We start from the raw sequence: 57671 nt of genomic DNA, 5'->3' as shown, positions 1-57671 counted from the left end.
TGCTCCACTTGTAAATTTAACAAGTCGTAATTCAGAGACTCGTCAACAGCGTGCGCAGCAGGTGATTCGATATAGTTTTAAAGGCTTCACTGAAATGATGGTCAAATTAGGAATTATGACCTATTCAATTGAGGGTTTAGAAAAGCTAGAAAATAGTCGTCAAGAATTAGTTATTGCAAATCATCCGACATTAATTGATGTGGTTGTAATGATCGGATTGATGCAGCAGGCCAATTGTGTTGTTAAACAGTCTTTGTGGTCTAATCCGTTTACTAGAGGTGCTGTACGTAGTGCTGGTTACATTCTAAATGCAGGGTCACAGCAGTTCATTGATGATTGTGTCGAGCGTTTAAAAGAAGAAAATGCGGCGTCATTATTGATCTTTCCTGAAGGAACTAGGACTGAAAAAGGTGAGTGTTTGAATGAGTTTCAACGCGGCGCAGCAAATATTGCAATTCGAGCCAATGTGCCGATTCGCCCTGTTTTGATAAGTTGTACACCGTCTACCTTAACTAAAAATGAAAAATGGTATCATGTGCCGTCACAGCCTTTTCATATTGAAATTAAGGTGCTGGATGCAATTGAAGTTAAAGATATTTTAGTTGATTCAGAAATTTCACCTAAGCAGGTGCGCCAGTTGAATCAGAGTTTTTATCAAATTTTTAAAGATGAGTTGTCGAAAAATGAGCAATCTTGCTGATGAATTAAAACAAATGATTATTGATGTTCTCGTACTTGAGGATATCAGCATCAGTGATATTGAAACCGATGCACCACTTTTCGGAGAAGGCTTAGGTTTAGACTCTATTGATGCCTTGGAGTTAGGTCTTGCATTGAAAAAGCGTTATAACATTCATTTGAATGCAGAATCAGACGAAACTAAACAACATTTTAAATCAATTCAAAGCTTGGTTGCTTTGGTTGAAGCACAGCAAGCAGTTTAAGGAGTAGATCAATGTTAACCCAAGAACATGTGCTGGCTAAATTAAGAGAATGGATGCAGGATCTATTTGAAATTGAACCTGATGATATTCAGCTTGATTCAAATTTATATGAAGATTTAGATGTTGATAGTATTGATGCAGTTGATTTAGTGGTAAAAATTAAAGAGTTGACTGGCAAACAAGTTAAACCAGAAGACTTTAAAGCGGTTAGAACAGTGCAAGATGTTGTCGTTGTTATCCAGAATATGACTGCTGAATGAAACATCTTTTTAGAGGGATACTGATCACATTTTTTGTGCTCTATCCCTTTATTGTTGGTTGGAGCTTGTCTCACGGACAATTTGTTTGGGTGAGTGGGTTATTGGTCATCTTAGGTATCGTCCGACTTATTAGCGCAAAAAAAGATTTAATGTTACCGCTCACAGGCTTAGCGATTATCTGCGGTGGGCTAAGTCTAATTTTACAAAATCATGCTTGGTTAAAGCTTTACCCTGTTGGGATGAGTTTAGGCGCACTATTTATCTTTGCTTTAACATTATATAAGCCACCTTCGATGATCGAACGCTTTGCGCGGTTAGTTGAGCCAGATTTACCCGAATCAGGGGTAGAGTGGACGCGTAAAGTGACAATCGTTTGGTGCATATTTTTTATTTTTAATGCGTCAATTGCTTTGGCGACGGTATTTGCCCCAACACAAATTTGGGTCATTTATAATGGCTTTGTTTCTTATGTTTTGATGGGGCTTTTGTTTCTCGCTGAGTTTATTTTACGGAAACGCCATCAACGTTTAAATCAGACAAATTCTTAAATGGTTCTGGGTAATGATTGCACCTATTTATTTTTATAATGATTTTAATTTAGCTAAAACTTTTTGTATTACATCTGAGTTGCAAGATATTTCCTATGCAGTTTTTTGGCAAGATGTTATTAAACAATCAACTGAAATTAAACGTTTAGAGCAACAGACGTGGGCACTATGGGAACAAGATAGTTACGAGTTTATTGTGCTTTTATTTGCGGGCTTACTCGCAAATAAAACAATACTCTTACCTCCAAATCGTGTGAGAGATTTGGAACAAAAGTTTGAGCAAGACAATATTTATTTTTTATCAAGACAAACTTTATCCACATCTGAACATTTGATAGATCATTCAAGCTTACTTGAGCTATGTAATGAAGAGTTTTTAAGTCGCACAAAAATGATTTTTTACACGTCAGGTTCTACTGGCGAGCCGAAAAAGATCGAACGAACTTTAATACAGCTGTTAAATGAAGTTAGGGGCTTAGCTGAAAGTTTTGAGCTTGATGAACAATGCGTGGCGATTGCGACCGTGAGTCATCAACATATTTATGGGTTACTGTTTAAATTATTACTGCCATTGGCGACACAGCGTTGTTTCTACAATCCACAATTGGCTTTCCCTGAAGATGTGATTCACGCCCAAGATTGTTTAGCTCAGCGAGCGTTGGCGAATTATGTAATTTCTAGCCCAGCTTTGCTCAAACGTTGGACCAAAGATCTGCTATTAAAACAATCTGAAGTGATCTTTAGTTCTGGTGGAAAGCTTGATGTAGGTGTCCGAAATCATCTTAATGTGGCAATTGTTGAAGTTTTAGGGAGTTCTGAGACAGGCGGAATCGCTCATCGTTGCGAAGATCATGCTGCTTGGACTGCTTTTAATAATGTCGAGATTCAGATCTCAGCACAAAGTCAATTAATGGTGATGAGTAATCATGCGAGTGAACAAGGATGGATTGTTACAGGGGATGCTGCTGAATGGAGTGACGTGTCTCAGAAGCAGTTTAATTTATTAGGGCGTTTGGATCGCATTATAAAGCTTGAAGAAAAACGTTTGAGTTTGGACGCGATTGAACAAAGTATTAATCTGTTGAGTGAGGTTGAGCAAAATCATACGTTATTACTCGATCATCATAATCGTCAGATGCTAGGTTGTATTGTGGTTTTGAGCGTAGAAGCACAACAACAGTTGCGCGATATGGGTAAAGCTGCTTTTATAAAACAGCTCAAACAACAACTTCAGTTTCAACTTGAATCAATTGCAATTCCTCGACAGTGGCGTTTTTTAAGTCAAATTCCACAAAATGCTCAATCAAAAATCAATAAAAATTATCTGAAGGCATTATTCTCAGTGATGTTAGAACCCGTTATTTTGTCTCAGTGGCAAGAGCAAGACAGTGAATATTTGAGTCTAGAGTTTCCTCCTGAGCTTGAATGCTTTAAAGGGCACTTCCCACATCAACCCATTTACCCTGGGGTAGGGCAAATCAGTTTTATTCAAAAGTTTGCAAAAGATATTTGGCCAGACTTAATTTGGTGTCAGGGTTTTGAGCAATTAAAGTTTCAGAATTTGATTCGACCCTATACGGTCGTAAAGCTCAAATTAAGCCGCAAAGAGCGTAAAGTAAGTTTTGAGATGACAACAGAACAAGCGACACTTGCATCTGGACGTCTGCTGTTTGCTGTTGATGGGTTATAGGATTTCAGGCATGTTGAAATATAGTATTGTTATTCCAGTATATAATCATCCGCATTATTTAGCTGATTTGGTGCATCATCTCGAACAGTTTCAGTATCCGATTATTCTTGTAAATGATGGTAGTAATGCTGAATGTACGTTAATTTTACGTCAATTAGAACAACAAAATGAGTTGGTTTACTTAGTTGAACATGAGGTGAATCAGGGCAAAGGTCAAGCGGTGATCACGGGTCTACGTTATGCTGCCCAGATTGGAATGACACATGCTTTACAACTTGATGCAGATGGACAACATCATTGGGATGATGTGGCAAAGTTTTTCCAAATATCGCAACAACAGCCTCAAGCAATGGTCATTGGTCAGCCGATTTTCGATGCTTCTGTTCCTAAAAAACGCTTATACGGACGATATGCAACTCATATTTGGGTCTGGCTAAATAGTCTATCTTTTGAAATTAAAGACAGCATGTGTGGTTTTAGAATTTATCCGCTAAACAAAACTATTCCGATTTTGGATAAAGCAAGATTCCAACCGAGAATGGGCTTTGATAGTGAGATTCTAGTGCGCTTAAAATGGGACAATACACCGTTCATTAATGTTCCTACACCTGTGATTTATCCAGAACATGGCGTCTCACATTTTGATGTATGGCGCGATAATATTGGGTTAAGTAAAGCACATGCGACGCTCTTTGCGGGGATGCTCATTCGATTTCCTAAACTCATTTGGCAAAAAGTTAAGGCTGACCAATGACGGATTCTCCGCAAAGCGCTAGTGACACTTGGCACGACATCAAAGAACGTGGTGGACTGTTGCCACTGATGTTAATGCTAGGGTTTTATCGTTGTGGTGGGCGCTGGTTATGTCGGATTGTGCTGTACTTTATTATCATGTGGTATTGGTTATTCGCTGTAACTGCTCGTCAGGCATCATTACAATATTTACAGCGTTTACATCGCTTTGCAGGCACTCAGTCGCCATTTCAGACACAGCCTACATGGACTAATAGTTATACGCATTTCATGCAATTTGGCGAGTGTATTCTCGATAAAATTGAGGGCTGGCTAGGGCATATTCCTGAACAAAGATTACAATTGTTTGGTCATGAACATTTTCAACAGCACTATCAAAAAGGGACGATTATTATCGTTTCACACTTTGGTAATATTGAGTTGTTGCGTGCCATGAAGTCCGAGCATCCGCAGAAGATTAATGTTTTGGTTTATCAAAAACATGCTTCGCAATTTAATCAGTTTTTAAAAAAAATTAATGATAAAGCGGATGTAAATTTAATCTCTGTGGATGAGTTAGGGATCGAAACAGCAATCCTGTTACAAGAAAAAATGCAGCAGGGCGAATGGGTGATCGTGGCGGCAGATCGAGTTCCTGTACAGTCTGATCGTGTACAGAACGTTGAATTCTTGGGTGAGACAGCGACTTTGCCACAAGGGGCATGGATCTTGGCCAATCTATTAAAAGTGCCAGTCTTGGCTGTATTTTGCTATCGTGTGCAGCAAAATTTCCAAGTGCATATTCATCATATTTCTGATCAGGTTGATTTACCAAGAAAAAATCGTTTGAGTGGTATGCAGCAAGTAACACAACTATATATTGCCTGTTTAGAGCAACATTGCCTACGTGCGCCGTATCAATGGTTTAATTTTTATCAGTTTTGGACAAAATAACGTGAATGCAAGTCAAATTGAAGCAATGGTCAAACCGACGCTCGTTGTCGGTGAACAGGCACTGAGTATTGAAGATGTTGTTGCTGTGGCTCGACAAGAATATCAAGTGGTATTGCCTGAAAGTACAGCATGGCGTGATTTGATTCAGCGTGGTGCGGACTTCCTAGATCAGTTGTTACTAGATGAAGGTGTGATTTATGGCGTGACCACGGGCTATGGAGATTCCTGTCTGGTAGAAATCCCAATGCATCAAGTCAATGAGCTACCATTACATTTATCGCGTTTCCACGGCTGTGGTTTGGGTGAGAACCTTGACTTGATTACTGCTCGTGCGGTTGTAGTAACACGATTGTGTTCGTTGGCGCGTGGTTACTCTGGTGTTTCATTGACATTGTTAGAACGTTTGGTCTGGATGCTGAATGAAAATATCATTCCTGTGATTCCATCTGAGGGTTCTGTTGGTGCAAGTGGTGATTTGACCCCTCTATCCTATATTGCTGGTGCATTGGTTGGCGAGCGTGATGTCTACGCTCAGGGGCAGATTGTACCGATTGCGCAGGTTTATGCAGAAAAAGCATTACAGCCAATCACGTTACGCCCTAAAGAGGGTTTGGCATTGATGAATGGTACAGCAGTCATGACAGCTATTGCTTGTTTAAACTATAAAAAAGCGGAACAAATTGCACTGGCCAGTACCTTGGTGACAGCTTTAAATGTGTTGGCATTAGAGGGTAATCCGAGTCATTTTGATGAAGTTTTATTTGCTCAGAAACCACATCAAGGGCAACAGCAAATTGCACAGCACTTGCGTGAATGGTTGAATAGTGAAGTTCAAACTGCACACCAAAGTCCGCGTTTACAAGATCGTTATTCTTTACGTTGTGCTCCTCATATTGTTGGGGTATTTGAAGATTCTAAAACATGGCTACGTCAATTTATTGAGAATGAATTGAATTCGAGTAATGACAATCCGTTGATTGACCCTGTGAATCTACGTGTATTACATGGGGGGCATTTTTATGGTGGGCATATTGCTCAAGCTATGGATAGCTTAAAGATTATGATCGCCAATATTGCTGATCTAATGGATCGCCAAATTGCTCAGTTAGTTGACCATAAAATGAATCATGGATTAGCACGTAATTTAACTGGTGCGACTACAGAGCGTTTGCCTCTGAATCATGGTTTTAAAGCGGTTCAGATTGGTGTTTCGGCTTGGACTGCTGAAGCTTTGAAACAAACCTTGGCAGCCTCTATTTTCTCTCGCTCAACAGAATGTCATAACCAAGATAAAGTCAGTATGGGAACGATTGCAGCGCGTGATGCGACACGTGTGATTACCTTGACGCAACAAGTGCTTGCTGCTTTGTGTTGTGCCAGTGTTCAAGCCATTCATTTAAAAGGGATGGTCACTGAGCTTAGCCCGACGTTAACAGCTTTTGTGGAGTGGACGTTACAAAGTTTTGCCTTGCTCGAAGAAGATCGACCGTTGCAAACTGAATTGCAACAAATCATTGATCGTTTCGACAACTTTGAACTGTTAAATCAGTTCCAAGTAAATGCTTAGGAGACGGGCATGCAAGCAGATGTAATCATTGAAATTCCATTCCATGATGTCGATACCATGAATGTGGTTTGGCATGGGCACTATTTGAAGTATTTCGAAATTGCACGTTGTAAGTTATTGGAGCAATTTGGATATAACTACAATCAAATGCGTGCATCGGGATATGCATGGCCTGTGATCGAAAGTCATGTCCGTTATGTACAAGGAATTGAATTTGAACAAAAGATCTGTGTACGTGCCATTCTAAAAGAATGGGAAAATCGCTTAAAGATTGAATATTTGATCTTTGATGCGACGACTGGACGACGTTTAACCAAAGGTTATACCACTCAAGTTGCTGTGAATATGGAAACACGAGAGATGTGTTTTCAGTCGCCACAGGTTTTATTTGATTGTTTAAATGCGTGGGATCAGTTTCAGGAGCGTGGCAATGCTTAAGATTTCGATTTTAAATGTCTTGACCTCGCTACGAAATAAAACCCAGCGAGTCATCCTACAAACACTATTATTCATATCTATACTGGGTCTCAGTGTTGTTGCTTCAGCCAATAATGAGCAAGTTTCGACGATTTTTAAGGAGTTATCCAAAAGCAATATTGTTCGTGCTGATTTTGAGCAACAAAAGAAGCTTGCCAGTTTAAATAAAACCTTTGTGTCTAATGGTTCACTAAGTTTTGTAAAAGCAAATGGTGTGCTATGGCAAATCAAGCGACCTGTTCAGGCCGATTTGATCGTGACTCAAAAAAAACTGGTTCAAAAAACCCAACGAACTTATAGTCAGATTCAAATTGATCAATCACCTTATAGTTCAGTAGCAACTTTGTTTTTACAGCTCATGTCGGGCGATGAAAAAGCTTTATCAAAGAATTTTAATGTCGTGTCAGCCAATTATAGTCCGTCAGGTTGGAACATTGCGCTCACACCAAAGTCATCATTATTTAAAAAGTTATTTGTACGTATTGATGCTCAAGGACAACAATATGTCGATAAGATTGTGATTCAAGAACAAGCCAAAAACAGCACAACAATTTTATTCCGAAATCAAACGACTCAACCCCATCAACTGACGGCTGCTGAAGATGCGCTTTTCCAATTGGCAAAATAAGTGTACTGCCATTTGGTTAGTGTTATTAACCGTTGTCGCACTGACACTAGCGATTGCATGGCTGAAAAAAGATATTCATATCCAAACCAATATCTTTGCGCTTTTACCAGAAACGCAGCAGAATCCAGAACTCGCGAAAACTCAGCAATATATGAGCGATCAGCTCAATCAAAAAGTATTTGTTGTCTTAGAAAGTAAGAATCAGCAGAGTTTAGAGCAAGCAACGCAGTTATTTGAAAAACAATTACAACAGAATGCATTGTGGAAACCTTTAAAGCTACAATTGGATCTAGAACAGTTTTCTAAACAGTTATATCTTCATCGTACTGGTTTACTCAGTCAGCAAGATCGTGAGTATTTACAGCAACAAGATTATCAGGCATTGACTGAACAAAGCTTGATGCAGTTGATGAGTGTAGGTATGCCGATCACCGCAGAATCCTTACAACAAGATCCTTTGATGTTGTTTCCTCGCTATATGTTGAATGTGGCAACGCAACAAGCGTCAGGCAATATTGAACTTGAACATGGTTTTGCCACGATTCATGATGATCAGCAGATTTCGCGTTTATTGGTACTAGAGCTAAAACAGAGCCCTTATAATATTGATTATCAAGAGCAAGTGACCGCATGGACTGAGCAAATACAGCAACAGCTTGCTACCTTGCAAGTAAAATCACATTGGACGGGGACGATTCTCTTTTCTAACTTTGGAACACAGTCCGCGAAACAAGAAATCTCAACGATTGGTTTTGGTTCAACAATAGGTCTGATTTTATTGGTTTGGTTTGGCTTTCGTTCATTCAGACCCTTGCTCACAGAGTTTATTGCAGTATCAACTGGAAGTTTACTGGCATTTGCCGTGACGCATTTGGTTTTTGGTGAAATCCATTTAATGACTTTAGTCTTTGGGGCGAGTCTGATAGGGGTTTGTGTCGACTTCTCTTTTTATTTTATGGCGATGCAATCACAGCATCGTCAGATGAATGGATTCCGAATCCTTAGACCATTGTTACCAAGTTTATTTATGGGTTTAATGACAACTGTCGTGGCCTATATTTTTCTAAGCTTTACTCCATTTCCTGCTTTTAGACAGATTGCAGTTTTCTCGATCGTTGGATTAGTTGCGGCATGGGTGACAAGCGTGTTGTTGTTGCCAAGGTTGCCTGCACTTAATGCACAACCTGCGATTCGTCATTTAGCTTGGATTGGGCAAGCGAGAGAATGGTTTCAGCAACATCATAAAGTACGATATGGCTTAATTTTTAGTGTAATTGTACTGGGTGGCTTGAGCTTATTGTTTTTACAGTCTAATGATGACATTCGTAACTTACAAAGTATGGATGCCAAACTCAAACAGCAAGACCAATACATTCGCTCACGCTTTGCCCAGCAGCAAAGTAGTGATTATTTTGTGGTTCATGGCAAAAGCAGTGCTGAGCTTGAACAACATGAAGCGAAGCTGATTCAGCAGTTACAAGCTTTAAAAAATCAGTCAAAACTGGAAAGTTTTCAGGCTTTAGGTCAATGGATTCCACCTTTAGCGCAGCAACAACACAATGTGCAGTTACTCCAACAGATACCTGAAGTGGCGCTGAGATCATATGCGACGAATTTAGGTTTAAACTTCTCTGATATATTACTTTGGCAGCAGCGACTAAAGCAGCAACCATTATTGAATGAACAAATTTTTCAGCAGCATCCATTAGCATTTCTGCAAGTCAGTCCGACAGAGCGGTTGGTGATGTTGAATGGGGTACAAGACAATACCGATTTACTTGCGCTGCAAAATGATGATGTCACCCTTCAGCAACCCGTCAGTGAATTATCTGCATTATTCAAACAGCATCGCATACAGGCGGAATCACTATTGATCTATGCCTTGTTGGGCCTAGCAATTATATTGGGATTGGTATACGGCAAGCGTTCAGTCATGCCGTTAGTTTTACCTGTGAGTTTGGCTTTGTTGAGCACCTTTGCTGTTCAGGCATGGATGGGAGTAGAAATTAATTTATTTAGCATCATGGGGACATTTTTAATCATTGGGATTGGCGTGGATTATGCGATTTTCTATCGACATGGGCATGATCATCCTCAAGTAGTTGGCATGGCATTATTTTTGTGTATGATGTCGACCCTATTGGGTTTTGGCTTGTTATCGTTGAGTCAAACTTATGCGATTCATTGCTTTGGGATTACGGTTTTACTGGGTGTAATTTTTTCATTTATTTACGCAACTTTATTAACACCATCTGATCAAGAACATATTGTGAATTTACAAGAGCATTAAAAGATTTTAATTTTTTAGGGGTAATGATGAATAAAATAGAACAAGTTGATGTGGTCATTATTGGTGCTGGTCCATCAGGAAGTTCGGCTGCAGCTTTGCTTAGAAAAAAAGGCTATGCGGTGACCATTATTGAAAAGCAATATTTTCCACGCTTTTCAATCGGTGAGTCTTTATTACCTCAGTGCATGGTATTTTTGGAAGAAGCGGGCTTGTTGGATACAGTTCGTGAACATGTGCAAACACATGCTTTCCAATTTAAAAATGGTGCAGCTTTCCTCTGTGGACATAAGCGGAGTCATTATAATTTTACTGAAAAGTTTAGTGATGGTCCTGGTACTACATGGCAAGTTCGTCGTGCTGACTTTGATAACTTGTTAGCTCAGCAAGCACAAGTAAATGGTGCTGATATTCGCTTTGGGCATGAAGTGATTGCTGTCGATGTGGATGTACAGCAGCCATTGTTAACTGTGTTAAATGAGCATCAACAACAATATCAGATTCAAGCTAAATTTTTATTAGATGCGAGTGGCTTTGGTCGAATTTTACCAAAGCTTTTAGATTTAGAAAGTCCTTCAGATTTTCCAGTTCGTCGAGCGCTCTTTACACATATTGAAGATGGAATTAATGATCAGGGCGATTTTGACCGTGAAAAGATTTTAATTACGGTACATGAAAAAGACCGCCGTGCATGGTATTGGTTAATTCCGTTTGCAGATGGACGTGCATCTTTTGGTGTTGTCGCTGAACAAGATTTCTTTGATCATTATCATGTCCAAGATGCAACACAAAATGAGCCTGAAGCCTTACTCAAACGAATCTTGGCTGATGATCCAAGTCTATCTAAGCTATTAGCCCAAGCCAGATTTGATACGCCTGTTAGAACATTGGTTGGTTACTCAGCAAATGTAAAGCATTTGGCGGGTTCTAATTATGCATTATTGGGTAATGCAGGGGAGTTTCTTGATCCTGTATTTTCTTCTGGTGTGACGATTGCATTAAAGTCTTCTAGTCTGGCAGTTCCTCTACTTGATCGTGTGTTGCAAGGCGGACACGTGGATTGGATGCAGGCGTATGAAATGCCATTACGCAAAGGGATTAACGTGTTCCGTGCTTATGTGGAGTCTTGGTATGAAGGGGAGTTTCAAGATGTAGTATTTTCAAGTAATCAAAATGAAAGTATACGTCGAATGATCTCTTCTTTATTGGCTGGTTATGCATGGGATGATCAGAATCCAATCTATAAAAATGCGAAACGACGGTTAGGGACTTTAGCTGAATATTGCCGTGAAGGCTTAGCACAAGAGCAAGCTTTAGAGATTTAATATGCAACGAATATGGATCGCTTTATTGTGTTGTAGCGTTTTAGGGGTAAGTGGTTGCCAGCTGACACCTCATGCACAGGGCTTGCAAAGCAGTCAGTGGGGCGCTCAACACTATCAAAGACAAGACCAAGTTGAAGTGCAATGGAAAGATAAGAGTTTTAGCTTTTTATTGTATCAACAACAGCAAGGACAGCAGCTTAGTTTTGTTGCGTTAGCTTTGACGGGCCAGCCTTTATTTCAACTCCAATTTGATGGTCAAATGGTTACGGTACAACAGCGAATTCCACAAATGCGTTTATTGCCGTTTGAGTTTGTCGTGCGCGACCTGCTATTTGCAACTTATCCAAGGTTTGATCAGCTGGGTCAACAGAACGTGAAAGTACAGTCCATAGAAAATCAACAGCAAGTTTTCATCGATGGAAAATCGATATTAAAGATTCAGAAGCAAGCAAATACGATTGAGTTAGATAATCTTCAAGTCCCTTATCGTATGACGTTAAGCCCAATTGAAAATACATTAAATACCGAGCAATCAGAATCAGCGGTGCAGCCATGAGTCAGACTATATCGAAAAAATCTCAATTCCAAGCGATTGGTATTCCTGTGAGTGTCGGTCTTTCTGCATTAGGTTCTACACCTATACACGTTCGTGGCCGACTGATTCAATCTGAAAATACCTTAAACTTAGAAACAGGTTTTTTAGCTGATCGTCCAGTTTGGGTGGGGCGCTATACTGAATCTTTGATCGAAAATATTCCTGATAATTTAAAAGCTTTTGATTCTCGAAATTTACGCTTTGCCTTGACTGCTTTGCAGAAGATTGAAACAGCGCTAAAGCTTGCTGTAGCAGAAATCAGTCCAAAACGATTGAGTATTGTGGTTGGAACATCAACGTCAGGAATTTCTGATAGTGAAACCTTACTTAAGCGATATTTCGAAGGAAATACAGCACTAGATATTTCGCATATACCACAAGAAATGGGATGTTTGAGCAAAGCATTGCAATCTTATTTGGGCTGGCAAGGCGCTGCTTATACAATTTCAACAGCGTGTTCTTCAAGTGCAAAGGCTTTTGCAGCAGGACAACGCCTGATTCAAGCGGATTTAGCCGATGCCGTGCTTGTGGGGGGCGTTGATACCTTATGTCAACTCACATTAAATGGCTTTAATAGTTTGGAAAGTCTCTCCGCTGACATATGCCAACCGTGTGGGGTAGATCGAGATGGAATTAATATCGGTGAAGCTGCAGCCTTATTTTTATTAACTAAAGATCAAGCACCGATCATGCTTTATGGTGTTGGTGAGTCGATGGATGCATGGCATATCTCAGCACCGCATCCAGAAGGTTTAGGCGCTGAAAAAGCAATGCAAATCGCGTTGGATACAGCAGATGTTTCATCCCAGCAAATTGGATATGTCAATTTGCATGGCACAGCAACACCTCAAAATGATGCAATGGAAATTAAAGCTGTTCGAAGGGTTTTCAAAGATGTGAATGTTCCTTTAAGTAGTACTAAGCATAAAACAGGTCATTGTCTAGGGGCGGCTGGTGCGATCGAAGCATTCATTTGTATGCAAGTGCTCAAAGATCAGGACTGGTTGCCATCCCATCAGCATACCAAGATTGATCCAGCGTTAGCAGATCAAAATTATGTACAGCAACAACAGCCTTCGACTGCGATTCAATATGTCATGAGTAATTCATTTGCCTTTGGTGGTAGCAATATCAGTCTATTATTTGGTGTAGGAAAATAAATGAAACTTGATGCAATTCAATATATTCCACATGAGCAGCCGATGGTATTCATTGACCATATTGTGGAAGCAAATGAGGGCTATGCGGTTGCTGAGTTGACCATTACACCAGAGTTAATGTTTTGTGAAAGTGATGGATTGCCAACTTGGGTAACTATTGAAATTATGGCGCAAACCATTAGTGCTTACTCTGGATGGAGAGGACAGCAATTACAGCAGGAACCTAAAGTTGGTTTCCTACTAGGGACACGTAAATTACAGTTACCTTTTGCATATTTTAAAATCGGTCAACTTTTGAAGATTCGGGTTGAACAACAGTATTTACATGAAGGCTTAGGGCAATTTTCTTGTGAGATTCACTGTGATGAGCATGTGATAAGTGCCATGTTAAGTGTGTATGAACCAACAGATCAATCGACATTAGCGTTATAAGTTTGGGAATAACAATGAGTAGAAGAATATTGGTGACGGGTTCAAGCCGTGGCATAGGTAAAGCAATTGCATTGCAATTAGCTCAGGCTGGGTTTGATGTCACGATTCATGCGCGTTCGCGTGAGGCAGAAGCGGCACAGGTGGTTGAACAAATTCAGCAACTAGGACGAAGCAGCCATTATTTACTTTTTGATGTGAATGCACGTGAATCGGTCAAAGCGATATTAGAACAAGATGTGGAACAACATAGTGCCTTTTATGGCGTTGTCTTGAATGCGGGTTTAACGCATGACGGGGCATTTCCAGCATTAACCGATAACGATTGGGATGAGGTGATTTCGACGTCATTGGATGGTTTCTATAACGTACTCAAACCTTTGATTATGCCAATGATTCATTTGCGCAAAGGTGGACGCATTGTGACGTTATCCTCTGTTTCGGGAGTCATGGGGAATCGTGGTCAAGTGAATTACAGCGCTGCAAAAGCAGGTTTGATTGGTGCAACCAAAGCTTTGGCTTTAGAACTTGCCAAGCGCAAAATCACCGTAAACTGTGTTGCTCCAGGTTTAATTGAAACAGAGATGGTGACAGAAGAAGTAAAACAACATGCCTTAAAAATGATTCCGATGCAACGCATGGGGCATGTGGATGAAGTGGCAAATGTCGTGAAATTCCTATGTTCTGATGATGCTTCTTATATCACTCGCCAAGTGATTTCGGTAAATGGGGGCTTAATTTAATGAAGCGTGTTGTTGTTACAGGAATGGCTGGGATTACCTCATTAGGTGAAACAGCGGATGAAATTTTTCTTAAGTTTCATGAAGGTAAAAGTGGTATTTGCTATATGCCTGATTGGGAACAGTATCCAGATCTCAGAACTAAACTTGCTGGTCCAGTGACTAATTTTCAGATCGCTAAACATTTTAATCGTAAAGTTACCCGTGGTATGGGGCGTGTTGCATTGATGTCGGTGATTAGTGCTGAAAATGCTTTGCAGGATGCTGGATTACTTGGCAATGATGTCTTACAAAATGGGGAGACTGGCGTTGCGTATGGCTCGTCTGCTGGGAGTGTTGATGCCGTTCGTGAGTTTGGCAATATGTTGATTGATCAGGATATGAGTAAGATCAATGCAACAACGTATATCCGCATGATGTCACATACTAGTGCTGTGAATATGACGGTTTACTTTGGTTTAAAAGGTTTAACCTTACCAACCTCAAGTGCATGTACATCAGGATCAATGGCAATTGGGCAGGCTTATGAAGCCATTAAATATGGCAAACAAACGGTAATGATTGCTGGTGGAGCAGAGGAGTTGAGTGCTGCTGGTGCTGCAGTTTTTGATGTTCTATTAGCAACCAGTGGGATGAATGATCAACCTGAAAAATCACCGCGTCCATTTGACAGTCAGCGAGATGGATTAGTGATTGGAGAAGGTGCTGGCTGTTTGATTCTTGAAGAATATGAGCATGCCAAACAGCGCGGCGCCAAAATTTATGCTGAGATTTTAGGCTATGCCAGTAATACTGATGGACAACATGTAACCAAGCCCGATACAGAGAGAATGGGGCAATGTATGCAAATGGCGCTTAAAGATGCTGCTTTAGATGCGAGTCAGATCGACTATGTGAATGCACATGGAACTTCAACTGATCAAGGTGACATTGCCGAAAGCCAAGCGACGGCTCGTATATTAGGCCGTAAACCTATCAGCTCACTCAAAAGCTACTTTGGTCATACTTTAGGTGCCTGTGGTGCAATTGAAGCATGGTTAGGAATCGAAATGATGCACCGTGGAGAATTAATTCCAACTTTGAATTTGGATGAAGTTGACCCACAATGTGGTGATTTAGATTATATTACTCAGCAAGTTAGAGTGAGCGATATCAATATTATGATGAGCAATAACTTTGCTTTTGGGGGAATCAATACCTCACTTATTTTTAAACGTGGAACATAAGAAGGGGCATAAGAATGTCAATTAAACAAATATTTTTAGCAGCAGTTTTAACAACAGGTTTTACAGCATCAGTTCATGCTGCGGATGCTGTACATCATTTTGATTTTAAATCAGCAGTTGATCGAGCTGTGGCTGATGGTACGTTAGATGGTTCCGTGAAGTTCTATTTGAAAGGGAATAAATCTGGCGGACGAGTTCTCGAAAAAGAAATTGTGACTAATCAAAAGACCAACGGTTTCGGAAAATCAGCTGAAAAAGCTTGTGACTGGGTGCTTCGTTCGGCACTTATTCAGTTGGATAAGGCTGCAAAAGCACGTGGTGCAAATGCTGTAACAAATATCGTAAGTTATTATAAAAAGAATGAAAATCAAAGCTCTACTACCTATGAATGTCATAAGGGCATGGCTGTGGCTGGCGTTGCTTTAAAAGGTGATATTGTTAAGTTCTAATTTTTGATTGAGTTGAGCCAATGATGACACGTGAGATTCAGTTGCATATACATGCTTTGGCTCAACTTTTAACTCAAACTAAATCAGACTTTCCTAGCTTTCGTGATTTTAATGTTTATAAAAAAGAACAGATTCAGGCGTATCGTAATCAGCTTTTAGCAAAGCAATTGAATTGTGATAAGAATACACTCATATTTTCTAAGCATGAGCATGGTAAACCTTTTTTATCATCTCACCATCTTCACTTTAATCACTCTCACAGTCATGAATATTATGCTTTGGTCATGAGTCAACAGGTGAAAGATATTGGTGTAGATGTTGAAGAATTAGGGCGGAAAATAAGATTTGATGCCTTTGCACAACATGCCTTTCATGTAGATGAATACAAAACTTGGCAACAGCAAGGACAAGACAGGGAATATTGGTTTAAGGTCTGGACAACCAAGGAAGCGATATTAAAAGCGTCTGGTTTGGGTATTCGTTTGGATTTAAATAGTTTGAATACAAACGTTCATCCTGAACAAAATGGAGGAATGTGTACTCATCCGATGATTGGAACATTTGCATATCAAAATTTTATTTTAAATCAGAATATTGTGGTAACAGTGGCTTGGCGTGCAGAGCCATCATGTCGAGGATTTCAGTTTCCACAAATTAAAATCAAACAAGATTAGAAATAAAAACCAGCATAAAAACGCCAGCATTAAGCTGGCATTTTTTGAATCATCATAAAGTTTAGATTTAAGGAATCTCTTCTTCATCAAATTCAGGTTTAACTTGTACAATGAAGTCTTGACGGTTCAAGCCACGCCATAAAGCAAATGCAGTACCGATATAAATCGAAGAATAAGTACCGACAAATACCCCTATAATCATAGCTAAAGAGAACCAGTGTAGACCATCACCACCAATGAAGAACATTGCAAGTACGACGAGTAATAATGTCATAGAGGTGTGAATCGTACGGCGTAAAGTCTCAGTTAACGCAATATCCACAATTTCAGTTGGTGTAGCGCCACGGATCTTACGGAAGTTCTCACGAATACGATCCGATACAACGATGTTATCGTTAAGTGAGAAGCCTATAATTGCTAAAACTGCAGCAAGTACGGTTAAGTCAAATGACCATTGGAATAAAGCAAATGCACCAAGGATAAGGATGATATCGTGGAATAACGACATCACAGCACCCATCGCGAGTTTAAACTCAAAGCGAATAGTGACGTAAACCAGCATTAAAAGTAATGCTAGTGCAACTGCACCCGCTGAACGAACATAAAGCTCGTTACCGACTGCACCACCCACCGCATCGACTTTATGTACTTCAACGGTATTGTTTGGTAGTTGGACAGCTGTAGTGATTGCATTACTCAAGTCTTCAACTTGCAGATCTTCTTGAACAGGCATACGAACGATCAGGTCAGTGTTACTTCCTAGCGTTTGTACAACCGCATCTTTAAAACCCGCTTTATCCAAGGCTTGAACAATTTGACTTGGTTGAACTGCTTGTTTGTAATTCAATTCAGCAGAAATACCACCAGTAAAGTCCAAACCTAAGTTCAAACCTTTCGTTACGATAAAGAAGATACTAGCAATCGTCAGTAAGATCGAGAAGATTGCAGCTGGTTTAGCAATCTTCATGAAAGGGATGATCTTTAAATCATCTGGACGACCGTATTGTTTTGAGTCTTGTTGAGTCAGATTTGTCATATCAATCTCCTTAAATGCTCAACTTCTTCAAATCACGACGTTTGCCATAAATGATTTGTACAATTGCACGAGTCACCGTAATCGCTGTAAACATTGAACAGACGATACCGATCATGAGGGTCACAGCGAAGCCTTTAATTGGGCCAGTACCGATTGCAAACAAGATGAATGCAACAAGGAATGTGGTTAAGTTCGAGTCAAAAATAGTGTTATAGGCTCGATCATAACCCGCGACAATCGCCTGTTTAGGCGAGGCGCCCCATAGAATCTCTTCTCGTATCCGCTCACAGATCAATACGTTTGCATCGACGGCCATACCAATGGTAATCACGATACCCGCAATACCCGGAAGGGTGAGGGAAGAGCCAATCCACGACATTACTGTAAGAATCATTGCAAGGTTAAATACCAATGCAAAGTTTGCGATCAAACCAAATACACGGAAGAACACAACCATCCAGATCGCAACCAGTAAGAAACCGATTTGCGTTGAAAGAACACCCTTATCAATGTTTTCTTGACCTAGACTAGGGCCAACTACGCGCTCTTCAACGAAGTACATTGGTGCAGCTAAAGCACCCGCACGTAACATTAATGCTAGTTCTGCTGCTTCTTGAGGTGAGTCAAGACCCGTGATTCGGAATTGTGAACCCAATACTGCTTGAATCGTTGCCGCATTAATCACGACAGATTCTGTATAAGGTGTACGAACTTCAGTTTGAGTACCAGTTTGTGGATCATTCACATAGCTAATCTTTTGTTTATTCTCAATAAACAAAACAGCCATGCGTTTACCAACTGCATTACGTGTCGCATCAGCCATCAGCTTACCGCCAGCGCTGTCTAAGGTAATATTTACCTCAGCACCACCAGAGTCTTGGCTAAAGCCAGAGCTTGCATTTTGGACGCGCTCACCCGTTAAGATACGGTTACGATTTAAAAGCAGTTGGCGACCACTGTCTAAAGATTCATAAGCAAAAACTTCAGTACCCGGAGGGAGTGGTTGACCATTATATTTTCCAGAATATGGATCAATATACTGATCATTACTATCAGAAACTAAACGGAACTCTAAGTTTGCAGTACGACCTAAGACACGTTTTGCTTCAGCAGTATCTTGAACACCCGGTAGTTCAACCACAATACGGTTATTACCTTGAGTTTGGACTAAAGCTTCTGCAACACCGAGTTCATTAATACGGTTACGTAAAGTCGTTAAGTTTTGGTTGACTGCATAAGACTGAATTTCCTGACGACGTGCATCAGAGTAAGTGAGTCTTAATGTTGCACCATTAGCCGTTGCAACTGATTGCTGAGTAAACTCATTACCGTTACGACGTAAGAAGTCTGCGGCAGCATCACGATCAGCACTATCCGCGAATTGAACCGTAATGGTGTTATTGTTTAAAGCAAGATTGTTAAATTTGATTTTGTTATCACGAAATTGACGACGCAGATCAGTCGCAGACGTTTCTAAACGTTGACTAATCGCTTTATCCATGTCGACTTCGAGCAAGAAATGTACACCACCACGTAAGTCCAAACCGAGTTTCATCGGCTTAGCCCCAATCTTTTGCAGCCATTCAGGTGTGGTTGGCGCAAGGTTGAGAGCAACCACGTAGTCATCACCTAAATCACGGCGTAACACTTCTTTCGCTTTTAACTGTGACTCAGTTGTGTCCAAACGTAATAAAGCCGCATTATTGGTGAAGCTATTATCATGACTGCTAATGTTGGCAGTTTTTAAAATCTGCTCAGCTTTTTGCACCACAGTTTGATCAATCTGAGTCCCTGCTTTTGCCCCTGAAATTTGGACAGCAGGTTCATCTGGATACAAACTAGGAAGTGCATATAACGTACTGACCACAAGAACAACAAGGATCAGTAAATATTTCCATGCAGGGTAACGCATTCGTTTTCTTCTTAAATGAAAAAGTCGTGCTAAGGCACGACTATTTTATGATTAAAGGTTATTTAGAGTGCCTTCAGGAAGTACTGAAATAACACTTGCACGTTGGATTTTTACATCAACACCACGGCTGAGTTCAACAACAGCGAAATCACCATCAATTTTAGTGATTCTACCCATTAAACCACCAGCAAAAACGATTTCACTGCCTACGCCTAAACTTTCAACTAAAGAACGGTGTTCTTTAGCACGTTTCGCTTGAGGTCTCCAGATCAAGAAGTAGAAGATTGCAACGAAAACAGCAATCATCAATATGTTAGCCATTAAGCTTGGACCTTGTGCTGCTGCAGGAGCGGCGTGAGCGGTAGAAATGAAAAAGCTCATTTTAATTTCCTAATCAAATAAAAGCGAAAAAATTAACAATAAATTCCAATTCGTTTTGCAATGTACCTTGTCTTGCGTTTAGGCGCAAATCTTGATGCATCAATCTTCAGGGCAAGGTGGAACTTCTAATCCACGACGAGCATAAAAGTCCTGAACATATTCATCAAAAGTGCCATTGTCCAATGCATCACGCATACCTTGTGTAAGGCGTTGGTAATAACGCAAGTTATGGATTGTGCCGAGCATAGATGCCAGCATCTCACCGCACTTCTCTAAATGATATAAATAGGCACGCGTAAAGTTTTTACAAGTGTAGCAATCACAATGTGGGTCTAAAGGCCCTTTATCATGGCGATATTTACTATTACGAATTCTTACCAGACCATCGGTGACAAAATAATGACCATTACGTGCGTTACGAGTTGGCATCACACAGTCGAACATATCGACGCCACGACGAACTGCTTCTACGATATCTTCGGGCTTACCTACACCCATCAAATAACGTGGTTTGTCATGTGGCATTTTATTCGGTAAATAATCAAGCACCTTGATCATTTCATCTTTTGGTTCACCAACAGATAAGCCACCAATCGCATAGCCATCAAATCCAACCTCTAAAAGACCTTTGAGCGACTCATCGCGTAAATCTTCATACATCCCACCTTGGATAATGCCAAATAACGCATTTTTGTTGTTCAGCTCATCATGGTGATGTGTTTTACAGCGTTTCGCCCAACGTAAAGAAAGCTGCAATGATTTTTGTGCTTCTTCATGGGTAGCAGGGTAAGGTGTACATTCATCAAAAATCATCACGATGTCTGAATTGAGTACCTGTTGGATCTCCATTGATATTTCTGGAGATAAGAACACTTTTGAACCATCGATAGGAGAGCGGAAAGTTACACCTTCTTCTTTGATTTTACGCATTGCACCTAAGCTGAATACTTGGAAGCCGCCTGAGTCAGTCAGAATCGGTTTATCCCATTTGATAAACTCGTGCAGACCGCCGTGCTCTTTGATGACTTCTAAGCCAGGACGTAAATACAAATGGAAAGTGTTGCCTAAAATAATTTGTGCCTGAATTTCTTCAATATCACGTGGCAACATGCCTTTTACAGTACCGTAAGTACCAACGGGCATAAATACAGGTGTCTCAACAACACCATGTTCTAAAGTGAGTCGACCACGACGGGCGCGCCCCGACTGACCTAATTTTTCAAATTGCATGACACCAATCCATCAAGGCGAAAAAACAGTTCGCTGATCAAAAACGGCTATTTTCCTTGATTATGGCGTGTAGTTCTACTACTAAATGTAGCCATAACCAAAAAATAAAAAAGCCAATTCAAGTGGAGGCTTAAATTGGCTTTAGAATGATGGGACTTGAGTTTAAAAATTTGGTTTATAGTCAAAATTTTCAGTCGCAAGATTATCCCTAAATGGGCGAATTTCTTTCTTCGATAATGTCAGTGTATTGATCAGGTTATTTGGGAAAACTTGGATGTGGTTGTTGAATAACTCAACATTACGGTTAAAGATTGTAATCGCAGCACCAACATTTTCGTTTTGCTCTTGAATGTCATCCATCATTTTGCTGTAAAGCGCATCAGCCTTTAACTCTGGATAATTTTCTACAACGACGTTGAGGCTACGGATGAGTTCTTTACTCATTTTTTCGATGCTTTGTAGTTGAGAAATATCAGTATCATTAACATTTAAATTAAGGATTTGCTGACGAAGCTCTGTAACTTTTTCTAAAGTTGATTTTTCAAATTGAGTATATTGCGCCAAGGTTGCTTCTAAAGCCTCTAAAGTTTTTACTTTTTGGCGTTCAAAGTTAGCAACCTCTGACCAAGCTCGTTTAGTGGCATTGAAGTAACGCACAATCGTATTGCGAATATTGATACCCCACACAATCAATACAACAAACATCCCCAAGAAAATGAGCAAGCCCATCATTGTCGTTCTCCTTATTGTTATTGCTATAAATCCGCTCTTTTGAAAATAGAGCAACTGTGTTGAAAACAGTGAAATGGATTTAGCGAATTAAGTTAAGCATGTGTTGCTGAAATTTTTGATATTGAGGCATGGTCATGGTGCGTAAATGACCGCGCAACGCCGGAATATCATGAACTTCGTCTCGTTTACTTGTGGTTTGAAAGAGGTCTTGTTCACCCACATAGCAAAGAATCTGCTCTTGATGATGATAAATTAAATCACCACTAAAATGTTGAAAAAAATCATTTAACTTGAGCGTCATACTTGGACCAACCTCTCTTGCGAGTTGATGTTGGTCGCATCCAAAAATATTGATTTTTCGGTTAATTAAAATATCGCTACTTTGCCAAGAACGCGTATACGGTTCAAAGAATCGTGAGCGTTGATTGCTTACAGCAATACCGAGTGCTGGCATTTGGAAGATGAATGCACCCCATAAGTCCTTTTCAATTTCTTTTACGATTTTTTTATCAGTATTACTATCCTGAAAAATAGGCATTTCACTGACATATTGATATTTAAACACTAAGACTTGATGTTCAATTTCACCATCATTCCATGTTGTAGAGGCGTAATAGGTGATTTCATTTGATTTATCCCCACGATTGAAAAGTGGGAAGTATTGCTTTAATCGACTGATAACCAATATCGGTTGTGCTTGGATTGGAAGGTATGCTGGAAGTTGTTGAAACTTTAATCCATAGCGTAAATCAATCATTCGTTGTTCAAGATAATGAATCACTTGTCTGAGTGGTTGTTGCGATTCATAAAGCAGATAGGCTAAAAATCCTGTGAAGAATGCACCTAAAAAGCTCCATATAAATTGGATATGTGGATGGAGAAAAAAGCCAAAAACTAAAGTGCTAATACTGGTAATGGCTAATAAATAGGGGAGTACATTAAAAAAACGGAGACTATGATCTTCTCGCCAAGGATGTAATTTATCTAATAACTCTTGATCACTATGAGACGTTTGTCCAGCTTCCCAAAGTCGAGCAATATTTCGAAAAACCTGTGCATTTTTTTTACGTCTGATATGTAAGGCTTCTTGTACTGTGTCGATCGGCATGGGATTAGTCGGTTCATTATAATAAATCTGTATGATTTAGATTATGCTTTAAATTTCAGAAACTAAGAAGTGTCTTAATCGTGCTTTTTATACTTGGCGAATTCATTAGAGTATATGGAGTTGTTTTTATTGTTCAGCTAAGTTGATCTATAAAACTCATCGTATTTATTCCGAAATAACTTAATTATTTCACTAGACTTATCTAGCTCCCAATCTTAGAAAGCTAGATAAGATGTGAATTTTATGAAATGTATTTTTGCAAATTTATAATTAGTTTTTTATTACTAAAGCAGAACTTCTTAAAATTTTGCTTGGTCAATCAACATCGCATCGCCATAACTAAAGAAACGATAACGTTGCTCAACAGCATGTTTATAAGCCGCTAGAATATTGTCGCGATTCGACAAAGCTGAAACCAACATCAATAAGGTCGATTCTGGTAAATGGAAGTTGGTAATCAAACGATCCACGATACAGAATTGATAGCCTGGGTAAATAAAAATTTGCGTATCGCCTGTCCAAGCGGCAATTTGTCCTTGATTTGCTTGTGCCGCACTTTCTAGGGCACGAGTTGCTGTTGTGCCTACCGCAATTACTTTATTTCCACGAGCTTTGGTTTCTAAAATCAAATCAATCGTTGCTTGTGGTACATCGCACCATTCACTATGCATAATGTGATTGGTAATGTCAGTTGTACGCACAGGCATAAATGTACCTGCGCCAACATGTAATGTCACAAAAGTTTTTTGCACACCTTTTGCAGCTAGTTTTTCCAATAAATCTTGGTCAAAGTGCAAACTTGCTGTTGGTGCTGCAACACTAGCAATTTTTTCAGGATCGTGAAAAACCGTTTGATAGCGTTCAGTATCAATGTCTTCAGCTTCACGATTGAAATATGGTGGAATCGGTAACTGTCCATATTGATCAAGTACAGATAAAATAGGTTGCGAAAACTTAACGACAAATAAGTTTTCATGGCGGCCTTGTACGGCTACAGGAACTGCATCATCACCAATATAAAGTTCTGCACCAGCTTTGGGTGAGTTGCTCGATTTAATATGGCAATGCGCTGTATGCGTATCCAACATACGTTCAACGAGGACTTCGATCGCACCACCTGTAGCACGTTTTCCTTTTAATCGTGCTTTCATGACCTTTGTATCATTGAGTACGAGTAAGTCTCCATCTTCCAATAGATCTAAAATATCGGTAAACGCGTGGTCGTGATACTGACCGTTTGCATCGATATGGAGTAGGCGTGATGCACTACGGCTATCTAGAGGATAGCGAGCAATAAGTTCATCTGGAAGATCAAAAGAAAAGTCGGAGAGTTGCATATTTTTCTTTACCACATATGAAAAAACCCCAAACTTTTAGTGCTAGTTTGGGGTTTTGAAATTCTGGTCCCGAGGGTCGGACTCGAACCGACACGTCATCTCTGACAGCGGATTTTGAGTCCGCCGCGTCTACCAATTTCACCACCTCGGGAAGAGTGCGATGCTTTGTGTTGCGTATATTACCTTGTTTAAATGTCTTGTCAATCATGTAAAGCTCGTAGTTGTTGAATTTTAGATCAATTGTTTCAGTTGGTATTGAAGAGTTTAAGTGATACCTATTTTCAGTTCTTTGTTTTAGAGAGATATTTTTAATGAAATTTCACGTTTTGTTGCGAATTGATTGATTCTACAATTGCGTTTTTTGTTAAAGTTTGTTAATACTAAGTGATAGTTTTCTCATTTTTTTAAATAAAACGTAAACAACGGTATAACGATAATATTCGAGAGGCGTGCATGGCTATTCAATTATTAGAATTACAGCAAGCCGAAAAGCTAAGTGCTTGTAAACTATCTCTTTCTATGGGTCTTAACTCAGACCAAAACACGCTTGAACAATTCTTACAATTTAACCGCAAGTTGATGCAGACTAGTACAGCTTTACTCGCCTTTCACCAAGAACCTTATTTATGGCATCGCTGTTCAGAAAAATTAAAAGCAATTGATACCGCGAAAATCACAAAAAGTTTAAATACGTTATTTGTCAACGATGATCTGATTGACCATTCACATTCACAATATCCAACATTGATTGGTTTTCTCAATGCATTGAAATGCAAGGCGGAATCAGCCATCGCAGTACATTTGCGACATTCTGACCAAACATCTTTAGGTTATCTCATTCTACTTGATACAAAAGTATTGGAATTTACTGAAACGCAAAAACAACTTCTTCAAGAACATTGCAAAAACTTTATGCAACAGCTTGAGTTAAAGCTAAATCATGATGAATTAAAAGAATTATATGAACAAGAATCTGCATTAAATTTTAGTAAAACTAAGTTTTTCTCGATCATTTCCCATGACTTACGTGCACCATTTCATGGTCTCTTGGGCTTCTCTGAAATTTTAGCCAAAGAACGCGAAACTTTGGATGAGTCTAGTATTCAAAATATTGCTGACTACCTCTATGACACATCACAGTCCACTTACAACTTATTGGAAAGTTTGTTGAATTGGGCGATGGCCGAAGGCGGGCGTTTTGTTTATCACCCAATTAATTTTAAATTACGACAGATCACAGATATTGTGACGGATATTTTAAAAACCTTAGCTTTGAAGAAAAATATTCAACTGATTAATCAAGTAGATGAAAACCTAAAAATCTATGCTGATATGAATATGATCACTTCTTTGATTCAAAATCTTGTGTCAAATGCGTTGAAATTTACGGATATTGATGGTTCTGGAAAAGTTTACATCCAAGCCCAAAATAAAGGTGAAATGGTCGAGATTAGCGTAAAAGATTCTGGTTTGGGCATGACCGATGAGCAAATACAAAATCTATTTCAACCACGTATCACCATGAGTTTCAAAGGTACGGCTGGCGAGAAAGGTGCCGGTTTAGGTTTGTCTTTGTGTAAGCGTTTTGTTGAACTCAACCATGGTGAGATTGATGTGGTTTCTAAGGATGGTGAAGGGACAACATTTAAAGTGACATTGCCTGCTGAGCGTGAACACGTTGATTTATGTACAGATCAACATAAAAGTAAAGCAAAATTAGCCTAAAGAGATTTTAAACATAAGCTTGTAACTGATATAACTAAACACGATGAGATGACATCGGTAGAGCCTTTTTATATGAATGCGGAACAGCTACAAAAAACCTTAGTTGCAAGTCAGTATGCAGAACAAGTTTTAAACCTATACCAGTCACAACTAGAACAAGATTATTCAGAAGATCAATTTCTTTGCTCGTTGTCTACACAAAGCATCCATCAAAAAGTCCAAGAAACTGTTGCAGAGATCAATGATGAACAGGTATGGATGAAAGCGCTACGTATCCTAAGAGCGCGTTTGATGTTTCGTTGGATTTGGCAGGATGCTAACCAGCTTACCGATGTGGTGACCTTAACCCGTGAATTATCTGATTTTGCCGATGCGAGCATTTGTGCCGCAAAAGCATTTGCACGTATCCCACTTGTTGCCAAGCATGGAGAACCAATCAGTTATGAGGGGCAAGTTCAAGACCTGATTGTTATCGGGATGGGGAAATTAGGTGCACAAGAACTTAATCTTTCAAGTGATATTGATCTTATTTTTGCCTTCGATGAACAAGGTGAGACCAATGGTCGAAAATGCATAGATGTACAACAGTTCTGTATTTTATGGGGGCAGAAACTGATCTATTTACTCGACCATATTACCGCAGATGGTTTTGTATTCCGTGTAGATATGCGCTTACGTCCTTGGGGCGATGGTTCTGCGCTCGCGATTAGCTATATGGGTTTAGAAAAATATTTGAGCCAGCACGGACGTGAATGGGAACGCTATGCTTGGATCAAGGCAAGGGTTATCACTGGCGGTAAAGCAGGTGCTGACTTGATGGAAATGGCACGTCCGTTTGTGTTTCGCCGCTATGTAGATTATTCAGCATTTGCTGCGATGCGTGAAATGAAAGCCATGATCGAACGTGAGGTCATGCGTCGTAATATTGAGGATGATATTAAACTCGGTGCAGGAGGCATTCGCGAAATTGAGTTCATTGTACAGGTCTTCCAATTGATTTACGGTGGTTCAAAACGTGAATTACAAGATCGTCAATGTTTAGCGAATTTGCATCATTTAGGTGAAGCAGAACTCTTAGACCAACAATCCGTTGATGATTTGGAAGATGCTTACCTGTTTTTAAGACGTGTTGAGCATGCAATTCAAGCGCTGAATGATCAGCAAACACAATCATTACCAACTGAGCCTGAGTTAAGGCAGCGCATGTTAGATACGCTTGGTTTTGTGGATTGGACTGCCTTCATTAATGTGTTGAATCAGAAGCGAGATAAAGTCAAAGTACAGTTTAAGCAATTAATTCAAGAAAAAGAATTTTCAGAACCGATTGATGATTTTGTAAAACTTGAGCAGAAATTAGATGCTGTACTAGATGACGATGCAAAGAACCTCATTCAAAACTTTTGGCATGGGCAAGCATTAAGGAAAATTCCTGCCAGTGCTTTAGAGCGATTGAAAAAGTTTTGGCCGCATTTGATTGAAGCGATTTTACAGTCAGATCAACCGCAAATGGCACTGTTAAGATTGATGCCATTAGTCGAATCAGTGCTGCGTCGAACGGTATATCTAGTCATGCTGATGGAAAGCCGAGGTGCTTTACAGCGTCTAGTGAAAATGGCAACAGTAAGTCCTTGGATTTGCGAAGAATTGGCGCAATATCCTGTGTTGCTGGATGAGTTTTTATCGATGGATTTCGGATTACCTCAACGGCAGGATTTAGAAGATTCTTTACGTCAGCAATTACTTCGTATTGAAATTGATCAAGTCGAAGATCAGATGCGTGTACTCCGCTTATTTAAGAAGAGTAATGTGCTGACTGTCGCGGCGAGCGATGTACTTGCAGAAAGCCCATTGATGAAAGTGTCTGATGCACTTACAGATATTGCTGAAGTGAGTGTGCAGGCGACTTTAAATTTAGCCTATGAATCAGTCGCACAGCGACATGGCTATCCTGTGAGTACGACAGGAGCGCGCTGTAGCTTGGATGCAAAAGGTTTTGCTGTGATTGGTTATGGCAAGCTCGGTGGAATCGAACTGGGCTATGGCTCAGATTTGGATTTAGTCTTCATTCATGCTTTTGAAGAACAAGCTGAAACGGATGGTCGAAAGAGCATCAGTAGTGCTGAGTTTGCGATCCGTGTTGCACAGAAATTCATGTCACTCATGACAACCCAAACCTTAGATGGTCGTGTGTACGAAATTGATACACGTTTAAGGCCGTCAGGAGAGGCGGGAATGTTGGTGACCAGTCTAAAAGCATATGAGCAGTATCAACAAAAAAGTGCTTGGTTATGGGAACATCAAGCCCTTGTCCGAGCGCGCTCAATCGCAGGTGAGGCAATGCTTTGCCAGCAGTTTGAAGAAGTTCGTTGTCAGATCCTGACACAAGTCCGTGATGAAAATGAAGTTCGTGAAGAAGTGTTAAAAATGCGCCAGAAAATGAAAGATCATTTGGGTTCATCTTCTGAACAAAAAAAACATGGGATTTTTCATTTAAAACAGGACTCAGGTGGTATCGTTGACATTGAATTTATGGCACAGTATGCAGTGCTTGCATGGAGTGGGACGAATCCTGATCTCGCCCATTTTTCCGACAATGTAAGAATTTTAGAAGATGCTGCTCAAGCAGGCTGCTTATCAAGTGAAGATGCCTCAGCATTGATACATGCTTATCTCCGTGAACGAGCTGAGAGCCACCGTTTAGCACTTGCAAATCAATCCATGCAAGTTAATGCTGCGGACTGGCACGATACCCGCGAGATCGTTTGCAAGTTATGGCAAAGGTTAATTGATCCAAGCGCAACAATTGCATTGGATAGTGAATGATTGTGTAGTAAAAGTTTGGAGTATGCGCCGTGAATTTGGCTGATCGTGATGGTTTTATTTGGCAAGATGGAAAAATGGTTGATTGGCGTGATGCAAAAATTCACGTCTTAACACATACTCTGCATTACAGTATGGGGGTTTTCGAAGGCGTCCGTGCTTATGAAACCCCAAATGGAACAGCAATCTTTCGCTTACAAGATCATACAAAGCGCTTATTAAATTCTGCAAAAATTTATCAAATGAATGTTCCATTTGATCAAGCGACTTTAGAACAAGCACAAATTGATGTCGTGCGTGAAAATAAGTTAGCTTCTTGTTACCTACGTCCATTGATTTGGATTGGTTCTGAAAAATTAGGTATCGCTGCAACTGAAAATACTGTTCATGCTGCTGTTGCTGCATGGGGCTGGGGTGCTTACCTTGGTGAAGAAGCGATGGCTCGTGGCATTCGCGTTAAAACATCTTCGTTTACGCACCATCACCCAAACGTGACGATGTGTAAAGCAAAAGCATGTGGTAACTATACAGTCTCGATCTTGGCTCACCAAGAAGTTGCTCGTGCGGGTTATGATGAAGCGATGTTGCTTGATCCACAAGGTTTTGTCTGCCAAGGTGCTGGTGAAAACGTATTCTTGATCAAAGATGGCGTATTACATACTCCAGATTTGGCAGGTGGTGCACTTGAGGGGATTACCCGCCAAACAGTGATTACGATTGCCAAAGATCTTGGTTATGAAGTCGTTGAGCGTCGTATTACGCGTGACGAATTCTATATTGCTGATGAAGCATTCTTTACAGGTACGGCTGCTGAAGTTACGCCTATCCGTGAATATGATGACCGTGAAATTGGTTGCGGTTCTCGTGGTCCTATCACAACAGTAATTCAAAAAACATTCTTTGATGCTGTTCAAGGTCGTAATGATAAATATGCAGATTGGTTGACTTATATCAAATAAATGACTGAAATGTTGAAAAAAGCGAAGCATAGGCTTCGCTTTTTTATTGCTGGTTTGTCAAAAGATTGCAATTAAACCATCATCAATCTTTCATTTTAGTTGATTACGGTGTCTCTAAGTCGAATAAAAAATAGAGATCGAATGAAAATTACTGTCGTTGGTGCGGGTTATGTAGGTCTATCGAATGCCTTATTATTTTCCAAACAACATGATGTGATTGTACTAGATATAGATAAAACACGGGTAAAGAGCATTAACCAAAAAGTGTCACCTATCAGTGATACTTGTATCCAAAACTACTTAACTGAAGCCAGCATTGAGGCTACATGCGATAAAGAATTTGCTTATCAAAATGCAAAACTCATTATCATCGCAACACCCACCAACTATAATCCTGAAACCAATTATTTTGATACTTCAAGTATCGAAGCGGTCATTGATGATATCCAAAAAATAAATCCAAAGGCGTTGATGATTATCAAATCGACGGTGCCTGTTGGTTATACCAAAGAGATTTCTAAAAAGTTAAAGCTTAAAAACCTCATTTTCTCCCCAGAATTTTTAAGGGAAGGGCAAGCCTTACAAGACAACTTATATCCTTCGCGAATTATTGTGGGCGAAAAGTCAAAACGCGCTGAAAAGATTGCCAAGTTATATTTGAAAGCGACGGTAGAAAAGAACGCCGTGTTATTGTGTGTGGATTCTACCGAAGCTGAAGCAATTAAGCTTTTCTCCAATACTTATTTGGCCATGCGTGTCGCTTTCTTTAATGAGCTTGATACGTACTGTATAAAAAACAAATTAAGTGCTTTGGATATTACGACTGGGGTTGGTTTAGATCCTCGGATTGGTGATCATTACAATAATCCATCCTTTGGTTATGGTGGCTATTGCTTACCTAAAGATACTAAGCAGTTGTTGGCGAATTATCACGATACACCTCAGGAATTAATCTCCGCGATCATTCGCTCAAATCAGACCCGTAAACAGGCGATTATTGCGGATATTTTAAGCCGAAAAGTCTCTTGCGTTGGAATCTATCGACTGACGATGAAAGCTGATTCTGATAATTTTAGAGAGTCTGCTGTGCATGATGTACTACAAGGTTTAGCCGATGAGGGAATCCGCGTTGTGATTTATGAGCCAACCTTGGATGTGAAAGAGTATCTAGGTCATCCTGTTATTTCGAGCTTACAAAAATTTAAAGCAATGTCAGATTTGATTATCGTAAATCGAATGGTACCGATGTTCTGTGATGTGATGGAAAAAATTTATACCAGAGATTTATTTGGCATTAATTAAGCTTTCTCAATTTTGATTAAGTTTTTATTTGTATAGTCTGTTGGTGAAATACCGACAGACTATAAGGGTTTGACGAATTAATAATAAAAAATAATATAAGGTCTATGCTAAGATAGCCTCACATTCAGTGCATATTATTTTTTCGCTTTGGCTACCAAATGCTTGAGCAAAATAATATCTAAGGCATTAAGGTTAGCAGATGGTAGACATTCAACAAAATTCGGCAACTCATGAAGACAATGTTATTTTGTGCATGAAATGGGGAACCAAGTATGGCGCAGAATATGTCAATCGTTTATACAACATGGTTAAACGTCATCTTACTTTGCCTTTTAAAATGGTTTGTCTAACAGACCGCACTGAAGGAATTGATCCTAATATCCAATGTTTTCCGATTCCATCACTTGATCTGCCTGAGGGTAGCCCTGAGCGTGGTTGGAATAAACTTTCAACTTTTGAACCTGATCTTTATGGCTTAAAAGGTAATGCGCTTTTTCTAGACTTGGATGTGGTGATTGTCGATAACATCGATTGTTTCTTCCAAGAAAAAGGTGAGTTTTTGGTGATTCATGACTGGAAACGACCTTGGCGTATTACAGGAAATAGTTCAGTTTACCGTTTTAAACTAGGTGCTTTCCCTGAAATTCTGCCGTATTTCCGTGAACACTTTGATGAGGTTCGCCAAAAATTCCGTAATGAACAAGAGTACCTCTCTTGGTTTGTGCATAAAGAAGGTAAGCTGAGTTATTGGAACAAAGACTGGTGTAAAAGTTATAAATATCACTGCTTACAAAAGATTCCATTGGCTTATTTCAAACCACCTGTAAAACCTCAAAATGCCAAAATTATTATTTTCCATGGTGAAATTAATCCGCCTGATGCAGTCAGTGGTGGTGGTGGTAAGTGGTATCGCTATGTACTGCCATCGGACTGGATTAAAGATGCTTGGCAATAAGCCTTAATCATATTGGAAAAGGTCGAGTTTGATTTATGAAAGATAGCGTGCAAGCGATTGATATTGTTATTGCTTGGGTGGATGGTAATGACATCAATTTAAAAAACAAACGCCGAAAGTTCATGAATCAAGCTGAGCCTTCTAATGCTTTAGAAGATACCCGCTTTGCCAGTAATGATGAAATTTATTTTTGTATTGCTTCAATCCTAAAGTTTGTTCCTTATAGCGGAACAATTTATGTGGTCACTGATCAACAGCAACCGAAATGGTTGGATCAGTTTGAACAGCAAGGGCTTTGTGAAGCTGGAAAGATTAAGATTATTGACCATCGTGAAGTGTTTAATGGCTATGAGTCAGCTTTGCCGACGTTTAATTCATTAAGTATCGAAAGTATGTTGTGGAATATTCCTGATATTTCTGATTACTTTATTTATCTCAATGATGATTTCTTTTTTAATCAAGCGTCACATCAGCAGGACTTTTTAGTTGATGATCAGATGGTTATTTACGGTCATTGGCAGAGTAATTTCGTAAAAAAAGTTAAATATCTACTGCGAAAATTTGTACAAAATAAGTTTGGGAAAATTGCCCAGCCTAAATACTCTATGGCTCAAATGCTCAGTGCAGACTGTGTTGGACTCAGTCGTTATTATGAAATTCATCATCGTCCGCATATTTTAAGTAAAGCGCTTTTAGCGAATTATTTCGGACAACATCCATTATTCTTACAGCAGCAAATTCGCTTTAAATTTAGAAATATTGATCAGATTTTACCTGTAGGGCTATCTAATCATTTGGCTATACAAAATAATCAAGCGATCTTGAAAGATGATGTTGAGATTGCCTATTTGAAAGATGGGCGAGACTTAGAGCCTTTTATTCAAGCTTTATCTAACGAACATATTAAATTTGGTTGTATTCAAAGTTTAGATCAATTAGAACAGCGTGATGAGCTGCGTATTCGTCATGCACTTGTTGATAAATTTAGAGAAGTTTTGCCTAGTCAAATCCAACCAACTATTGCAGGATAAGCGAAGGAAAATTAAATGAAAGTCGTTACTTATCTTATAAATCTAGACGGTAGTGATCAACGTTTAGCAAGTGCAACTGAGCAATTGCAACAAGCAAATTGGGAGTTTACTCGTTTTCCTGCTTATGATGGACGTGGTAAAGCATTATCCGAGTTTAAAAATTATGATGATGCAAAGGCTCAGGAAATTTTAGGGCGTAGCTTAATTAGTTCAGAGTTGGGTTGTTATCTGAGTCATTATGGCTGTGCTGAAAAATTCTTGCAGACCGATGCAGATTATCTTGTTGTTCTCGAAGATGATATTCAAGTCTTGCCTGATTTTAAACAGAAAGTAGAGACATTATTAAATTACCTTGATGAGCATAAGGCGCTTGATTGGTATGTGGTCAATATTGCCGCTAAAAAGAAAAAATTAGCGAAAGATATTTTACAGATCGACAGTTTTAACTTGTGGCATGCTTATTATTTTCCGATCCGTGGTGTAGGTTTGATTTGGTCTAGACGTGGTGCTGAAGAATTTGTACGCTTAGGTAAAACCATGCAGGTTCCAGTCGATATCTTTTTCCAAAGCTGGTTAAGTAAAAATGGTAAAGGCCTAGGCGTGTGGCAGCCATTTGTTCAACCAGCAGGATTAGATAGTGATATTTTAGGCACAGTTGCGGCGCAAGGCATTAAACGAAAAGAGCTAGAAAATCGTAGCTTTTCGCATGGACTCAAAAAGCAAAAACGCATGTGGCGAGATCGTTATTATGCTTTTAAACATTTGATCTCTTAATACTGTTCGAAACTGAGCAATTTTATGAAAGTCTTTAAAAAATTATTCTATCTCTTAAAGTTTTATACGATGTATGCGAATAAAAAACGGGATATGAATGATGTCATAGACAATTATGCAGATATTATTGTTCTGAATCCGACAGAGAAAAATGCCATTATTCCTAAAATCATTTGGATGTACTGGGAGGGTGTATTACCACAGTTCGTAGAGAAATGTGTCGAAAATATTAGAACAAAAAATCCTGACTATGTTGTGAACTTTTTAACGCCTGATAATGTTAAAGCATTTTGCGACATTGACTATCGCCGTTTAGCACATGCGACACCTCAGCAAAAGGCTGATCTCATCCGTTTTGACCTCATTTATCAATACGGTGGAATTTGGTTGGATGCCAGTACGATTGTTTATGAAAATCTTGGTTGGATACAACAGCTTGTTACTGAGAATCAAACCAATAGTTTTGCATACTACCGTAAAAAAAATACGACTTGCCCAAATTTCCCAGTTTTAGAAAATTGGTTATTGGCGAGTTCGGCAAAGAATGTCTTTTTTAAGTATTGGTTTGATGAGTTGTCTAAGGCGATTGAAATTACACCAAAGCTGTATATTCAAAAAATTAAAGAAAATGATGCAGATTATCAGGACTTGTTCCAAGAAATCGGTCGTTTGGAATATCTTGTGGCATATGTTGCCTGCCAAAAAGTTATGCGTAACGCTCTTCCAAGTATGACATTGATCAACTGTGATCGAAATGCTTTCTTCTATCAAGTGAAAAATAAGTGGGTGAAAGAAAAAGTATTGATTGATTTTGCAATCAATTATCCGCCTGCTGATATGCCGAAGCTGATCAAATTGGCTGGTAAAGAAAGAGGAATCTTGAGCCGTTATTATGCGAAAGCAATGTATTTTAACGACTCATTCATCGATATTTAAATTAATTAGTTTTAGGGTGTTAAGGGTTGCTCAAAGAACTGTTTTAACACGTCGTACTTTGGTTGTTTTTCGAAATATTTCGCTGACTCAAGTGAACCAATAATCGACATGTGACGACCATCTAGGGAGTAGGGTGTATTGCCATTTGCCATTTGATTTGGTCTGAATAAATCATCACGCGTCAGCAATAGTGTATTGCTATGTTTGTACACCATATTGTTGATTACCTCTGTAGCGTAACGCTGTTGAGTTGCTCTATCACTCTTCATGTAATTATTAAGATTAAAGTCTCTATGTAACCACATTGCTCTTTTGAACAATAAGCTAATATTCTTTTTAAATGCATATGGCTCTGACATTACAATCACTTTTTTATGGTGCTGCTCTGTGATATCTAACAGATTAGCAAAACCACTTTGTTGGCTTTTTCCAACAATATCTGACCAACGACCTGCAAAAATCAATACATCATATTTATCCATATTCTTAGCAAGATAATCACGGTTGATTAGACACTGCTCATAGGCATCAGATGGCTGATCTCCAGTAAAGGCATCATTAAGACTTGGGTAACACCAGTTTGTCGAAACAACTTGGATCTGTAGGTTAAGCTTTTTACCAATTTGATCCCAAAAAGGATTGTTATGGCCAGCAAAAGAATCGCCGAACAGTAAGGCCTTCTTCGCAGTAGGTTGTTTTGATGCAATAGAACAAGTTAAACCTTGAGTTCCTACATTAAGATTATCGTCACCTTTAATATTATAAAAGCACCAACCATTTGCGATTGCAGGCATTTGAATTTGTTCTATGCTGGATAGATATTTAGAGCTTGCTCTGTCCTTTACACCATCTTTGCTGATGAACTTATAAATAGGATATGACGCAATTAGAACAGCAAAGAATAAAACATAAATATATTGAGGTTTGAGCTTTTGCAGGAGATTACGACTACTTTCTATGTATTTATAACTTAACCAACCTAAAAATAGTGAAAGCGTAATTGCGAGGCTTAGATTAAGAAAATTATGTGGAACAAAGAAATAATTCAGTAGGAAAAATACAGGCCAATGCCATAAATAGATTGAATAGGATGCGCTACCAATACTTTGCACGATGGGTGTTTGAGTGAGAAAAGAGTCTTGGCGGTTTGCGATTAGAATCAGCATTGTACCTACAACGGGTAACAATGCTGCATAACCAGGCCAAGGTGTACTTTGTTTTAAAATTACCAAACTAGCAACGATAAGCATAAAGCCGATTGCTTCAGTTAATTTTTTGAGATGTGTATTTAACTGTGTGTTTCTAAAATAATAATAGACAAGACCACCAGCAATCAGTTCCCATGCCCGTGTAGTGAGTTTGAAAAATGCATACATGGAGTCTTTAGGGGTGATATAAATTGAATAACTCAGTGAGGCAATAAATAAGATGCTGAGAAAGATTCCAATGTGTTTTAGCCCTTTGCTTAATTTCCAATAAATCACCAAAAGGATGGGGAACAATAGATAAAATTGCCATTCAACAGCAAGTGACCATGTATGTAACAGTGCTTTCTCATGTGCATCTACTGCAAAGTAATCTCCAGCTTGTCGGTAATAGAGATTATTTGAGAGAAACGTAAGGCTATAACGTGCATCTTTAGCAAATCTTTGAAAATCTTCAGGAATAAAGATAAACCAGCCAAGTATTGTGAGACATACAACGAGAACGAGTAATGCTGGGAAGATTCGGGTGATACGAGATAAATAAAAGTCACTAAAGGAAAACCGATTTTTCTCTAGTCTTTCAATAATGATCTTTGTCATTAGGTAGCCTGAGATGACAAAGAATATGTCAACTCCGAGGTATCCTGCTGAAAAGCCTAAAATTTGGAAGTGAAAAAGAACGACAAAAATTACAGCGTAAGCTCTTAGTCCATTAATGTCAGTCCGAAAGTTATTGACGCTCATGCAATAATATTTAGCTAAAACTCTAATTGTATGAGCGAATGATTAATTCATGATTAATTTGATTGTGTATTTTTATTAAAGGCTTTTTCTACACTTATTGTATAACTTCAAAAGATCGCTTTTCGAAGGATTCAACGGCACTGTTTGGAGAAAGATTGTAAACGTTAATTTGATGTTCTTTAAAAAATAATGCAGCAGCATCAAATGCACGTAATACAGTCTCGCTATGTATGTCGAGTAACGTTGGCTGCTTATCATCAGTTGTTTCATAGAAGCGTGGTTTAGAAAAATTGCTCATATCTAAGCCAGCAATAAAAATTTCTGTGTAGTTGAGCGAGTTAACAATTTGTAGGGCGACATAGGCAACGGTAAAGTAATCAAATATGCCGTTAAAAATGTCTTTTGAGAAACCAAAATCATCGTGAATGAAAAAGTGTTCTGCCGTTTTATTCACGAGCATTTCTTCATCAAGAAACACTTCCATGAGGTCTCTAGTGATTGTTTCGATAGTTTTGATACTACATTGAATATCTGTAAATTTAATTCGTCTAAGAATCATATCTAGACAACGAGGTGTGGTGTAAAAAGTACAATTGCTTTGCAGTACTTTCTCGACCAAATCAAAGCGAGCATCCACAAAATTATGGTCAATGATGATATAGCTGTTGTAATGGATATTTTCTAAAGCAATCGCACCATTCACGCCGATATAGTCTATATCTGTTTTCTGAAAAACTTCATTTGGAAGCTGCTGAATAGAAGGCCCTGTCGCAATCAACATGCACTTTGAATTTTTTGCTGGTTGGATCATCAAATTATCTGAAACAAGCTGCTTCTTAAAATAAACTTTTTCTAAACGACCATGTTCATTACGTTGTACACGATAAAGCGGCCAGAAACGACGATTGTGTTTATATGTTTTTGGGTAAAAAATCTTATAAATGAATTTATAAATGTTTCGTAATAAAGTATCTGAAAGAGATGGAAGCATTTAAAAACTCAGCAATGATTAAGCTAAAAATCTGTTTATTATCGTAAAAACAGTCAGGACTAGAAAAGTATGGAGAGGGAGATTGTGCTATGACAATCTCCCTAATATCTATTAATCATCAAGAGAGAAGCTTTTCTTCTTGAACTTTGATTTAAGACTATCGATAGAGCGAGTGAACCAGCTCTTTTCATCTTCTGGACGAGTCACTTTATTGCCGTGATAATTGATTTGTGTCGCTTTAGAAAAGTCCCCAAAAGGTTCTACTTTATAATTCTCTGGGCGATAACCTGCTGCTAAAGCTTCGTTGTAATACTGATCAAATAGCTCCGTGAGATCTTGTCTTGGATGTGGCATGATTTTTCCATCAAACCAATGTTTTTGTCCTGATGCCTCTAAGCGTGGCAGGGAATATTTGTGACTAAACTGTGTACCCATGTCTGAATAGTGCAGAATTTTAATCTGCTCAGCAGCGAGACCTTCACCATCAATATTATTATAAGAGTCTTGGTAAGGTTGAACTAGCTCAGGCTTATCTTTCAAAAGTTGCATTAGCTTTTTGTGGCCATCAGGATCAGCTTGAATGTCTTTTAAAGCAGGTAAATATTGCTTAGCTTTCTCGCAGTCCCAAACGCATGTACATAGACGAGCTGAATTTTTGCCTCCTTTGGCAATCACGATCGCATCTTCAGCTTTTGGATGCGCCCACAACTCCGCGATATCACATAAAACCACGACATCGGCATCCATATAGATTGCGCGCCCTTGAAAGTTACATGATTCTGGAATCGCCCAACGAAAACCTGAAAAAGGTGTTGCCCATTTTTCTGTATGCCATCCTTCGCCAGTTGCTTGATTGGTATACCACGGGCTTTCGGGATCATGGCTGAGTTGCATCCATATAATTTCAACTGGGTGTTGCGTGTGTTTACGAACGCTATAATCTAATACCATCATCTGTTCAAGATCACAGTTGTTAGGGTCGCAACCCACAAAAATTTTAATTGCTTCGCTATTCATATTTACACACTTTTCATAAATTATAAGAATCAATACAACAAAAAAAAGAGATCCCGTTACTTAGAGAACGGTACAGCAACGACTCTACTCCCTATTGTAATAATTGCCTCCTAAATTTTCTAGTGCTGATGTTATCAAGCTTATATATAACATCTAAATAAAATCAAAAGCTTAAATCAATGACTGCCAAAAAAGACAAAAATTAACGTTTTAACTTTAAGTACTACAAAAAGACGTAAAAATATACAGATTTTTATTTAAATGGAAAAATATTTATATTTAATTATTTTTAAAATGTAATAATATTCAACATATATTTTATACATAACGGTAAAATAATTTTTAAGCTCTTTCTCTATTTAAGAGAAACTATCTTTAGATGAAATTATGAAAAATTTTGTTATTAGTCTTGCTAATGCTCAAGAGCGTCGCAAACATATCGTATCGGAGTTTGGAAAACATCAGGTTGCATTTGATTTCTTTGATGCAATTACGCCTGACCGAATTAACCAAGTTGCTGCAGATTTATTATTAGATATTAAAACAACAGATTTAAGACCTGGGGAAATTGCTTGTTTATTAAGCCATGTGGTTTTGTGGAAAACAGTCGTTGATCAGAATTTAGATTTCATTGGTATTTTTGAAGATGATATTTATTTGGGCGAACAAGCAGCGAAGGTTCTTTCGAGAACTGAGTGGATTCCTGAAGATGGGCATATTATAAAAGTTGAAGCATTTTATCCAAAGGTAACAACCTCAATAAAGCTAAAACAAATTAAATGTATCAATCGTAAGTTGATGCCACTTAAGTCAAAACATATGGGGACTGGAGGGTATATTTTATCAAATCAGGGGGCTAAAGCGTTATTGGCATTTATTCAAAGCTATAAGAAGTTGATTCCTATTGACCACATTATGTTTAAAGATTATTTGCGACAGGGTAAATATGATGTTTATCAGATGTGTCCTGCTGTTTGTATTCAAGACTTTATTTTGATGCGAGATAAGACAAATTTTCCGAGTTATTTATCTCACGACCGTAAGTTACGAAAAGGGGATAATATTCGAGTAAATCATAAATTGATGTTTAAAGACAAAATTGCGAGAGAGTTTGTCCGACTGTCTGCTCAATTGATTCGCTTTGTAAAAGCAGAGTCAATTGTTAAGATTAAATTTAAGTAATTTACTGTTTGATTTATATAGTCTTTATTTGATCTTCAAGACTGGTGATGTTGACTAAGGCACTATGAGAAATTAAGATTATCTTTTATTTTTCATAGTGCATAGGGCTTTTATGCTAACAATTTTTGGCTTTCACACCGATGATAAATTATATAGAAAGCATGCCCAAATTTTGCAACGTTCAGCTGAAAAATTTGATATCAATGTTCAGTTTAGTGAGTTTTCGAAAGATGACTGGCAAAAGATCATCGCGTTTAAGCCAACATTCATTGCAGGTATGAGACGAGACCTAAAAGGTCCTATTCTATTTGTAGATGCTGACGCTATTATTCTTAAGGACATTCGTCCTTTTTTTGAATCGCTTCAAGAAGATATCGCAGTACACTATATCAATGGTACACGTTTGATTAGTAGTACAGTATTTATTAATGATACACCAAATGCTCGTCTATTAATGGATGAGTGGGAGCGTAGACAGTTAAATCAACCAGATCGTTGGGATCAAGTGGTGCTACAAGAACTTGTTGATGAGTGGGTTGAAGAGAAACGAATCACACTGAATAAATTACCACCCAATTATACCTTTATTTTCGATACATCACGACGTACCTATGGTGATAGCGTTGAGCCAATCATTGAACAGCTTCAAGCAAGTCGTGACAAGCGTTGGATTGATAAGTACCAGCGTAGAAATAGTTTCCATCAATGGTTGATGCGAATCCCTTATCTATTAAAAAGTACCAGAAAGATTGTTGGACGCCATAATGTTGTCAATAATCGAGCAGAAAGCCTTGGTATTGATATTCGTCTTACCATTGATGATTTGATTTAAATGTGTCAATGAATAAAAAGGCTCTATATTTATAGAGCCTTTTTATTACTTATCTTTTTTAATAATAGATCGTACAAAATATCGAATAATGAGAAAAAGCTGAGAAAAATTGATTTTTTTAGCTAAGTCTTTTAGCTGTCTTTTCTCTAATAAAAAATCATCTTCTAATTTTGATAGGTAATATTTATTATGTAATTGTTGTTTGTAAGGTTTCTTTCCATTTTTGTCTTCCAACCATGAACCAATAAAATGATGGGTTGCATAATTAACCGGAAGGTCTAAACAAAAATAATGTGATGCATAAATATGTAGTGTGTGATGTCCATTAGAACCACTTTGATTGATGTCTTTAGTTCTATCAATTTTAAATTTTTCGGAAATAATATCAGATATAAAAGAGGTATTTGGCGGTTCTTGATCTGAGTAAGTTTTATTGTGGTAATAGGAGAGAATCTCCTTGCTTAAGCTGTGGTATGGAATAGCTCCCCACACCGCAGTAAAGGGAAGATTAATTGACTCAAATCCACTAAAGGCTTCACATGCTAGAAAATCGTCAAGAGGATGCTTAAGTTCTACATCTGTATCTAGATAGACACCACCAAACTCATGTAATGCCCAAGCACGAACATAATCAGATACGAAAGCATATTTACGTTGTTGGTACGCAGTTTGAGTGAAAATATGCTGATCGACATCAAAGCTTTCTTCATTCCAAAGTTTTATTTCCCAGTCTGGACATTTTTGACTCCAATCACTGATATATTTTTGTAGATGGTCTGGTATCGGTTTTCCACCAAACCAACAATAATGAATAATCTTAGGAATCATAATAAATAAAAGTTTTGAAAATTAATGAAATATAGCACTTTATGAGGACCAGTTTGAATATAAATACTATTTAAAAATAAGGGTATGCATGAAAAATAAAGTTTATTTATAATAATCTTTATTTTCTAAATCACCTCTGAACCTTTTATAGCCCCACATATATTCAGTAGGAAAGCGATTAATCATTTGCTCAACGGTTCTATTCAATGCTGTTGTTGCGATTTCAATATCGCGATCATAAAGTTCAGGATCATTCAGATCATCACAGTAGACATCAAAACCTTCACCATCCTCACGACGGAAACAGCTTAATCCGACTAGACGACATTGAGTTTTTTGCGCCATTTTACTGGCAAGTGTACTGGTGAGGCAGGGGATTCTGAAAAAGGGCACCACGACACCGCCAGAAGGATCGGGAACATGGTCAGGCAGAATCACACTGAAACCACCTTGTTTTAGATTCTTAAATAGCGCTTTGACACCCGAAGCATCTGTAGGTACTAAGGTGGCATTCAGCCGTTGTCGAGCATGTAAAGCAAATGCATTAAAACCACTATCTTTCATTGGTTTATACATGATCGTGGGAGTACCATATTGATTCACCCATGCATTCATCATTTCCCAAGTGCCTAGATGGGGAGTGATGATCAGTGCACCACGAGGGTCGCTAAGAGCATTTGTCAGTACTTCCAAGTGATGCACGGTATGAATCTGTTGGATGCTCCATTCAGGAGGCATTGCCCAGCATTTCCCAGACTCGATATAACTCAGACATTGCTTGGTCACACTCTCTCGAGCAAGCTGCTCTTTTTTTTCTAGGCTTAATTCTGGGTAAGCTAAGCCAAGATTGACTCTAGTTTTCCACAGCATGCTTTTATCAGGATTTTGGTTGATAAAATAAGCTGCCACTTTTGCGATACTACGTAAAAATGCTAAAGGTAAAATGCGAAGGAGAGTTACGTAAAAGGACATCGTGCCTAGTCTTGTTTATCTGCGTTGCCTTTGAGAACCATATAAATCAATGCGACAAAAATGAGTAGTGCACCGACAAGACTACTTACGCAAAAGTATAAGATACGTTGATTGGTGTCCATATTGAAAAGTTCATTTGCTAAGATATAGCGCATGAAAAACCACTGTGCCAAAGAAAACACAATAAGCACAATTGCGTGTCGACGCACATCAGAACGCATCGCCATAGGACCGACCTCTCAATAAAAAGCAGCTTATTATGCCACTAGCAAGCATGTTCGCAAAGTAAAACCATGTAATATAAAAAAACCCTGCATAGCGCAGGGTTTTATACAAACTGAGAAAATTATTTTTCTTCAGCTTTTGGTTTTTCACGTAAACGAATACCTAAGTCGCGCAATTGATTTGCTTCAACTGGAGCTGGCGCTTGAGTCAATGGGCATTCAGCGGTCTTAGTTTTCGGGAATGCAATCACATCACGAATAGACGATGCGCCTGTCATGAGCATGATCAAGCGGTCAAGACCGAATGCCAAGCCGCCGTGCGGAGGTGCACCATAACGTAATGCATTGAGTAAGAAGCTGAATTTCTCTTCTGCTTCTTCTTCGCCGATACCTAAAGCTTCAAAGATTGCCTTTTGCATCTCTAAAGTATAGATACGCAGTGAACCACCACCGATTTCAGTACCGTTCAATACCATGTCATAGGCTACAGAAAGTGCTTCACCTGGATTGTTCTTAACTTCTTCAACACTTGATTTTGGTAGTGTGAATGGATGGTGAACAGATGTCCATTTGCCATCATCAGTTTCTTCGAACATTGGGAAGTCAACCACCCAAAGAGGAGCCCATTCACAAGTTGAAAGATTCAAGTCATGACCGATTTTCACACGAAGTGCGCCCATCGCATCGTTTACAACTTTTGCTTTGTCAGCACCGAAGAATACGATATCGCCATTTTCAGCACCAACACGTTTTAATAGATCAAGCACGATTGGCTCAATAAATTTAACGATTGGAGATTGAAGACCTTCAATACCTTTTTCAATTTCGTTGACTTTGATGTAAGCCAAGCCTTTCGCACCATAGATACCAACGAATTTAGTGTATTCGTCGATTGCACTACGTGGAAGTGAACCTGCGCCCGGTACACGTAAAGCAACGATACGGCCTTTAGGATCTTTTGCAGGACCAGCGAATACTTTGAATTCAACGTCTTGCATCAAATCTGCAACGTCAATTAATTTCAATGGAATACGCATATCTGGTTTGTCAGATGCATAGTCACGCATTGCGTCTGCATATGTCATACGTTCAAATTTATCGAATTTTACATTCAATAATTCATTGAACATTTTAACCGTTAAGCCTTCCATTAAATCCATGATGTCATCGTCACTCATGAACGATGTTTCAACGTCGATTTGGGTAAATTCAGGCTGACGATCCGCACGTAAATCTTCGTCACGGAAACATTTAGCGATTTGGTAATAACGATCAATACCACCTACCATTAACAATTGTTTGAACAATTGTGGTGATTGTGGAAGCGCATAGAAGCTACCATTTGAAACACGGCTTGGGACTAAGTAGTCACGCGCACCTTCTGGTGTCGCACGTGTTAAAATTGGTGTTTCAACGTCTAAGAAACCGTGATCTTCGAAATAGTTACGAATAAGATTAGTTACTTTAGAGCGGAAACGTAAACGCTCTAACATTTCAGGACGACGGATGTCCAAGAAACGATATTTCAAACGAATTTCTTCAGAAATATTGGTGTTTTCGTCATTCAATGGGAATGGCGGAGTATCAGAAGCTGCAAGAACTTCGATCTCTTTACCTAAAACTTCAATCTGACCACTCACCATGTTGGCATTTTCAGTACCTTCATAGCGACGACGAACACGACCTGTAATTTTTAAAACAAATTCAGAACGTGCTTTATCAGCTGTTGCGAATGCTTCTGGGGTATCAGGATCGATAACGACTTGAACTAAACCATCACGGTCACGCATATCAAGGAAAATCACACCACCGTGGTCACGGCGACGGTGAACCCATCCGCATAAAGTTACTGTTTGATCGATTTGGGCTTCAGTAAGAGAGCCGCAGTAATGAGTGCGCATCATATTGAATTATATATCCAAACTATATTGGCTGTAGAAGGTGAATGCGTAAACAGCGCACCACCAATGAAGGGGAGATTATGCCTTGTTGAACGTATTGTCTCAAGTCTTAATATTTTCCAAACAATACAATGTTGGAAAACTAACCCAAACGGCTTCTACGATCAAAAAATAACAACAATAAACAAGCAATACTCATAAGAATAAGTCCGGTTTGAGAGAATTCATTTATAGACCTACCGATATAAAAATAGCGTTCACTGTTCCAAAGCTCAGCTGGAATTTGCAGGTGTAAATTCCATACAGCGCAAAGCCCCGCGGTTATAGATACGAGTAAACTTAATAGAAAAAATAATCTTAGTTGAATTGGTACATGAATGTGCTGTTTGTGGCTTTGATAATAGTTAAGGCACATCCATAGCAAGATCGGTAAGGTCAAGATGGATGAGGCAATTTGCAAAATAAAATGCAAAGGGTAAGTAAAACTCCACAACGAAACCTCTTGGGCCAATGTTGTTTTAAATGCAAATGTACGGAAATCAAGATGGGTAAGCCCATCCCAAATCAAATGCGTCGCTGCACCGATCACAATTGAAATACAGCTCATCAAACTAAAGGCAACAAACTGATCAAAAGAATGAATATTGAGAGAATGTTGTATAGCTAAAACACGATAGATCACAGGACGGTAAAGCAGATACCACAATAAACAAAAAAATAATCCAATTGGCAGATTCGGAAATAATACACCTGACCATTGATGTGTAAGTGCAATCGTTTCAGTTGTGAAAAGGCGATATAAATCTGGCGCCATACAACCAATTGCGAGAGCAGCAATGGGGAGCTGACCTTTGCTAAATTTGGATAAAGGTGGTGCTAAAACGGCATGTGAAAGGGTAAATGGCATATCGTTTGAAAACGAGCCTTCATAAAATCGTGGAGAAGCAGTGTAGCAAATGTAATTTGCAACTATGTTTTTTATTGCAAAATAAATGAAATGTTATAATATAACAAAAATATCGATAAACTGATTCGAGACATGGTATGTCATTTCCACAGAATATTTTGACCTTATCTATTTTAGCTGTTGTCGCTTTACCGACTTTCGCTGCTGAAAATGAAGAAGTTCAAACTTTAGAAACAATACGAATTAAAGCGCACCCACTAGAGCAAACATCGAAAGATTTTGCAGTTGCAGATACTGTTGTGGATCAAAAGCGCCTTGCTCAAGGTGCTGTTACGATTGGTGAGGCACTTAGTGGTGAGACTGGAATTGCATCCAATCAGTTTGGTGCGGGTTCTAGTCGACCTGTGATTCGTGGTCAAGATGGACCACGCGTAAAAATCTTGCAGAATTCTTCTGAAAATATTGATGTTTCTACTTTATCACCTGACCATGCAGTTACGGTTGATCCAGCACTTGCAAAGCAAGTTGAAGTGATTCGTGGTCCATCGACATTATTGTTTGGTGCAGGCACTGTGGGTGGCTTGGTCAATGTCAATGACAGTAAACTGCCAACACAAATGCCAGAAAAAGGCTATGAAGGTAACGTTGGTTTACGTTACAACACTGGAAGCGATGAAAAATTAGCAACAGCTGGTGTTACTGTTGGTTTAGGTGATCAAGTTGCTTTACGTGTTGAAGGCTTAAAGCGTGAGGCAAATGATTATATTGCCCCAAATTATTTCCATGAAGGTGAAAAAGAGCGTCGTGTCGACAATACCTTTGCCGAAGGGCAAACAGTGAATGTTGGTTTGTCTTGGATTTATGATCGAGGCTTTACAGGCATTTCATATAGCAACCGTCAAGATAAATACGGTCTGCCAGGGCATAGTCATGAGTATGAGAGCTGTCATTTACATGGTCTAAGTCTACATTGTGGAGACCATGATCATGGTGATGAAGATGATCATGACCATGGAGAACATGCACATGATGCAGGGCCTTGGATTGATTTGAAGTCTGAACGATATGATTTCCGTACCGAGCTAGATGATCCATTTGCGGGCTTTAAAAAGTTACGTGCTCAAGCAAGCTATACTGATTATCAACATGATGAAATCGAAGAAGATACCATTGCAACACGCTTTAAAAATAAAGGTTACGACGGGCGTTTAGAGTTAGTACACAATCCAATTGGACCTTGGGAAGGGGTGATTGGTACGCAATATAATCAACAAAAATTAGAATTAACGGGCGAAGAAGCATTCTTAGCTCCGAACACAACAAAAAAATGGAGTGTGTTTGGTTTAGAGCATGCGCAATTTAATGATGTACATGTTGAGTTAGCTGCACGAGCAGATCAGCAAAAAATTGATATTGAAGATTCGAGTAAAAAGAATTTCGACGGTTCAGCCTTTTCTGTTTCAGGTGCCGCAAATTGGGAGTTCGCACCAGACTATAAATTATCTTTTGTGGCATCTCATCAAGAACGTTTGCCACTGGCTCAAGAGCTTTATGCAGATGGTGGTCATTTCGCAACCAATACCTATGAATTAGGCAATGATCAACTTGGTAAAGAAAAATCAAATAATGTGGAGCTTGGTTTCCATTTTGACAATGACAAATTTGATTATCATGTTCATGTCTATCATAACTGGTTTGATGATTACATTTATGCACAAACCTTAGATCGTTATAAAGACTTCCGCTTAGTGCAATATACCCAAGATAAAGCACGTTTCTATGGTGCTGAAGCAGAGGCGAATTATCAAGTTTCTTCAATCTATAAGCTTGGCGTATTTGGTGATTATGTTCGCGGTAAGATTGATAATGAAAATGCTCCTCGTGTTCCAGCTGGTCGCTTAGGTACGAAAGTCAATGCAGACTTTGGTGATGGCTTTAGTGGTTCTGCTGAGTATTATCATGTCTTCCAACAAGATAAGATTGCTGCATATGAGACAGATACACAAAGCTATAACATGCTTAATCTTGGTGTAGCGTATTCTGGGCAATACAGCAATGTTGGAGATTATCGCGTGTTCCTAAATGCGAACAATCTGTTAGATGACCAAGTTTATCAACATGCTTCGTTCCTTTCGACGATTCCACAAGTGGGACGTAACTTTACCGTCGGTGTTAATTTTAGCTTCTAATTTTTCACTTAAATCTTATTGAAAAATCAAAGTATAAGCTCTAGCCTTAAACCATTAGGCTAGGGCTTTTTTTGTTTATATGCGTATCTTCCAACGAATCCATCGAAAATTAAACTGGTCAGGTCGACGTTACATGGCAGTCATATTGAGTATTTTTGCGATTGGGTACATTGCTTCGGCGATTTATCACACTGTAAAACCACTCCCGAAAGGCTTGGATTTTACGGGGCAACTACGTCATGCCAATGTAAAGTTCTTGGCTGATCAGACTTATATGGATGCGCAAGGTCAGCAACAAGTTGATCAACATATATTTAAAGAAGTGTTTCAGTTAATTGATCAAGCACAAACAACCATCGTCTTAGATATGTTTTTGTTCAATCAAGAGGTTGGGGACTCGAAAGTTAAACAATTTCCATTAATGCAAGAGCTGACTGATGCATTGATTGTGAAACGCAAATTAAATCCTGCGATTGAAATTGTGGTCATCACTGACCCAATCAATTCTGTTTATGGTGGGATGACACCTAAGCATTATGCTCAGTTACGTCAAGCGGGTGTTGATGTCATTGAAACCGATTTAAAACCATTACGTGCTTCAAATCCACTTTGGTCAGGTCTTTGGTATATCTGTTGCCAAAACTTGGGGAATAATCCTGAGGGTGGATGGTTAAGCAATCCTTTTGGTAATGAAAAGATTACTTTACGCAGTTATTTAGAATTATTTAACTTCAAGGCGAATCATCGGAAAACGTTGGTTGTGGATACTGCCCAAGGTTGGAAAAGTTTAGTCACTTCTGCTAACCCGCATGATGGTAGTTCTCATCATAGTAATGTGGCTTTAGTTGTTGATGGTGCAACCGCGATTGATGTCCTGCAAACTGAACAAACTGTTGCCAATATGTCGAAAGGTTCAAGTCCTTTTGTGATTATGGGTGGATTAACAGAAGATAAAAGTTTACCTCAAGTTCAAGTCCTGACTGAGAAAGCGATTTATGATGCTGTTTTAAAAATGATTGAGACAGCGAAAAGTAAAGAGCATATCGATATCGCAATGTTCTATTTATCTGAACGTCATATTATTGATGCTTTAAAGCAGGCCCAGCAACGTGGTGTGAACATCCGAGTCATGCTTGATCCGAATAAAGATGCATTTGGTCGCCAAAAAAATGGTATTCCAAATCGTCAAGTCGCTTCGGAACTCAATGCAGCAGGAATTCCAATTCGCTGGTGTGATACGCATGGCGAACAGTGCCATAGCAAAATGTTGGTCAAATACAATAACCAGCAAGCTGAGCTGATTTTGGGTTCTGCAAACCTTACTTCACGTAACCTGAAAAATTATAATCTTGAAACAGATTTTCGCGTGCTTGGCGCAGCACAAGCGCCAGTGTTTAAAGATGCTGGGCAGTATTTTGATGCAGCATGGACAAATGCCAATGGTCGTCAGGTGACGGTTGATTATTCAAAATATGCAGATGAATCGAAAACCAAATACTGGATCTATCGTTTTATGGAATGGTCGGGTTTATCGACCTTCTAAAAGAAAAGAGGCGTTAAGCCTCTTTTTTTATTGTGGATTTGGTGGAATAAGTTCATCCAAATCTTTATCAGCCATCTGATCCAGTTCACTTAAATCAGTTTTAATTTTCCACCGACTTTCATCTTCAACTGGGGTGGGGAGACGTGCCTCTAACCAGTCACAAACAACATCTGGATTAAACTCCGGATGATTACACTGGATCACCCATGCCAAGAAGTCTTTGGCTTCACCATTCATATAAGGTGGTGGAGATACTGGAAAAAATAGTGTCGGTAAACGTTCGTTTGTAGATAAGTAATTCAGCACATGCCCAAGCTCTTGAACTGTTTGCCATGCCAGTGGATGTTCGACATCAATATTGAATTTGAACCACCACGCATGTTGACCATCTGCGCCATGTGCCACAATTCGAGATTCTTGCACACTCGGAACTTTACAGAAAAATTGATAGAGACGATCAAAATTCATTTCAGACACAGACATTGCCTCAAAACCAAAAAAACGATCTTAACATATCTCGATCTCTGATGAAGCCAGTACAGCTAATCCATTGAATAGGGCACTTAATCTGAAAAAATATTATTACAACAGATATGCTGCTTTTTTATTCTAAAATAAAAGGATACTCTGATTTTTAGGGAGATGCAGATGAAACAATCTAAATTTCATATCTATAGTTTGGTTGGTATCTTGAGTTATCTTCCTATTTTAGCTTATGCAAATAATTGGGGGGGATACACAGGTTCGGAAAGACGTTCATATCCTCAAACACCAACGTATCAGCAACCTGCACAAGATCCGTTTGCATTTTCAAATCAGCGCTATACACCGACTGCACCACCGAAAGGCTACTATTATCAGCCTAATCAAAATAATTATTATCCCTATCCGCATCAACGACCCGGTGTTCGGATTGAATATTATCCAGATACGCAATATGAGCACAGCTATCGTAGAGAGTCTTTTGTTGTTGGTAATGAATTACCGAGCGAGTTTCGTAGTGAGCGATATGTGATTCGGGATTGGGATAGCTATTCTTTGCGTGAACCGCCAAGAGGTCGCCATTGGGTGATGATTGACGGGCGTTATCTTTTGGTGACTGATGATAATTTTAGAATTGAAATTATTCGCTGATTTTTCAGGTAGTTTTGATTATTTAATTGAAAATAGATTCTCCATATTTTCTTGGATTTTATTACAAAGCTTTGCAATGTCATAGGTTTTATTCATGGTTTCTCCTTGAGTTTCTCTTAATCTGATTTCAGATCAAAACTGAGGATCAAACAATGAAAAAGGCAGTCGTTTTACTCGTATCAACTTTAATGTTAGGTGTGTCAGCATCTGCTATGGCGGATTCAAATCGTTGGGATAATCACCATGATTACAAGCACCGCTATGATCAACGTTATGATCGATACGAGCATCGAGATCAACCACGTTGGTCAAATGGTGATCGTGGTAATCATTATGGTCAACGTATTAATTTTAAACGTGGAGAGCGTTTACCGTCAGAATATCGCAACAAACGTTTTATCGTGTCGAATTACCGTTATCACCGTTTATATACGCCACCGCGTGGGTACAACTGGATGCAAGTTCAAGGCAAATATGTATTGGTGGATTCGAAATATCGTGTCTATCGCGTTGCATAATAAGCATAATCAAAAGCAGGCATTTAAGCCTGCTTTTTTATTTAGGCCAATTCATCATCTTGAGGCTGTGGTGTTTTATTCGCAGGAAGTTGCTGTTCATGTTTTTTACCACGAATAACAGAAGGGTAGTGCCATGAAGCAAAACGAACCACAAGAATTGCTAAAGCCAAAATTAAGATCGATCCTGTAATAATAACTAAGTCCATCGATGCTTTGTGATTGTGCTGAATATCTGCAATTAATAGACGTGTAAGCGCTGTAATCGCAACGTAAATCAAGAATCGAACGGGCATATGATTGGTTTTAAAATAAATCCCGACCATTGCACCGAGTTCAAGATAGATAAATAACAATAAGATGTCATCAATCGATGCGTACTGTTTAATGGTTAGAATCTCGATGACAGTATGAACGGCTGACCATGCAATCATACAGCCAATGATAAACAGCGCGAGATAATGAAAAGCTTCAACGGCATAGTGACCAAAGCGATCCAATAAACGCTCTAAATTTTCAAGTTTTTCTTTCGAGTTCGACATAAAGATTAGGCTACTCAATATAGGTATATGAGTTTGTTATGCAAATTTTATGCTGAATTTGTTGCAGTAATAAAAAACGGCCTAAATCGTTTGATTTAGACCGTCTTCAATTTAGAGCTTAGATTTAAGCTTGATTTGTAAAGTAGTCTTCGCTGAAGTTCATGATGAGATCAGAACCAGCTTCAACTTTCTTAATGCGGGCTTCTAATTCTGGCAAGATACGAGTAACGAAGTACTGTGCCAATGCAAGTTTGTTTTGATAGAAGTCGCCAGATTTGTCTTTCGCAGCAGCAGCAATTTTTGCAAACATATAGCTAAAGCTGAGTAAACCAACTGCATGTAAGTAATCAACAGCAGCAGAGTTCGGGAACTCAATGTTTTCAGCTGCTTGCTCAATGATAAATTGAGTAACAGCTTCAACTTCAGTCGCAGCATCTAAAGTTGCATCTTTGATGAAGTTCAAATCAGCATCTAATGTATTTGCAAAATCACGAATTTCAGCGATGTATTCAGCGATGAATGCACCACCATTTTTAATCACTTTACGACCAATTAAGTCTTGTGACTGAACGCCGTTTGTTCCTTCGTAGATTTGAGCAATACGAAGATCACGAATACATTGTTCCATACCCCATTCACGAATATAACCGTGACCACCAAATACCATCTGAGCATCTAGAGTTGCTTGGAATGCTGTATCAGTAAGGTACGCTTTCGCAATTGGTGTTAATAATGCAACGCGGTCATTGGCTTTCTTCACAGCTTCAGCATCAGTTGAGAATTTAGTGATGTCGAGCTGTTGACCAACATACACCGCAAATGCACGAGATGCTTCATTGTTCGCACGAACATTAAGCAACATACGACGTACATCACCATGGACTAAGATGCTATCTGCTGGTTTATTTGGCGATTGAACACCAGAAGCACTACGACCTTGTAAACGATCAGTCGCATATTGTGCTGCATTTTGATAAGCAAACTCAGAAGCACCAAGACCTTGGATACCCATTGATAAACGTTCGTAGTTCATCATCACGAACATCGCAGCAAGACCTTCGTTTTCTTTACCTACGAGGTAGCCTTTTGCACCGTCAAAGTTCATTACGCAAGTTGCAGATGCTTTGATCCCCATTTTGTGTTCAATTGAACCAGGGCCAACAGGATTACGCTCACCTAAAGAGCCATCTTCATTTACAAGGTACTTCGGTACGATGAATAAAGAAATACCACGAGAACCCGCAGGTGCATCAGGTGTTTTTGCCAATACGAGGTGAATGATATTTTCAGCTAAATCGTTGTCACCACCAGTGATGAAGATTTTAGTACCAGTGATGTTATAAGTACCATCTTCGTTGCGTTCAGCTTTAGTTTTAATAATACCTAGATCAGTACCAGCATGAGGTTCTGTTAAGCACATCGTACCTGACCATTCGCCAGAGTAGATTTTAGGTAAATAAGTTTCTTTTTGCTCTTGTGATGCATAGCTATTTAAAGCCATACCAGCACCAACTGAAAGAAGTGGGTAGAGCATGAATGATGGGTTTGTCGCGAATAACATTTCGTCAGAAAGTACCGTCAGCATTTTTGGCATTTCTTGACCGCCCCATTCTGCATCAGCACCTAAGCCGATCCAGCCGCCTTCAGCATATTGACGGAAAGCTTCTTTGAAACCAGCTGGAGTGAATACCTCCCCATTTTCCCAACGTGCACCTTCTTCATCACCCGTACGGTTTAACGGGTGTGTCACGTTTTGAGCGAATTTCGCCATTTCTTCTAAAATAGCTTCAGCAGTTGCAGCATCTACATGAGCAAGTTTCTCATTAGACTGCCAAAATTGTTCTGCTTTAAATACATCATTTAAGATGAATTTCATGTCTGCTAAAGGAGCATTGTAAATTGGCATAATCGTTCCCTTCTACGCACATGTCATGTGCAAAGTGATCAAATAAAACGAACAAATAAATGAATAGTGTAAATTTAGCATCGATTAAACAAAAAAAGGACGGTCAAAACTGACCAGTCCTTTTTCTGTGATGAACGTTGCATCTCATTCTAAACTATGTTTAGAAAGCGAAGTGTTCCGCATCAAGTTCAAACAATGGCGCTACGCCAGTTGAAAGTACGTCTACGTGAGAGCGAACACGTGGCAAGATCTTCTTGAAGTAGAAGCGAGCTGTTGTGATTTTCGCATTGTAGAAGTCAACTTCAGTTGAACCTTCAGCTAATTTTTCTTGAGCAACAAGTGCCATACGAGCCCATAGGTAAGCAAGCGTTACATAACCAGCGAAGTATAAGTAGTCAACCGCAGCTGCACCAACTTCATCAGGGTTTTGCATTGCACGCATACCGATTTGCATCGTGATGTCGCCCCATTCTTTGTTAGCAGCAGCCAATGGCGCGATGAACTCTTGCATAGCAGCATTGTCTTTGTTTGCTTCAACAAATTTATGGATGATCTTGGTAAAGTCTTTCAGCATTGCACCTTGAGTTTGCAATACTTTACGACCTAACAAGTCAAGTGCTTGGATTTCAGTTGTACCTTCGTATAAGCAAGCAATACGTGTATCACGTACGATTTGCTCCATACCGTGTTCAGAAATAAAGCCGTGACCACCAAATACTTGAACACCGTGTTTAGCAGATTCAGAACCAGTTTCAGTTAAGAATGCTTTAGCAATTGGTGTTAACAATGACAAGATGTTGTCTGCAAACTTACGCTCTTCTTCAGTTTCGCCTTTTTCAACGATATCTGCATATTGAGCAAGTAAGTAAACCAGTGCACGACCACCTTCAGCAAATGACTTTTGAGTTAAAAGCATGTTGCGAACAGCTGGGTGAACAATAATTGGATCTGCTTCTTTTTCAGGTGCTTTAGGACCAGAAAGTGAACGCATCGCTAAACGGTCTTTTGCGTACGCTAACGCGCCTTGGAAAGAACCTTCAGATGCAGCAAGACCTTGTACAGCCGTACCAATACGTGCAGTGTTCATGAATGTGAACATGCAGTTTAAGCCACGGTTTTCAGGTCCAATTAAGTAACCTTTTGCTTGGTCAAAGTTGATCACGCAAGTTGCATTACCGTGGATACCCATTTTGTGTTCGATAGAACCACAACGTACTGAGTTGCGCTCGCCAACAGAACCGTCAGCATTTACATGGAACTTAGGTACGATGAAAAGAGAAATACCTTTAGTGCCTTTAGGTGCACCTGGTAAACGTGCAAGAACGATATGGATGATATTGTCAGCCATGTCATGCTCACCAGCAGAGATAAAGATTTTCTCGCCAGAGATTGCATAACTACCATCAGCATTTGGTTCAGCTTTAGTACGGATAATACCAAGGTCAGAACCAGCGTGAGATTCTGTTAAACACATCGTACCTGTCCAAACACCTGAAACAAGGTTTGGAAGATAAGTTGCTTTTTGCTCATCAGAACCGTGATGTTCAAGGGTACGAACAGCACCGTGAGAAAGACCAGGGTACATACCCCATGACCAGTTCGCAGTACCAACCATTTCAGAGATCGTGATCCCTAAAGAGTTCGGTAATGCTTGACCGCCAAACTCTTCATCAGCAGAAAGAGAAGGGAAGCCTAGTTCGATATATTTTTGATAAGCTTCTTTGAAACCTGTAGGCGTAGTTACAACACCGTCATTCCAAGTACAACCTTCACGGTCACCCACTTGGTTTAAAGGAGAAAGTTCATTCTCACAGAAATCTGCCGCTGCTTCTAAATATTGATCAACCAATTCACGGCTTACGGTGCCTTGAAATGCAGGAAGTTTTGCGTAATGTGCTTCAGCATTTAATAATTCGTGCAATACGAACTGCATATCACGTAAGGGTGCTTTGTATTGTGGCATAGCGGGTTCCTCAATACTGGTGAAACCAGAGTTAAAATCTTAGTCAATGATAAATGTGCCCAATTGGCACCATTTTGTACCGCTAATCGTGCAACAAGTTATAGTTCGGTACAAGCTTTTGCAGGTCATTTCTTAGTGACTGCGAAGTCAAAGTTTGTGATTTAACCTGTTTAAGCTCCTAGATTGTAGGTGTTTTTTTTTGAATTTACTTAAACAGCTTGTTGAAAATCGTAAGCAGCTGTGTAAATAAAAAAAGGCGCTAAAAAGCGCCTGTGAGGAAGATGAATATTAGGTTGTAGCGTTTGGCTGACGTTTAAATTGCGATTTATCTGGCGTAAAATGAACTTCACATGTACCTTCGATTACACGATTATTCCACTGAACATTCACACGTTCACCAATGCGTTTGCCCTGACAAGCCTTTTCGATCTGTGCGCGTTGGGCTTGATGTTCTTGACGCTTTTGTTCGCGTTGCTCCAATCGTTGTTCACGTTTTTCTTGCCACTCAGCACGTTGCTCTGGTGTAAGCGGTGCACGTTGCATATTATGGCGGTGATGATCACGATTCATTGACTGTTCTGCTTGTGTTGTCGATTGACAAGCAGCTAAACCTAGAGCAGAACCGAGTAGAGTGGTCATTAATACAAGTTTTGTCTTATTCATTCTTTTATCCAGCGTGATCAGTTGTGATTCGATGGTTAAAGATTAGATAATAAAGATGAAGAAACAATGGAGAGTTTTTTTCGACCATGTTGGTTACAATCCATAAATAGAACAATATTGAGACTCCGCTTTTGAATGTTCGTCGTGTCCCTATCGCCCTACGCTTATTTTTAACGGTACTGCTGACAACTTTGCTGATCGCAACGATTAGCTTAGGTATCTTGCATTGGACGATGCAAAAGAACTTTGCTCGTTATGTTGCAGATGTGGAAATGCAGAAGCTAGACCGTTTAATTGCCAATTTAGGCAATGTTTACTCTGTTTATCATGACTGGGGCAATGCGATTCAGGCACAGATTTTACAAATTGAAGGAACTGCGGCGGCAGATGACTATGATCGCTTGTCTCAGTGGTGGTTACGTCGACAGTATGATATTGCATTACAACAACGTTATTTTAATGATCATACCTTACTCAGCTTATCTCCAACATTAGCGCAAAATAGTACAGAAATAAAAAGCCGTCAGATTTTTAATGAAGAAGAACTCAGAATTCTCAAGCAAAATTTGCCTTCGGAATATCAACCTTTTGAAGGCTTGCGCTTTCCTTTAAGTCAGAGCCAATTTCGTTTAAAGAAAGATACAAAAGAGAATAACAAACAAACGAATCAACTCAATCAGAATAATGAACACGGGAAAAAGCAGTTTGTCGCTATTCCTGATCGATTGGGTTTAAGCTCGCGTCTTTCTTTATATGATAATAGACATCAGTTTATCGTGGGGGAGCCTACAACCGATCAAATTTCTTATCGACCTATTATGGTTGGTCAAGAAATTGTGGGCTACTTAGGCTTGAAGCCTGTGCTTGATCAGGAAGATGCATCCAGTATTAATTTCTTTAGTAATCAAAAGCGCTATCTATTGCTTGTGTATGCCTTAACTGTACTTTCAAGTTTGGTTGCAGCTTTGCTGATGGCAACTTATTTCAAAAAGCCGATTCAGCGTCTCCTCAAAGCAACTTTGGAATTAACTCGAGGTAACTATCAACATCAAGTTGTGATTAAACGAAATGATGAACTCGGTGATTTATCAAATCAATTGAATCATTTAGCTGATATTCTACATCAGCATGAAGAGTCTCGCCGTCAGTGGGTGGCAGATACTTCACATGAGTTAAAAACACCATTGGCAGTGCTGCAAGCTCAGATTGAGGCGATGCAAGATGGGATTCGTAAAGCGACACCTGAGCATTTGGATGCAATGATGCGTCAAGTAAGCAGTTTGAAGAAGTTGACACAAGACCTAGCTGATTTGGCGCAAGCAGATGCTCAACAATTGAAGTGTTATTTCTCAGAAGTTGACCCGTGGGATGTCATTGTACAAGAGGTTGAAAACTTTAGATCAACCTTTGAACAGCATCAATTAGAGGTTTCTTTATCAGGTGAGGGTGCCAAACTTTCACTAGATCGAGATCGTTTGAAGCAGATTATT

The 57671-nt window shown here is 39.1% G+C and carries 54 protein-coding genes and 1 tRNA gene (2 of these 55 only partly in view); 34 read left to right on the top strand and 21 right to left on the bottom strand.

The features are described 5' to 3' along the window. The 19 genes in view from ACF8D3_RS12890 to ACF8D3_RS12800 are tightly spaced (at most 26 nt apart) and all read left to right on the top strand, a layout consistent with a single transcriptional unit that may run on beyond the window. On the top strand, positions 1 to 700 hold the 3' portion of the coding sequence (locus tag ACF8D3_RS12890; protein ID WP_392471752.1) for a lysophospholipid acyltransferase family protein. 122 nt of this gene lie to the left of the window's left edge; 700 of the gene's 822 nt are visible here — the last part of the coding sequence; its start codon lies beyond the left edge, outside the window; the stop codon is at positions 698 to 700. Next, positions 684 to 944: a phosphopantetheine-binding protein gene (locus tag ACF8D3_RS12885; RefSeq protein ID WP_004877386.1), complete on the top strand. Its 261-nt coding sequence runs from the start codon at positions 684 to 686 to the stop codon at positions 942 to 944. The genes ACF8D3_RS12890 and ACF8D3_RS12885 overlap by 17 nt, the downstream gene beginning before the upstream one ends. Before the next feature lie 11 nt (positions 945 to 955). Next, entirely contained in the window at positions 956 to 1204 is a 249-nt protein-coding gene (locus ACF8D3_RS12880; RefSeq protein ID WP_004877385.1) for an acyl carrier protein, read from the top strand. Further along, complete coding sequence (locus ACF8D3_RS12875; RefSeq protein WP_392471751.1) at positions 1201 to 1752, top strand: Clp protease; 552 nt, start codon at positions 1201 to 1203, stop codon at positions 1750 to 1752. The genes ACF8D3_RS12880 and ACF8D3_RS12875 overlap by 4 nt, the downstream gene beginning before the upstream one ends. A gap of 13 nt (positions 1753 to 1765) precedes the next feature. Then, a complete protein-coding gene (locus ACF8D3_RS12870; protein ID WP_392471750.1) occupies positions 1766 to 3442 on the top strand; it encodes an AMP-binding protein in 1677 nt (558 codons plus the stop codon). 10 nt (positions 3443 to 3452) lie between these two features. Further along, complete coding sequence (locus ACF8D3_RS12865; protein WP_061396800.1) at positions 3453 to 4196, top strand: glycosyltransferase family 2 protein; 744 nt, start codon at positions 3453 to 3455, stop codon at positions 4194 to 4196. Continuing rightward, positions 4193 to 5128, top strand: a complete 936-nt coding sequence (locus tag ACF8D3_RS12860; RefSeq protein ID WP_392471748.1) for an acyltransferase — start codon at positions 4193 to 4195, stop codon at positions 5126 to 5128. Before ACF8D3_RS12865 ends, ACF8D3_RS12860 begins: the two co-directional genes overlap by 4 nt. A gap of 25 nt (positions 5129 to 5153) precedes the next feature. After that, positions 5154 to 6695, top strand: a complete 1542-nt coding sequence (hutH, locus tag ACF8D3_RS12855; protein WP_392471777.1) for a histidine ammonia-lyase — start codon at positions 5154 to 5156, stop codon at positions 6693 to 6695. A gap of 9 nt (positions 6696 to 6704) precedes the next feature. Continuing rightward, entirely contained in the window at positions 6705 to 7133 is a 429-nt protein-coding gene (locus ACF8D3_RS12850; protein ID WP_392471747.1) for an acyl-CoA thioesterase, read from the top strand. Next, on the top strand, positions 7126 to 7800 hold the full coding sequence (locus ACF8D3_RS12845) for an outer membrane lipoprotein carrier protein LolA (RefSeq protein WP_392471746.1): 675 nt from the start codon (positions 7126 to 7128) through the stop codon (positions 7798 to 7800). The genes ACF8D3_RS12850 and ACF8D3_RS12845 overlap by 8 nt, the downstream gene beginning before the upstream one ends. Continuing rightward, complete coding sequence (locus tag ACF8D3_RS12840) at positions 7775 to 10090, top strand: MMPL family transporter (RefSeq protein WP_392471745.1); 2316 nt, start codon at positions 7775 to 7777, stop codon at positions 10088 to 10090. The genes ACF8D3_RS12845 and ACF8D3_RS12840 overlap by 26 nt, the downstream gene beginning before the upstream one ends. Before the next feature lie 26 nt (positions 10091 to 10116). After that, positions 10117 to 11412: an NAD(P)/FAD-dependent oxidoreductase gene (locus ACF8D3_RS12835; protein ID WP_392471744.1), complete on the top strand. Its 1296-nt coding sequence runs from the start codon at positions 10117 to 10119 to the stop codon at positions 11410 to 11412. A gap of 1 nt (position 11413) precedes the next feature. After that, positions 11414 to 11968: a DUF3261 domain-containing protein gene (locus tag ACF8D3_RS12830; RefSeq protein WP_004877369.1), complete on the top strand. Its 555-nt coding sequence runs from the start codon at positions 11414 to 11416 to the stop codon at positions 11966 to 11968. Continuing rightward, a complete protein-coding gene (locus ACF8D3_RS12825) occupies positions 11965 to 13167 on the top strand; it encodes a beta-ketoacyl-[acyl-carrier-protein] synthase family protein (protein ID WP_392471743.1) in 1203 nt (400 codons plus the stop codon). Before ACF8D3_RS12830 ends, ACF8D3_RS12825 begins: the two co-directional genes overlap by 4 nt. Further along, positions 13168 to 13599, top strand: a complete 432-nt coding sequence (locus ACF8D3_RS12820) for a 3-hydroxylacyl-ACP dehydratase (RefSeq protein ID WP_392471741.1) — start codon at positions 13168 to 13170, stop codon at positions 13597 to 13599. Positions 13600 to 13613: 14 nt separating this feature from the next. Continuing rightward, positions 13614 to 14339: a 3-ketoacyl-ACP reductase FabG2 gene (locus ACF8D3_RS12815; protein WP_257735930.1), complete on the top strand. Its 726-nt coding sequence runs from the start codon at positions 13614 to 13616 to the stop codon at positions 14337 to 14339. Continuing rightward, the gene (locus ACF8D3_RS12810) at positions 14339 to 15562 is read left to right on the top strand and encodes a beta-ketoacyl-ACP synthase (RefSeq protein ID WP_007482676.1); all 1224 of its coding nucleotides are present in this window, start codon (positions 14339 to 14341) and stop codon (positions 15560 to 15562) included. Before ACF8D3_RS12815 ends, ACF8D3_RS12810 begins: the two co-directional genes overlap by 1 nt. A 14-nt stretch (positions 15563 to 15576) precedes the next feature. Beyond that, entirely contained in the window at positions 15577 to 16011 is a 435-nt protein-coding gene (locus tag ACF8D3_RS12805; RefSeq protein ID WP_004877358.1) for a hypothetical protein, read from the top strand. 20 nt (positions 16012 to 16031) lie between these two features. Then, positions 16032 to 16685: a 4'-phosphopantetheinyl transferase superfamily protein gene (locus ACF8D3_RS12800; RefSeq protein WP_007482674.1), complete on the top strand. Its 654-nt coding sequence runs from the start codon at positions 16032 to 16034 to the stop codon at positions 16683 to 16685. 67 nt (positions 16686 to 16752) lie between these two features. Here the strand turns inward: ACF8D3_RS12800 and secF are convergent, their stop codons facing one another. The 8 genes from secF to ACF8D3_RS12760 all read right to left on the bottom strand — a co-directional run bounded on the left by secF (position 16753) and on the right by ACF8D3_RS12760 (position 24572). Continuing rightward, positions 16753 to 17721: a protein translocase subunit SecF gene (gene secF / locus ACF8D3_RS12795; RefSeq protein WP_004877351.1), complete on the bottom strand. Its 969-nt coding sequence runs from the start codon at positions 17719 to 17721 to the stop codon at positions 16753 to 16755. A gap of 10 nt (positions 17722 to 17731) precedes the next feature. After that, positions 17732 to 19633 (bottom strand): protein translocase subunit SecD, encoded by a 1902-nt coding sequence (secD, locus tag ACF8D3_RS12790; RefSeq protein ID WP_004877349.1) that lies wholly within the window; start codon positions 19631 to 19633, stop codon positions 17732 to 17734. Positions 19634 to 19684: 51 nt separating this feature from the next. Next, positions 19685 to 20014: a preprotein translocase subunit YajC gene (yajC, locus tag ACF8D3_RS12785; RefSeq protein WP_004877347.1), complete on the bottom strand. Its 330-nt coding sequence runs from the start codon at positions 20012 to 20014 to the stop codon at positions 19685 to 19687. 99 nt (positions 20015 to 20113) lie between these two features. Beyond that, on the bottom strand, positions 20114 to 21244 hold the full coding sequence (gene tgt, locus ACF8D3_RS12780; protein WP_019383704.1) for a tRNA guanosine(34) transglycosylase Tgt: 1131 nt from the start codon (positions 21242 to 21244) through the stop codon (positions 20114 to 20116). A 162-nt stretch (positions 21245 to 21406) separates the two neighbouring features. Further along, positions 21407 to 21976: a LemA family protein gene (locus tag ACF8D3_RS12775; protein ID WP_392471739.1), complete on the bottom strand. Its 570-nt coding sequence runs from the start codon at positions 21974 to 21976 to the stop codon at positions 21407 to 21409. A gap of 79 nt (positions 21977 to 22055) precedes the next feature. Continuing rightward, positions 22056 to 23084 (bottom strand): hypothetical protein, encoded by a 1029-nt coding sequence (locus ACF8D3_RS12770; RefSeq protein WP_392471737.1) that lies wholly within the window; start codon positions 23082 to 23084, stop codon positions 22056 to 22058. Positions 23085 to 23383: 299 nt separating this feature from the next. Further along, the gene (gene queA / locus ACF8D3_RS12765) at positions 23384 to 24421 is read right to left on the bottom strand and encodes a tRNA preQ1(34) S-adenosylmethionine ribosyltransferase-isomerase QueA (protein WP_392471736.1); all 1038 of its coding nucleotides are present in this window, start codon (positions 24419 to 24421) and stop codon (positions 23384 to 23386) included. Between the two features lie 64 nt (positions 24422 to 24485). Next, a tRNA-Leu gene (locus tag ACF8D3_RS12760) sits at positions 24486 to 24572 on the bottom strand. 302 nt (positions 24573 to 24874) lie between these two features. On the opposite strand from ACF8D3_RS12760, the gene ACF8D3_RS12755 reads away from it, so the two are divergent. From ACF8D3_RS12755 to ACF8D3_RS12720, 8 genes are all read left to right on the top strand, one after another. Continuing rightward, positions 24875 to 26146: a sensor histidine kinase gene (locus tag ACF8D3_RS12755; RefSeq protein WP_392471735.1), complete on the top strand. Its 1272-nt coding sequence runs from the start codon at positions 24875 to 24877 to the stop codon at positions 26144 to 26146. 72 nt (positions 26147 to 26218) lie between these two features. Next, entirely contained in the window at positions 26219 to 28969 is a 2751-nt protein-coding gene (gene glnE / locus ACF8D3_RS12750) for a bifunctional [glutamate--ammonia ligase]-adenylyl-L-tyrosine phosphorylase/[glutamate--ammonia-ligase] adenylyltransferase (protein WP_392471734.1), read from the top strand. A 29-nt stretch (positions 28970 to 28998) separates the two neighbouring features. Beyond that, positions 28999 to 29925: a branched-chain amino acid transaminase gene (locus tag ACF8D3_RS12745; protein WP_004877335.1), complete on the top strand. Its 927-nt coding sequence runs from the start codon at positions 28999 to 29001 to the stop codon at positions 29923 to 29925. A 141-nt stretch (positions 29926 to 30066) separates the two neighbouring features. Beyond that, a complete protein-coding gene (locus ACF8D3_RS12740) occupies positions 30067 to 31227 on the top strand; it encodes a nucleotide sugar dehydrogenase (RefSeq protein ID WP_392471733.1) in 1161 nt (386 codons plus the stop codon). A gap of 199 nt (positions 31228 to 31426) precedes the next feature. Further along, positions 31427 to 32182, top strand: a complete 756-nt coding sequence (locus ACF8D3_RS12735) for a hypothetical protein (protein ID WP_004877331.1) — start codon at positions 31427 to 31429, stop codon at positions 32180 to 32182. 35 nt (positions 32183 to 32217) lie between these two features. After that, on the top strand, positions 32218 to 33213 hold the full coding sequence (locus tag ACF8D3_RS12730) for a Stealth CR1 domain-containing protein (protein ID WP_392471732.1): 996 nt from the start codon (positions 32218 to 32220) through the stop codon (positions 33211 to 33213). Between the two features lie 15 nt (positions 33214 to 33228). Continuing rightward, positions 33229 to 33987 carry a glycosyltransferase family 25 protein gene (locus ACF8D3_RS12725; RefSeq protein ID WP_257735984.1) on the top strand — a complete coding sequence of 253 codons (759 nt, stop codon included), beginning with the start codon at positions 33229 to 33231 and terminating at the stop codon, positions 33985 to 33987. A gap of 24 nt (positions 33988 to 34011) precedes the next feature. Then, on the top strand, positions 34012 to 34923 hold the full coding sequence (locus ACF8D3_RS12720; RefSeq protein WP_392471730.1) for a glycosyltransferase family 32 protein: 912 nt from the start codon (positions 34012 to 34014) through the stop codon (positions 34921 to 34923). Between the two features lie 11 nt (positions 34924 to 34934). Here ACF8D3_RS12720 and ACF8D3_RS12715 read toward each other — a convergent pair whose 3' ends face one another. From ACF8D3_RS12715 to ACF8D3_RS12705, 3 genes are all read right to left on the bottom strand, one after another. Beyond that, positions 34935 to 36872, bottom strand: a complete 1938-nt coding sequence (locus tag ACF8D3_RS12715) for an acyltransferase family protein (RefSeq protein WP_392471729.1) — start codon at positions 36870 to 36872, stop codon at positions 34935 to 34937. A gap of 94 nt (positions 36873 to 36966) precedes the next feature. Then, positions 36967 to 37863 carry a hypothetical protein gene (locus ACF8D3_RS12710; RefSeq protein ID WP_004877322.1) on the bottom strand — a complete coding sequence of 299 codons (897 nt, stop codon included), beginning with the start codon at positions 37861 to 37863 and terminating at the stop codon, positions 36967 to 36969. A 111-nt stretch (positions 37864 to 37974) separates the two neighbouring features. Then, positions 37975 to 38880 carry a hypothetical protein gene (locus ACF8D3_RS12705; RefSeq protein ID WP_061516714.1) on the bottom strand — a complete coding sequence of 302 codons (906 nt, stop codon included), beginning with the start codon at positions 38878 to 38880 and terminating at the stop codon, positions 37975 to 37977. Between the two features lie 387 nt (positions 38881 to 39267). On the opposite strand from ACF8D3_RS12705, the gene ACF8D3_RS12700 reads away from it, so the two are divergent. Together ACF8D3_RS12700 and ACF8D3_RS12695 are read left to right on the top strand one after the other, a co-directional pair. Then, positions 39268 to 40062, top strand: coding sequence for a glycosyltransferase family 25 protein (locus ACF8D3_RS12700; RefSeq protein WP_392471728.1), 795 nt, complete (start codon positions 39268 to 39270; stop codon positions 40060 to 40062). A gap of 112 nt (positions 40063 to 40174) precedes the next feature. Further along, on the top strand, positions 40175 to 40894 hold the full coding sequence (locus tag ACF8D3_RS12695) for a putative nucleotide-diphospho-sugar transferase (protein ID WP_004877317.1): 720 nt from the start codon (positions 40175 to 40177) through the stop codon (positions 40892 to 40894). Between the two features lie 45 nt (positions 40895 to 40939). On the opposite strand, the gene ACF8D3_RS12690 is transcribed toward ACF8D3_RS12695, so the two are convergent. The 5 genes from ACF8D3_RS12690 to ACF8D3_RS12670 form a co-directional block, all read right to left on the bottom strand. Next, complete coding sequence (locus tag ACF8D3_RS12690; RefSeq protein WP_061392572.1) at positions 40940 to 41722, bottom strand: glycosyltransferase family 32 protein; 783 nt, start codon at positions 41720 to 41722, stop codon at positions 40940 to 40942. Positions 41723 to 41824: 102 nt separating this feature from the next. After that, the gene (locus tag ACF8D3_RS12685; RefSeq protein WP_023014070.1) at positions 41825 to 42694 is read right to left on the bottom strand and encodes a lysophospholipid acyltransferase family protein; all 870 of its coding nucleotides are present in this window, start codon (positions 42692 to 42694) and stop codon (positions 41825 to 41827) included. A gap of 5 nt (positions 42695 to 42699) precedes the next feature. Beyond that, the gene (locus tag ACF8D3_RS12680; RefSeq protein ID WP_004877311.1) at positions 42700 to 42921 is read right to left on the bottom strand and encodes a hypothetical protein; all 222 of its coding nucleotides are present in this window, start codon (positions 42919 to 42921) and stop codon (positions 42700 to 42702) included. A 119-nt stretch (positions 42922 to 43040) separates the two neighbouring features. Then, positions 43041 to 44822: an aspartate--tRNA ligase gene (aspS, locus tag ACF8D3_RS12675; RefSeq protein ID WP_392471726.1), complete on the bottom strand. Its 1782-nt coding sequence runs from the start codon at positions 44820 to 44822 to the stop codon at positions 43041 to 43043. A gap of 139 nt (positions 44823 to 44961) precedes the next feature. Further along, positions 44962 to 45726: a DUF4184 family protein gene (locus ACF8D3_RS12670; protein ID WP_061516717.1), complete on the bottom strand. Its 765-nt coding sequence runs from the start codon at positions 45724 to 45726 to the stop codon at positions 44962 to 44964. A 137-nt stretch (positions 45727 to 45863) separates the two neighbouring features. Between ACF8D3_RS12670 and znuD the strand changes: the two genes are divergently transcribed. Together znuD and ACF8D3_RS12660 are read left to right on the top strand one after the other, a co-directional pair. Beyond that, positions 45864 to 47915, top strand: coding sequence for a zinc piracy TonB-dependent receptor ZnuD (znuD, locus tag ACF8D3_RS12665; protein ID WP_392471725.1), 2052 nt, complete (start codon positions 45864 to 45866; stop codon positions 47913 to 47915). Positions 47916 to 47994: 79 nt separating this feature from the next. Continuing rightward, a complete protein-coding gene (locus tag ACF8D3_RS12660; RefSeq protein ID WP_392471724.1) occupies positions 47995 to 49458 on the top strand; it encodes a phospholipase D family protein in 1464 nt (487 codons plus the stop codon). Between the two features lie 27 nt (positions 49459 to 49485). Here the strand turns inward: ACF8D3_RS12660 and ACF8D3_RS12655 are convergent, their stop codons facing one another. Then, a complete protein-coding gene (locus tag ACF8D3_RS12655) occupies positions 49486 to 49935 on the bottom strand; it encodes a hypothetical protein (protein ID WP_392471723.1) in 450 nt (149 codons plus the stop codon). 171 nt (positions 49936 to 50106) lie between these two features. Between ACF8D3_RS12655 and ACF8D3_RS12650 the strand changes: the two genes are divergently transcribed. Beyond that, positions 50107 to 50592 carry an RcnB family protein gene (locus ACF8D3_RS12650; RefSeq protein WP_004877299.1) on the top strand — a complete coding sequence of 162 codons (486 nt, stop codon included), beginning with the start codon at positions 50107 to 50109 and terminating at the stop codon, positions 50590 to 50592. A 152-nt stretch (positions 50593 to 50744) separates the two neighbouring features. Continuing rightward, entirely contained in the window at positions 50745 to 51110 is a 366-nt protein-coding gene (locus tag ACF8D3_RS12645; protein ID WP_004877296.1) for an RcnB family protein, read from the top strand. Between the two features lie 41 nt (positions 51111 to 51151). Here ACF8D3_RS12645 and ACF8D3_RS12640 read toward each other — a convergent pair whose 3' ends face one another. The 4 genes from ACF8D3_RS12640 to ACF8D3_RS12625 form a co-directional block, all read right to left on the bottom strand. Next, positions 51152 to 51649: a phosphate-starvation-inducible protein PsiE gene (locus ACF8D3_RS12640; protein ID WP_392471722.1), complete on the bottom strand. Its 498-nt coding sequence runs from the start codon at positions 51647 to 51649 to the stop codon at positions 51152 to 51154. Positions 51650 to 51773: 124 nt separating this feature from the next. Then, the gene (locus tag ACF8D3_RS12635) at positions 51774 to 53555 is read right to left on the bottom strand and encodes an acyl-CoA dehydrogenase C-terminal domain-containing protein (RefSeq protein ID WP_004877291.1); all 1782 of its coding nucleotides are present in this window, start codon (positions 53553 to 53555) and stop codon (positions 51774 to 51776) included. A gap of 160 nt (positions 53556 to 53715) precedes the next feature. Next, positions 53716 to 55518, bottom strand: a complete 1803-nt coding sequence (locus tag ACF8D3_RS12630) for an acyl-CoA dehydrogenase C-terminal domain-containing protein (protein ID WP_004877288.1) — start codon at positions 55516 to 55518, stop codon at positions 53716 to 53718. A gap of 288 nt (positions 55519 to 55806) precedes the next feature. Then, the gene (locus ACF8D3_RS12625) at positions 55807 to 56181 is read right to left on the bottom strand and encodes a heavy-metal resistance (RefSeq protein ID WP_392471720.1); all 375 of its coding nucleotides are present in this window, start codon (positions 56179 to 56181) and stop codon (positions 55807 to 55809) included. Positions 56182 to 56312: 131 nt separating this feature from the next. Here ACF8D3_RS12625 and baeS point away from each other — a divergent pair, with 131 nt between their 5' ends. Then, positions 56313 to 57671: the 5' portion of a sensor histidine kinase efflux regulator BaeS gene (baeS, locus tag ACF8D3_RS12620; protein WP_392471719.1), read on the top strand. It continues 312 nt past the right edge of the window; the window shows 1359 of its 1671 coding nt (coding positions 1-1359); it begins with the start codon at positions 56313 to 56315; the stop codon falls past the right edge of the window.

The sequence above is a fragment of the Acinetobacter sp. YQ_14 genome (genome assembly GCF_043102985.1).
GTDB lineage: Bacteria > Pseudomonadota > Gammaproteobacteria > Pseudomonadales > Moraxellaceae > Acinetobacter > Acinetobacter venetianus.
Note: the sequence above shows the minus strand (reverse complement) of the source record. Positions and strands in the feature narration are given on the sequence as shown.

Excerpts from the sequence above, each read along its gene's own strand:
- ACF8D3_RS12755 (WP_392471735.1), top strand. The coding sequence starts at position 24,875 with ATGGCTATTCAATTATTAGAATTACAGCAAGCCGAAAAGCTAAGTGCT.
- ACF8D3_RS12645 (WP_004877296.1), top strand. The coding sequence starts at position 50,745 with ATGAAAAAGGCAGTCGTTTTACTCGTATCAACTTTAATGTTAGGTGTG.
- ACF8D3_RS12770 (WP_392471737.1), bottom strand. The coding sequence starts at position 23,084 with ATGCCGATCGACACAGTACAAGAAGCCTTACATATCAGACGTAAAAAA.
- ACF8D3_RS12830 (WP_004877369.1), top strand. The coding sequence starts at position 11,414 with ATGCAACGAATATGGATCGCTTTATTGTGTTGTAGCGTTTTAGGGGTA.
- ACF8D3_RS12735 (WP_004877331.1), top strand. The coding sequence starts at position 31,427 with ATGGTAGACATTCAACAAAATTCGGCAACTCATGAAGACAATGTTATT.
- ACF8D3_RS12625 (WP_392471720.1), bottom strand. The coding sequence starts at position 56,181 with ATGAATAAGACAAAACTTGTATTAATGACCACTCTACTCGGTTCTGCT.
- ACF8D3_RS12865 (WP_061396800.1), top strand. The coding sequence starts at position 3,453 with ATGTTGAAATATAGTATTGTTATTCCAGTATATAATCATCCGCATTAT.
- ACF8D3_RS12650 (WP_004877299.1), top strand. The coding sequence starts at position 50,107 with ATGAAACAATCTAAATTTCATATCTATAGTTTGGTTGGTATCTTGAGT.
- ACF8D3_RS12685 (WP_023014070.1), bottom strand. The coding sequence starts at position 42,694 with ATGTCCTTTTACGTAACTCTCCTTCGCATTTTACCTTTAGCATTTTTA.
- ACF8D3_RS12660 (WP_392471724.1), top strand. The coding sequence starts at position 47,995 with ATGCGTATCTTCCAACGAATCCATCGAAAATTAAACTGGTCAGGTCGA.
- ACF8D3_RS12860 (WP_392471748.1), top strand. The coding sequence starts at position 4,193 with ATGACGGATTCTCCGCAAAGCGCTAGTGACACTTGGCACGACATCAAA.
- ACF8D3_RS12775 (WP_392471739.1), bottom strand. The coding sequence starts at position 21,976 with ATGATGGGCTTGCTCATTTTCTTGGGGATGTTTGTTGTATTGATTGTG.
- ACF8D3_RS12640 (WP_392471722.1), bottom strand. The coding sequence starts at position 51,649 with ATGTCGAACTCGAAAGAAAAACTTGAAAATTTAGAGCGTTTATTGGAT.
- queA (WP_392471736.1), bottom strand. The coding sequence starts at position 24,421 with ATGCAACTCTCCGACTTTTCTTTTGATCTTCCAGATGAACTTATTGCT.
- glnE (WP_392471734.1), top strand. The coding sequence starts at position 26,219 with ATGAATGCGGAACAGCTACAAAAAACCTTAGTTGCAAGTCAGTATGCA.
- ACF8D3_RS12835 (WP_392471744.1), top strand. The coding sequence starts at position 10,117 with ATGAATAAAATAGAACAAGTTGATGTGGTCATTATTGGTGCTGGTCCA.
- ACF8D3_RS12810 (WP_007482676.1), top strand. The coding sequence starts at position 14,339 with ATGAAGCGTGTTGTTGTTACAGGAATGGCTGGGATTACCTCATTAGGT.
- ACF8D3_RS12720 (WP_392471730.1), top strand. The coding sequence starts at position 34,012 with ATGAAAGTCTTTAAAAAATTATTCTATCTCTTAAAGTTTTATACGATG.
- ACF8D3_RS12680 (WP_004877311.1), bottom strand. The coding sequence starts at position 42,921 with ATGGCGATGCGTTCTGATGTGCGTCGACACGCAATTGTGCTTATTGTG.
- ACF8D3_RS12740 (WP_392471733.1), top strand. The coding sequence starts at position 30,067 with ATGAAAATTACTGTCGTTGGTGCGGGTTATGTAGGTCTATCGAATGCC.
- ACF8D3_RS12800 (WP_007482674.1), top strand. The coding sequence starts at position 16,032 with ATGATGACACGTGAGATTCAGTTGCATATACATGCTTTGGCTCAACTT.
- ACF8D3_RS12825 (WP_392471743.1), top strand. The coding sequence starts at position 11,965 with ATGAGTCAGACTATATCGAAAAAATCTCAATTCCAAGCGATTGGTATT.
- ACF8D3_RS12670 (WP_061516717.1), bottom strand. The coding sequence starts at position 45,726 with ATGCCATTTACCCTTTCACATGCCGTTTTAGCACCACCTTTATCCAAA.
- ACF8D3_RS12875 (WP_392471751.1), top strand. The coding sequence starts at position 1,201 with ATGAAACATCTTTTTAGAGGGATACTGATCACATTTTTTGTGCTCTAT.
- ACF8D3_RS12820 (WP_392471741.1), top strand. The coding sequence starts at position 13,168 with ATGAAACTTGATGCAATTCAATATATTCCACATGAGCAGCCGATGGTA.
- ACF8D3_RS12635 (WP_004877291.1), bottom strand. The coding sequence starts at position 53,555 with ATGCCAATTTACAATGCTCCTTTAGCAGACATGAAATTCATCTTAAAT.
- ACF8D3_RS12715 (WP_392471729.1), bottom strand. The coding sequence starts at position 36,872 with ATGAGCGTCAATAACTTTCGGACTGACATTAATGGACTAAGAGCTTAC.
- ACF8D3_RS12730 (WP_392471732.1), top strand. The coding sequence starts at position 32,218 with ATGAAAGATAGCGTGCAAGCGATTGATATTGTTATTGCTTGGGTGGAT.
- hutH (WP_392471777.1), top strand. The coding sequence starts at position 5,154 with ATGGTCAAACCGACGCTCGTTGTCGGTGAACAGGCACTGAGTATTGAA.
- ACF8D3_RS12725 (WP_257735984.1), top strand. The coding sequence starts at position 33,229 with ATGAAAGTCGTTACTTATCTTATAAATCTAGACGGTAGTGATCAACGT.
- ACF8D3_RS12630 (WP_004877288.1), bottom strand. The coding sequence starts at position 55,518 with ATGCCACAATACAAAGCACCCTTACGTGATATGCAGTTCGTATTGCAC.
- ACF8D3_RS12700 (WP_392471728.1), top strand. The coding sequence starts at position 39,268 with ATGAAAAATTTTGTTATTAGTCTTGCTAATGCTCAAGAGCGTCGCAAA.
- znuD (WP_392471725.1), top strand. The coding sequence starts at position 45,864 with ATGTCATTTCCACAGAATATTTTGACCTTATCTATTTTAGCTGTTGTC.
- ACF8D3_RS12695 (WP_004877317.1), top strand. The coding sequence starts at position 40,175 with ATGCTAACAATTTTTGGCTTTCACACCGATGATAAATTATATAGAAAG.
- ACF8D3_RS12850 (WP_392471747.1), top strand. The coding sequence starts at position 6,705 with ATGCAAGCAGATGTAATCATTGAAATTCCATTCCATGATGTCGATACC.
- yajC (WP_004877347.1), bottom strand. The coding sequence starts at position 20,014 with ATGAGCTTTTTCATTTCTACCGCTCACGCCGCTCCTGCAGCAGCACAA.
- ACF8D3_RS12710 (WP_004877322.1), bottom strand. The coding sequence starts at position 37,863 with ATGCTTCCATCTCTTTCAGATACTTTATTACGAAACATTTATAAATTC.
- tgt (WP_019383704.1), bottom strand. The coding sequence starts at position 21,244 with ATGCAATTTGAAAAATTAGGTCAGTCGGGGCGCGCCCGTCGTGGTCGA.
- ACF8D3_RS12880 (WP_004877385.1), top strand. The coding sequence starts at position 956 with ATGTTAACCCAAGAACATGTGCTGGCTAAATTAAGAGAATGGATGCAG.
- ACF8D3_RS12815 (WP_257735930.1), top strand. The coding sequence starts at position 13,614 with ATGAGTAGAAGAATATTGGTGACGGGTTCAAGCCGTGGCATAGGTAAA.
- secD (WP_004877349.1), bottom strand. The coding sequence starts at position 19,633 with ATGCGTTACCCTGCATGGAAATATTTACTGATCCTTGTTGTTCTTGTG.
- aspS (WP_392471726.1), bottom strand. The coding sequence starts at position 44,822 with ATGATGCGCACTCATTACTGCGGCTCTCTTACTGAAGCCCAAATCGAT.
- ACF8D3_RS12840 (WP_392471745.1), top strand. The coding sequence starts at position 7,775 with ATGCGCTTTTCCAATTGGCAAAATAAGTGTACTGCCATTTGGTTAGTG.
- ACF8D3_RS12690 (WP_061392572.1), bottom strand. The coding sequence starts at position 41,722 with ATGATTCCTAAGATTATTCATTATTGTTGGTTTGGTGGAAAACCGATA.
- secF (WP_004877351.1), bottom strand. The coding sequence starts at position 17,721 with ATGACAAATCTGACTCAACAAGACTCAAAACAATACGGTCGTCCAGAT.
- ACF8D3_RS12885 (WP_004877386.1), top strand. The coding sequence starts at position 684 with ATGAGCAATCTTGCTGATGAATTAAAACAAATGATTATTGATGTTCTC.
- ACF8D3_RS12705 (WP_061516714.1), bottom strand. The coding sequence starts at position 38,880 with ATGAATAGCGAAGCAATTAAAATTTTTGTGGGTTGCGACCCTAACAAC.
- ACF8D3_RS12870 (WP_392471750.1), top strand. The coding sequence starts at position 1,766 with ATGATTGCACCTATTTATTTTTATAATGATTTTAATTTAGCTAAAACT.
- ACF8D3_RS12845 (WP_392471746.1), top strand. The coding sequence starts at position 7,126 with ATGCTTAAGATTTCGATTTTAAATGTCTTGACCTCGCTACGAAATAAA.
- ACF8D3_RS12805 (WP_004877358.1), top strand. The coding sequence starts at position 15,577 with ATGTCAATTAAACAAATATTTTTAGCAGCAGTTTTAACAACAGGTTTT.